Origin of the sequence: Morganella sp. HMSC11D09 (genome assembly GCF_001807955.1) — a bacterium.
Classification (GTDB): domain Bacteria; phylum Pseudomonadota; class Gammaproteobacteria; order Enterobacterales; family Enterobacteriaceae; genus Morganella; species Morganella morganii.
In genome coordinates this window covers 171,284-228,352 of sequence record NZ_KV791711.1, presented here as the reverse complement: position 1 = coordinate 228,352, position 57,069 = coordinate 171,284, and the positions used below count along the sequence as shown (strand labels likewise).

Genomic DNA, 57,069 nt, shown 5'->3' with positions numbered 1-57,069 from the left:
GAATAGCAGTCTATTGCGGATCAGCTGCAGGTGCATCAGAGATTTACCGCCTTGAGGCCGTGAAATTTGCCCGGATTCTGGTTGAGCAGGGAATTACCCTGGTTTACGGTGGTGCCAGTGTGGGGATCATGGGGACGGTGGCGGATACCGTACTCCGCGAAGGCGGGAAGGCCATCGGCGTGATCCCGGCATTGCTGGAAGGACGGGAGATTGCTCATAAAAACCTGACTGAGCTTCATCGCGTCAGCACCATGCATGAACGTAAAAGCAAAATGATTGAACTGGCGGACGGCTTTGTCGCGCTGCCGGGCGGCTTCGGTACCCTGGAAGAGTTTGCTGAGGTCTTTACCTGGAGTCAGATCGGGCTGCATCAGAAGCCGGTCGGGATGATGAATATCAATAATTATTATGACCCGCTGCTGTCTCTGATCAGCAAAATGACCGATGAGCAGTTTATGCAGGAAAAATACCGCCATATGGCGGTAGTCGAAACTGACGGTAACGCGCTTATCCGCCGCTTCCGTGACTATGAGGCACCTGCGGTCAAAACCTACGATTAACCGGAGAATACTATGATAATCCGCCCTGCCGCACTGAATGACACTGATCGCATTGCTGAGCTTTATCAGCAGTTATTTACTCTGATGGCGGATTATCAGCCCGACCGCTGGCGCCCGGCGCAGCAGGATCGCGGATTTATCGAAAACGCTGTGACAGATGAAAAGTTCTGTCTGCTGGTGGCGGAAACGGAAGGGCATATTGCCGGGTTCGCCTTTGCGCAGACGCAGGTTACCTCACCTTATACCTGTGTGGTGCCGCGTCGTTTCGGTTATATCTTTGATATTGTGGTTGATCCGGTGGTACGCGGACAGGGCACCGGAAAAAAATTACTGGATGCTGTTAAAGACTGGTCAAAGGCACAGGGCCATACGCATCTGGAGTTGTCAGTGCTGCCGGAAAACACCGGTGCCATGCGTTTATATGAGCGCGAAGGCTATCAGCCGGTGATCCACACACTGGCGATTAAGCACTGAGATAAAAAAACCTCATCGCAGGATGAGGTTTTGGTTTATCAGACTGCGGATTACCGTCAGTTGGTCAGATGAACGGTTTTACCGCCGACAATGGTGCGCAGTACTTTCACATTGGCAATATCATCAGCAGGTATCTGAAACACATTGCGATCCAGCACGATCATATCAGCCAGTTTGCCCGGCTCCAGGGAACCGAGAATATCTTCCCGGTGCTGAGCATAAGCCGAGTCAATCGTGGCGGCACGCAGCACTTCCGTGACAGTCAGGTCCCGGTCGGTGTCCAGACGCTGTGCGGGCTGACCGTTGACCGGATGACCACGGCGGGTGGCGGCCACTTTCAGATCATACCATTCATCAAAATCATCAATCGGCCAGTCACTGCCGAACGCAACGACCGCACCGGCATCAATAAACTTACCGATAGGCTCCAGCTGCTGAAAACGGGTTTCACCGATCATATTGCGGGTGAATTCCGCCAGTTCCGCAGTCGGTGCCGCCCACTGGAAGGAGAGGCAGGCAATGGTGCCGAGTCTGGCGAAACGCGCGTAATCTTTGGCATCCACCAGCTCATTGTGAGCCAGTCCCGGACGGATATCTTTGCCCGGATGCGCAGCCCGCATTTTTTCGATGCCGTTGAGCACCATATCAACCGCACCTTCACCGACAGTATGCAGATGCGGATCGTACCCGGCAGCTGCGATACGTTCGAGCAGGGCATCGATCACCTCTGAAGTGAAATAGAGATCACCGTAATTTTCTGTCTCACGCCAGTCCGGTTGTGCCGGGGTGCCGTGATTGATGCGGTACGGTTTCAGCAGGGAGGCGGTCATGGTCGGGAACTGAAGCACACCATCAACAAACATTTTAATGTTTTTTACCGCGATGCCCGGTTCCGGGCCCCATTCAGGCTGATGATAGCGCTCCGCAAAGGCAACGGCGTTTTGCACGGCCTGCGGCACGGATGCCACATCCGGCGCATCATCCGGCGTGATTTCACGGGCAGCCTGCACACGCAGTGTCAGTTCACCCTGCTCCTGTAATGCACGGAACGCATCCAGCTGTAATTCTGCCACACGTGCATCCATGACCATGGTGACGCCCTGTTCATTGAGGACTTTCTGCACCAGACGGGCGACATCCACTGCGCGGTCAGCCTGAATGGAGGGAATACTGTCTGCCGCACGCATCGCCGGGGCATCCTCAAGAATTCCGTTCAGTTCACCATTGGCGTGTTTGCCGATTTTACCGTCACTCGGTGCCGGGGTTTCTCTGGTGATGCCGAACAGCTCCAGCGCACGGCTGTTGGCAAGCAGGGTATGGCAGTCATTGGAGAACAGCACGACAGGGCGGCGGGTATTGAGCTTGTCCATATCTTCGCGGTACATATCAATACCGGCCGGTAACATGCCCTGACGCAGCCAGGCGGTCACTTTCAGCCAGTCGTTTTCGCCGGTGCGCGGATCATTATCCAGATGCGCCTGCACACGGGCGAGGATCTCATCAATGGTCAGGGATTCATAATTCAGATGGCAGCCGAACAGCTGAATACCGCCCCAGAACGGGTGCATATGACCATCAATAATCCCCGGCATCATCATTTTGCCGTCGAGGTCGATAAACTGTGTATGCTCACCACGGAATGCTGCCATGTCATCATTATCACCACAGGCAAGAATACGGCCGTCAGCAATGGCGATGGCCCCGGCGACGCGGTTTTCCGCATCCGCAGTATAGATATAACCGTTGTGATAAATAATATCAGCGGCAGTCATTTTCATTATGCTCTCCAATCCTCATCAACAGAGTTAATTGATAATTAAGTGAGTTTCTTCTTCCGTGATTGACGGCGGACGGCGGGTAAAGAAGCGGGTGATCACACCGAGGTATACCACACCGATCCCCAGCCAGATCAGGCCGACAGTCAGTGCCTGCGCATCCAGGCTGGTCCACAGCCACAGGGTCAGCAGCACCCCGATAGCCGGTACCACCAGACAACGCAGGATCACAGCAGCCGTCAGCGGTTCTTTCCGGTCAATAATAAAGTGTTTGATAACACACAGATTTACAAAGGTAAATGCAATCAGTGCGCCGAAGCTTATCATGGACGCCACCAGGCTCAGGGAGAGCACCAGCGCCATCAGTGAGGCGAGGGCGACAAACAGGATCGACAGTACCGGAGTGTTGAATCTGGCATGCAGACGGGCAAATACTGAGCGCGGCAGCACCCCTTCACGGCCCATAGCATAAAAAATCCGCACAATACTGGCCTGGGATGTCATCGCGGAGGCAAACACGCCGATCACATAGGCAGTAATAAAGGAGGACGCCATCAGTGCACCACCGACTTTTTCCATCACCTGAATACTGGCGATATCGGTGTTCGGCAGGAAATCACGCCACGCCGGATAGCTCAGGTGTGCGGCGTAAGAGATAATGATAAATAATGTCCCGGCAATAAACACGGTATAGAGGATTGCTTTCGGCAGCGCCCGTTTGGCGTCTTTGGTCTCTTCCGCCATGGTGGAGATGGCATCAAACCCGAGGAATGCGAGACACAGAACCGCCGCACCGGCAAACAGCCCGGACACCTGATCAGACATCACCGTCAGCGGGGCGAGCAGCGCCTCTTTATCCAGTGTGAACGCGGAACTGAAGCTGAGATACAGGAACAGCGTGATAAATATCAGCTGCATCACAATGATCAGCATATTCATCGAGGTGACCAGTTTGATCCCGAGAATATTCAGCACAGAGACAATCACAATGGTGGAGACGATAATCAGCTCCATCGGCACCGACGGCAGGGCTTCATGCACAAAAATACCGATGGCGATATAGTTGATAATCGGCAGAAACAGATAATCCAGCAATTGCGCCCAGCCGACCAGAAACCCGGTATTCCCGCCGAAGATTTTCTGGACATAGGAATACGCAGAGCCGGCCAGCGGCAGTGTGCTGGTCATTTTACAATAGCTGAGTGCGGTAAACAGGACGGCTGTCAGAGTAATAATATAAGCAACCGGTAAATGACCTTCACTGAGGACGGTAACCTGTCCGTAAGTTGTGAAGATACCAAGGGGCACCATATAGGCGAGCCCGAAGAAAACCAACGCGGGGGTATTTAAGACGCGTTTCATCTGCACAGTATTCTGTTGCATTTTTACAGCCCTTCCCAATAGCCTGAAACATGCCGCGGATATCGCATCCGGGCACAATATATATTTCCGGCCGTCAGCGGATGACGGTCAGTCTGCATTTATTTTCAATAAACCTCGCACCTTGCGTCTGCATCGTGCGCACTTTACTGAAACGTCAGTGATAAACGGGCCATCACCACACGCTGGGGTAAATGCAGGCGGCGTACAATATATGAGTTATCTGTATTTGGCAACAGAAGTTGAACAGGATAATAATAAGGATAAACCATCCTTACCGGTCGTGCTTTTCCGGCTTATTATCAGGCATACCGAAAATAACATAATCTGATATATTTTTCAGTAAATTCATTGTGATACCTGTTTTAAGTAATAAGCCGGTGTTACCGGCAATACATTACGTGACATAACGTAATTCGTTATCCGGCCGCAAAAGAGAATAACCCGGGGATTTTTGAACCGGGAGGGGGCGGATAAGTCCCGGGCTGTTGCTTTTCATCGCCGTAAAACGGCGGGTAACCGATAAATAAAGATAAAGTAATCGCGTGTCAGAAAGAAAATATAAAAAATAACAGCATTCCCGGCGGAATATCCGGGGAAATAAAAGGGAGCCCGGGAGAAGAATATTATTTTCTGAGGTCAGGTGTTATTTTCCGGCAGGCATGCAATGTTTATCGTCACTTACTGAGACAGTAAATAATTAAAATATTAATGATTTGATTTATATGTAATTTTTTGTATTTTCGTGCAGGGGAAAGCGTATTTTAATCACTTCATGTTCATATCATGATAACAGGTGTGGCCTCTCCGTCTGACAATAACGGGTACGGTAATCCGGAACGATTTCTCCGTATTTTCGTCCTGTTCGTTTGGTCAGAATGCTTTTTTACCGGGATATTAACGATGCGTTAATTCTCTTAAAGTGTGAACGAAATCGTTTGCTTTTGTTTTTTGCGGCTATAGAATTCGTCAGATTTTTTTGGCCTGAGAAAAGCAACAGGAGGCAATTGTGTCCGGGGATAAAAATTACAGTCATGGGCCTGTGCCCATATCCGCGCGGAAAGGCGGGCTGGCATTAACCTTTGTAATGCTGGGTTTGACCTTCTTTTCCGCCAGTATGTGGACCGGAGGTGCTCTCGGTACCGGTCTCAGTTTTAATGATTTCTTCCTCGCAGTTCTTATCGGTAATCTTCTTCTTGGTGTCTACACCGCTTTTCTTGGTTTCATTGGTTCCAAAACCGGCTTAACAACCCATCTTCTCGCGCGTTACTCCTTCGGTATTAAAGGCTCCTGGCTCCCTTCATTCTTACTCGGCGGCACACAGGTCGGCTGGTTCGGTGTCGGTGTGGCCATGTTTGCCATACCGGTCGGCAAAGCAACGGGCTGGGATATCAACTGGCTGATCGGTATCTCCGGGGTGCTGATGACCATTACCGTTTTCTTCGGTATCTCTGCGCTGACCGTACTGTCGGTGATTGCGGTTCCGGCGATTGCCATTCTCGGCAGCTATTCGGTTTACCTCGCGGTTACAGATATGGGTGGCATGAGTGCACTGCGTGATGTGATCCCGGCACAGCCGATTGATTTTAATCTGGCGCTCGCCATGGTGGTCGGTTCGTTTGTCAGTGCCGGTACGCTGACGGCGGATTTTGTCCGCTTCGGCCGCAAGCCGAAAATTGCGGTGCTGGTGGCGATTATCGCCTTCTTCCTCGGTAATTCACTGATGTTTATCTTTGGGGCGGCCGGGGCGGCGTCTCTCGGTATGGCGGATATCTCTGATGTGATGATTGCACAGGGACTGTTATTACCGGCGATTATCGTTCTCGGTCTGAATATCTGGACCACCAATGATAACGCGCTTTACGCCTCCGGCCTGGGGTTTGCCAATATCACCGGGCTTTCCAGCAAAAGCTTATCTATCGTCAACGGGCTTATCGGCACACTGTGCGCCCTGTGGCTCTACAATAATTTTGTCGGCTGGCTGACCTTCTTATCCGCCGCTATCCCGCCAATCGGGGGCATTATTATTGCCGATTACCTGATGTACCGTCACCGTTATGAAACCTTTGACCGCAGCAAAATGCGCGATGTGAATGTCAGCGCACTGCTGGCCGTGGCGGCAGGTGTGATTGCCGGGCACTGGCTGCCGGGGATTGTGCCGGTGAACGCAGTTCTCGGCGGGGCATTAAGCTATGCTGTCCTCAATCCGTTACTTAACCGCCGTCGTACAACCAACCCGGAGATGACCCGTGCTTAATCAAACCGTAAAACATATTTTTAATGCCCGTCTGCCGGATCGTGATGGCCTGTGGCGTATCGACATCGATAGTCAGCGCATTACCGCGATTGTGCCGCAGCCGGAGGGTGAAGTACTGCCGGAGAGCCTGGACGCCGAAGGCGGCCTGGTCACCGCGCCGTTCGTCGAGCCGCATATTCACCTCGATACCACCCAGACCGCCGGGGAACCGGCGTGGAACCAGTCCGGTACGTTATTTGAAGGGATTGAACGCTGGGCGGAACGCAAAGCGCTGCTGACGCACGATGATGTGAAAACCCGTGCCCGGCAGACCCTGAAATGGCAGATTGCCAACGGCATCCAGCATGTCCGCACCCACGTTGATGTCTCCGATGCCACTCTGACCGCGCTGAAAGCGATGCTGGAAGTGAAACAGGAAGTCGCGCCGTGGGTGGATTTACAGATTGTCGCGTTCCCGCAGGAAGGGATCATGTCCTATCCGAACGGTGAAGCACTGCTGGAAGAAGCACTGCGCCTTGGCGCGGATGTGGCGGGGGCTATCCCGCACTTTGAATTTACCCGAGAATACGGCGTGGAATCCCTGCACAAAACCTTTGCGCTGGCACAGAAATATGATCGTCTGATCGACGTGCACTGTGATGAAATCGATGATGAACAGTCCCGTTTTGTGGAAACCGTTGCCGCGCTGGCACACCGTGAGGGAATGGGGGCGCGTGTCACCGCCAGCCACACCACAGCGATGCACTCTTATAACGGTGCTTACACTTCCCGCCTGTTCCGTCTGCTGAAAATGTCCGGTATTAACTTTGTGGCGAACCCGCTGGTGAATATTCACTTACAGGGGCGTTTCGATACTTATCCGAAGCGCCGCGGGATCACCCGTGTCAAAGAGATGCTGGCGGCGGATATTAATGTCTGCTTCGGTCACGATGACGTGTTTGACCCGTGGTATCCGCTGGGCACCGCCAATATGCTCCAGGTGCTGCATATGGGGCTGCATGTCTGTCAGCTGATGGGATATGGTCAGATTAATGACGGGCTGAAACTGATCACGGAATACAGTGCGCGCACCCTGAACTTACAGGATTACGGCGTGGCGGAAGGCAAACGCGCCAGCCTGCTGATCCTGCCGGCGGAAAACGGGTTTGATGCCGTCCGCCGTCAGGTGCCGGTGCGTTACTCTGTCCGTGACGGCCGTGTGATAGCTGAAACACAGCCTGCCGTCACACAGATCCATCTGGATAAACCGGAGACTATCCGTTACAGCCGCACACCTCGCACTGAGGATCAGGCTTAAGATTAATGGTGCGGAACTGCATGCGCATGGCATCAAACAGCACCACTTTTCCGCTGCTCACCTGCCCGTAGCCGGTGAGCAGTTTGATGCACTCCATTGCCTCCAGGGTGCCGATAGTGCCGACCAGCGGTGCCATCACACCCGCTTCCACACAGGTCAGACTGTTCTCCCCGAATAACCGGCTCAGGCAGCGGTAACAGGGTTCCCCCTCCTGCCAGGTAAAGACGGCAATCTGTCCTTCCATACGAATAGCAGCACCGGACACCAGCGGGACCTTCAACTGATGACACGCTCGGTTCAGCTGTTCGCGGACGGCGACATTATCGGTACAGTCCAGTACCACATGATGAGACCGGATCAGAGCGGTAAGCTCATCATCATCCAGCTGTTTGGTAACGGTTTCGGTATGGCAATGCGGGTTGACGGCTTTCAGCGCAATCGCGGCGGATTCTGTTTTTGCCATCCCGATACGGGCATCGGTATGCAGGATCTGACGCTGAAGATTAGAGAGCGATACCGTATCAAAATCCAGCAGCGTGAGATGCCCCACGCCTGCCGCCGCCAGATACTGCGCTGCCGCACACCCGAGCCCGCCGAGGCCGGTGATCAGCACACGTCCGGCTTTCAGTACTTCCTGACCATCAAAATCAAAGCCGCGCAGCACGATCTGCCGGTTATAACGCAGCGCTTCCTCGTCACTGAGCTCAATATGTCCGGGTTCAGTCGCCATCAGTCATTCTTCAGTAAATGGTTAAAAAACTCGATTTCAACGGTTTCACCGGCGGCAACCGCACCGCGCTCACGCTCCAGCACAATAAAGCAGTTGGCGAGGCTGAATGAACTGAAAATATGCGAGCCCTGGTCGCCGGTGGTTTTTACCACCATCTGACCGGATTCATTCACCCCGGCAATACCGCGCTGGAAATCCAGACGACCGGCGGATTTTTTCAGCGGCGTGGTGGTGACGGCTTTAAACCGCATCGGCGGCTGCCACTGACTGAAACCGGACAGACGGGCAATCAGCGGCTGTACCAGCTCATAAAAGGTAACGGTGGTGGAGACCGGATTACCCGGCAGACCGCAGAACCAGGCGTTATTCAGTTTACCGAAAGCAAACGGCTTGCCCGGTTTAATCGCCAGTTTCCAGAAATTAATTTTGCCGATCTCATCAAGAATCTGTTTGGTGTAATCCGCTTCGCCGACAGACACGCCGCCGCTGCTGATCACCAGATCCGCCTGTGCATCGGCTTTCTCAAAGGTAGCGCGCAGAATGTCCGGATTATCCGGGATCACGCCGAGATCAATTACATCACAGCCGAGCTTTTCCAGCATCAGACGAACCGCAAAGCGGTTGGTATCATAAATCTGTCCGTCACCCAGCGGCTGGCCGACCGCCTGCAATTCATCACCGGTGGAGAACACCGCTACTTTCAGTTTGCGCACCACGGACAGCTCTGCCAGACCGAGGGAGGCAATCAGCGGCAGCTGGGCGGCGGCCAGTTTGGTGCCTGCCGGTAAAACTTCGCTGTGCTGCGCGATATCCTCACCAATGCGGCGGATATTCTGCCCGGCGGTAATCCCGGCGGTAAAGGTAATCCCGGCGTCCGACACTTCCGCTTCTTCCTGCATCACCACGGTATCCACACCCTTGGGTACCGGTGCGCCGGTCATAATACGGACACACTGTCCGGCCGGTAATTCACCTTTAAACGGCACACCCGCCAGAGCACGACCGGCAACCGGCAGCGGGGTTTTTCCGTCCCGGTCGGACAGGCGCAGACCGTAACCATCCATTGCGGAATTATCAAATGGCGGTACATTGATAGGCGAAATAACCGGGGTAGCAGTGATCCGCCCGGCGGCATCCGTCAGCGCGATTGTTTCAGTACCGGTGATCGCGGCCGGGGTCGCGAGCAGCTTATCCAGTGCTTCCTGTAAAGAGATTAACGAAGAGGTGTAACTTTCTGTCGGATTAGCCATGATGCTGTTTCACTCCCGGCGCCTGCTGGGCGCAGATAAAACGGATAATAAAGAGAAGGGCATTATGGCAGACTTACAGCACAAGTTGAATGATGTGGCACAAAAGCGTGAGCAACAGATCTGATTCCGGAAGTCATTATTGCATTTTAAAGGCTTCTTTTGGTATAACGAAGTTACAAATTATTAACATATTGCATTTCATATGACGACATCTCACTCCGCCCGTCAGACAACGGCGCTTCATATTGCAGTCAGTGGTTTTCTTGCGCTGGTGGTGGCCATGGGAATAGGGCGCTTTGCTTTTCCCCCGCAGGTGCCGCTGATGATTGACGAGTACCAGCTTGATCTGACAACTGCCGGTATTGTGGCTGCCTGGAACTACCTCGGCTATCTGGCCGGATCCTTTGATGCTATGCGGGCAAAACGCGGTATTGAGCTGCGGCTGTGGACCGGTTTATGGGGCGCGGTGATTATCACACTGCTGTCAGCGGTGATTTCCGGGGCGGTGCTGCACAGTATCGCGCGCTTTTTTATCGGCTGGGCGAGCGGCTGGACACTGGTGTTAGCGGCCGCCTGGACCAATGATGCACTGGCAAAACTCAACCGGCCGGCACTGAGTGTCGCGGTTTACGGCGGCACCGGTACCGGAATTCTGCTGTGCGGACTGGCAGCTATCGGCATTCAGGGCTTATCACTGACCGCCTCGCAGGGCTGGTGGATCTATGGTGCTGCGGCACTGGTATTCAGTCTGTATGTCAGCCGCTATCTGCCGCGCCCGGGGGAGCTGAGCAGCAGCAATTCCCCGCACAGTAAACCGCTGATGACACCAAAAATCCGCCGTTTATTGTGGAGCTATGCGCTGGCCGGATTCGGCTATATTCTGCCTGCCACGTTTTTATCACAGATGGCGGCGGCGCGTTTCCCCGGCAGTCTGTTTGCTCAGTTTGTCTGGCCGGTATTCGGGATCGCCGCTGTGGCCGGTATCGTTGCTGCGATTGCCGCGCGGCGTTTTTTCACGCCGCAGCTGCGGCTGGCAATCACTCTCTGGGCACAGGCAGCGGGTATTCTGGCGGCGGAAGTCATGCCCGGGATCAGTGGCCTGGCGGTCAGTGCCTTTCTGGTCGGCGGCGGCCTGATGGCTGCGGTGCAACTGGCATTCCAGTGCGGACGCGAACTGGCACCGGAGCACGGCCGTTATATGGCCGGATTGCTGACCACCTGGTATGCGGTCGGGCAGCTCGGCGGCCCGCTGGTATCCTCTGTCTCCGCGTATTTTACCGGTAAACTGGAACCGGCGCTGTGGGTGGCCTTTGCAGCACTGATTATCGGTGGTTTGCTGGTTTTCCGTGACCGCAGCGATATAAAAGAATCATTATCTCAGTGATAACAGGGTTATTATTTATTAATCCTGTTATCTTTATTATTCATTAAAAATAAAAAACGGATAATTAAAAAAACGGTTTTATAACTTAGCCTGTTTATGCTTTATTTAATTTTCAGGGCATAAAGTCATTATTCTGAAATATAAAAGGGCAGTTATTCCTGATGAGAAAGAACAATTTTCTTCAGAAGGTAATCAATGATCTGAAAGATATACGATTGTGGTCCATGAGTATCAGCATGATACTGACATCTCTGACAGTAACGCACTCCTCACTGCGCATTGTCAGACCGGACAATGTGATGACCGATGTCTTTCTCACCCCTGTTATTTATGTGGGGTTTTATGTTCTGACAAAAAAGATACTGTATTTTATATTTGAATAATTGAGAGGTTAATTATGAAAGAATTAAATCAGGAACAATTATTGTTCGTTTCAGGTGCAGGGTTTATCTCTGCCGGAATGATGTTCGCCGGTATTGCATTTGATATCAGTGCTGTAATGATCTCAAATATCAGCCGGAACAATGAAGAAATTGTTTTTGCTGATCATAAGGATATTTCCCGTCTTCGTTATGATGTTATATAACACATCCGTTATCCGGCATTTTTCCGGCAAATGTTTCCGTCAGCGTCATTCCGGCTGATATCCGCATTATTAACAGGGATTTCCGGTGCAAACTTTTCATCACCAAAACCACAAAATGGATTAACAAAACGGTGTATTGCTCTAAAATAGCAGGGCGGCGGGTATTGACCGGCCGACGGGTGCAACACAGCACCGGGAGTCACCTGAAAAATAGTCGGAGAAGGTATGTCATCATTAAGCCGGGAAGCAGAACTTGTCCACGCCGCGCTCATCGCACGCGGGCTGGAGACACCATTGCGGGAGCAGACACTGCCGCCGGAAACCCGCAAGGTTCAGATTGAAGCGCATATGACAGAAATTATGAAGCTGCTCAATCTCGACCTGAGCGACGACAGTCTGGCAGATACCCCGAAACGTATCGCGAAGATGTATGTGGATGAAATTTTTTCAGGACTGGATTATCACAATTTCCCGAAAATCACCCTGATTGAAAATAAAATGAAAGTGGATGAAATGGTGACGGTCCGTGATATCACGCTGACCAGCACCTGTGAACACCACTTTGTCACTATCGACGGTAAAGCCACCGTTGCTTATATCCCGAAAGACACCGTTATCGGGTTATCGAAAATTAACCGCATTGTGCAGTTCTTTGCCCAGCGCCCGCAGGTTCAGGAACGTCTGACACAGCAAATTCTGCTGGCACTGCAAACGCTGCTCGGCACCACTAATGTGGCGGTATCCATTGACGCGGTGCATTATTGTGTCAAAGCGCGCGGCATCCGTGACGCAACCAGTACCACCACCACCACCTCACTGGGCGGGTTATTTAAATCCAGCCAGAATACCCGCCAGGAATTCCTGCGCGCGGCCCGTCATATTTAACGGATGAATACTTCAGTCACATCTGCCTCTGCCCGTATTGATGTCCTCGATATGGTGCGGGGGCTGGCCATCCTCGGTATTTTTATTCTGAACATCGGCGGATTCGCGCTGCCGTCTGCGGCCTATCTGAACCCGCTGTACACCCCGGCGGCGTCCGCAACAGATATCGCCACCTGGGCAGTATTAAGTGTGCTGGTGCAGGGGAAATTCCTCGGGATGTTTGCACTGCTGTTCGGTGCCACTCTGATGATGCTCAGCCGTTACAGCCAGCCCTGGAATATGGCGCGGTTACTGGTGCTTGGAGTGATCGGGCTGCTGCATACCGCTCTGCTCTGGGACGGGGATATCCTGCTGATGTACAGCCTGACCGGCGTTGCCGCCTGCTGGATCATCCATAATGTTTCCTCCCGCTGGTGGCTGAAGCTGGTGCCGGTGCTGATCCTGACCGGATTGTTTTTACTGTTTTTCCTGTTATCGGAAGGTGGTGAGCTGAAACTGTTGTACTGGCAGCCGTCGCAGGAAATGCTGGATTATGAAGTACTGATCGCCGACACCGGTGGTATTGCCGGCATGCTGGACAGAATCAGTACCATCAGCGGTATGCTGATGATGATGGTGGTTCAGTATGGCTGGCAGTTACTGGCAATGATGCTGCTGGGCGCAACACTGATGAAAAACGGCTGGCTGAAAGGGGCATATCCGCTGTCTCATTACCGGCGGCTGGCAGCGTGGCTGCTGATCCCGTCACTGCTGCTGCAGGCGGTTGTGATGTGGCTGGAATACCTGAACGACTGGAGTGTCTTCTGGATGGGCACTGTTGGTTATCCGCTGGCGGATATTTTGCAGCCGGTACAGACTACCGGGCTTATTGCTTTGTTTTATGGTTTGCAGCCACAGCTGAAACCGGTTGCCGCCTGTTTACAGCGGGTCGGGCGTACCGCACTGAGCAGTTATCTGCTGCAATCGGTGTGCGGGGTGATACTGTTTGAGTACCTCGGTTATTTCAGTCAGTTTGATCGCCTGACGCTGCTGGCATTTGTGCCGCTGATGTGGCTGATCAACATCCTGTTCTCAACCCTGTGGCTGCGTTATTTTTCTCAGGGGCCGGTGGAGTGGTTATGGCGGCAGGCAGCCAATAAGCTGGCGGCCCGCTGAAACCGGATTATTGCGCAGCGGGTGCCGGTTGTGTGTTATCCGCCGGTTTTTCCGGTGTCACAGGGGGCTCCGGATAAAGTACATTCAGCTCTTCCGGTGTCACTGCCGGATATGACGGTACATTCTCCGGTAACGTTTGTGGTGCCGGAATCGATTCCTGCGGGCCGAGGAAACGCGGCTCGCGGTTGAGAATATATAAATCAGCCAGTGCGCCCAGCCGGGCAACCACTTCCCGCGCACGGACAGTAAACATATTCTTCGGGGAGGAAACCGCGTAACAGCGCGCCTCAATACCTTTTTCCATCGCGATATACAGCGCCCGTTCACAATGGAAGCGCTGGGTGATAATCGTAAAGCCATTGGTATCAAAGACTTTTCGTGTCCGTACCACAGAATCCAGCGTGCGGAATCCGGCAAAATCGAGCACAATTTTACTGGCCGGGATCCCGGCATTCACCAGATCCTTGCGCATCGTGCTCGGCTCATTGTAACTGTGCTGGGCATTGTCGCCGCTCAGCAGCAGATACTTCACCTTGCCGCTGTTGTATGCATTTACGGCACCCTGAATACGATACCGGTAATATTGGTTAATTGTCCCGTTTTTATAGTACTTAGCCGTACCGAGTACCATGCCGACTTCACTCGGCGGCAGGTCATTGATATTTTCATAGATATAAGGCGCGGTTTTCCAGCTAATCCAGCGATCTGCCGCAATAGCCGCTGCTGCCGCCAGAATAATACCTGCCAGCATCCACAGAATGATCCGTTTCCATATCCGGGCTTTTCCCATTATTACTGAGACCTTTATCACTATTTAGTTACCATAAGGCTAAGATTACTTGAGCAGGGAAAGGCTGGCAAGGGTGAAAAAAAGAATAAAACCCGCACAAGTGCGGGTTTTCAGCGGCAGAATACCGGTTATTCGTCAGAAAGATGTCCGGCGGTAAACACGATATTCCGGATGCCAGAAGTTACGTTCGATAGCTTCATCGAGTGCACCGTCAGAGGTCACAGTCGCGACACCCTGGATCTGTGCTTCTTTGGCAACCTGTTTGGCGATGATACGGGAGACTTTTTTGATGTCCTCGATATCCGGCAGCAGTGAGCCTTCGCCGTTAACAACCATCGGTGAGCATTCAGCCAGCGCGCGGCTTGCTGCCATCATCATGCCGTCAGTCACACGTCTGGCACCGGCGGCCAGCACACCCAGACCAATCCCCGGGAAAATAAAGGAGTTGTTGCACTGGGAGATAGGATAGGTTTTATCCTTATAAATCACCGGATTAAACGGGCTGCCGGTTGCAACCAGTGCATGACCGTCTGTCCAGGCGATAATATCTTCCGGACGGGCTTCCACACGGGAGGTCGGGTTGGACAGCGGCATGACGACCGGACGCGCACAGTTTTTGTGCATTTCACGGATAATCTCTTCCGTAAACAGCCCCGGCTGACCGGAAACCCCGATAAGCACAGTCGGCTTAGCGTTACGGACCACATCTTCCAGTGAAATCGCATCATTCTGCACATCCCAGTCCGCAATAATGTCACTTTTGGTGATCAGTTTGCTCTGGAAATTCAGCAGGTTCGGCAGTTTGTCCGTCAGCAGACCGAATCTGTCCACCATAAAGATACGGGCACGCGCCTGCTCTTCACTCAGACCTTCGGATTTCATCTGCGCGATAATCTGCTCGGCGATACCACACCCGGCTGAACCGGCACCCAGGAAGGCAACAGTCTGGTCTTTCAGCTGTCCGCCTGCGGCACGGCTGGCGGCAATCAGGCTGCCGAGGGTGACTGATGCGGTACCCTGGATATCATCATTGAAGCAGCAGAGCTGATCGCGGTAGCGTTCCAGCAGCGGCATCGCGTTTTTCTGGGCGAAATCTTCAAACTGTAACAGCACATCCGGCCAGCGGCGCTTAACCGCATTGATAAATTCATCAACAAATTCATCATATTCTTCGCCGGTGATACGCGGGTGACGCCAGCCCATATAGAGCGGGTCATTCAGGCGCTGCTGGTTATTGGTGCCGACATCCAGCACGATAGGCAGGGTATACGCCGGGCTGATGCCGCCGCAGGCGGTATACAGAGAGAGTTTACCAATCGGGATCCCCATCCCGCCGATCCCCTGGTCACCCAGACCGAGGATCCGCTCACCGTCGGTTACCACGATGACTTTTACATTCTGCTTGGTGGCATTCTGCAGCATGTCATCAATGTAAGCGCGGTTCGGATAAGAGATAAACAGCCCGCGCGCACGGCGGTAGCTGTCCGAGAAATGCTCACAGGCCGCCCCGACAGTCGGGGTGTAAATGATAGGCATCATTTCTTTGAGGTGAGCATTGAGCAGGCGGTAGAACAGCGTTTCATTCGTATCCTGAATGTTACGCAGGTAGATATGTTTGTCAGTATCGTTTTTAAAATCAGAATACTGACGATAAGCGCGTTCAGTCTGCTCTTCGATGGTCTCCACCGCTTCCGGCAGCAGGCCGTGGAGGTTGAAATTACTGCGCTCTTCTTCGGAGAAGGCGCTTCCCTTATTCAGCAGCGGAAATTCTAACAGGATAGGGCCCGCATACGGAATATATAATGCACGTTTGCTTTCGTATTCCAGTTCCATGTATGACTACTCTTTGCCAATTGACATTTTTAAGACAGGACGCACTGATCCTAAGTTATCTGAAAAATATGTACAGTAATTGTTACGAAATTAGTGATGCCGATGTGTGAAAGTGAGAGGCGGGATAGATTTATATTTAATAATCACGTAAAGGCTGATACCCGGAACAGATGGGTATCAGCCTCAGCGAAGACAGAATTAATAGCTGAACAGGGCGATATCCTGACACCCCAGGGCGCTCAGTGTGGCAGAGGTACTTTCCCACTGTGACAGCGTGGCGTTGCTGCCCTCCACCAGCACGGCACGGTGGATATCATGAAGGTTGCCGCCAGCCATATTCATAAAGATCAGTGCGGCCTGCAACGGCGGCAGTCCCGGGTTAAAGGCGGCATTTTCAATGTAAGCACCGCTGTAGATGCGTCCGCGGCTGTCCTGAAGCGCCACACCGCTGTGGGAATGAGAATACGGCGCATGGCTGCGGTTAGCCGCCTCGAGTGCTTTTCCGACCACCGCATTAGTGGCGAGGAAATGATAACCATGATGCACCTGGTCAAATAACCGGGTTTCAATTCCCAGATCCACCGGCCCGAAAGCATGCGGCAGCAGAGTTTTCAGCGGCATAGCGGCCAGTTCCGGTAACTGGATCAGCAGTTCTGTACCGCTGTTCAGTTCATTCATAAACTGACGGCAGTGGCCGCACGGTGTGTAATTGACGGTGACTTTGCGCAAACCTTTCTCGCCGCGCAGCCAGGCGTGGGTGATCGCGCTCTGTTCTGCATGCACTGTCTGTTGTAACGGCACATGGCAGAATTCCATATTGGCGCCGAAATAGAGGTTACCGCTCAGTCCGTGTGCAATCGCGCCGACATTAAACCGGGACACCGGCGTCACGGCACAGGCTGCGGCCAGCGGCAGCATGGTCAGTGCAAGTGCATCCTCATCAGTATCTGTGGCGTTGCAGAGTGCGCTGACCTGTTTGGCCGATAAGTATCCCGGGAACGTATCAGCACAAACAATGTCTGTCAGCAGGGTCTGTAACGGGGAAGGGAGCGTGTTCAGGGCTGCATGAAAGCGGTTTTGCATAAAATGACCTCCATTATCAATGAGATCATTCTAGCGGGTAGTTATACATAATGAACGTGATTTTTATCACGTTCATTATGAAACGAATGAAACAAATATTGAATTTGCGAGATGGAGCTCAAATTTTCAGGTCAGCCGAATAATGCCAGCAGTACCGGGAAGATAAACGGCGCCATCAGAGAAGTAATAATCCCGCAGGTCATTAATGCCAGTGAACTGTAAGCGCCTTCCACATAATCCTCTTCCGCGCAGCGGGCGGTACCGAGGGCGTGAGAAGCCGTACCCATTGCCAGACCGCGTGAAGCCTTGGTGGTGACCCGCAGTCGTCTGAACAGGGTATGGCCGAAAATCGCACCGAGGATCCCGACGAAAATCACACATACGGCACTGATTGCCGCCACGCCGCCGATGGAATTGGACACCGCGATCGCTATCGGGGTGGTGACAGATTTCGGCAGGATAGAGGCGGCAATTTCCGGTGTCGCGCCCATCATAAAGGCAATAGCGGTACCGGTGACCATGGCAATCACACTCCCGGCAAAGCAGATGGTAATGATAGATTTCCACTGTGCACGGATCTGATGCAGCTGCTCATACAGCGGGAACGCCAGTGCCACCACGGCGGGTTGCAGCAGATCGTTGAGGATGCGGCTGCCCTCAAAATAGTGGTTGTATGAAGTTCCGGTGAATATCAGCAGCGGAATGATAATCACGATGGATATCAGCAGCGGGTTTAATACCGGCAGCTTAAATTTGATATAGATAGCTCTGGCGAGAAAATAGACGCCGATGGTAAGCGGGAGCGACCACCAGATATGCGTTAACATTTGCGTTTCTCTTGTTGTTCGGTGTGTTCTGCTGCGGCAACCGCATCGGCTTCCTGTTGTTCCGGAACCGGAACATGGCGGCGGTGAATAAATTCAGAACTCAGCGCCACAGCACACATGGCGATAAAGGTACTGACGACACAGGCGATGAGGATCGGCAGCAGCTGGGCGCTGAGGGTATCGTAATAGTTCATCACACCGATACCGATCGGCAGAAATAACATCGTCATGTTTTTCATTAATAAGGTACAGCCGGGCTGAACCCAGTGCGCCGGAACAATCTGCAGTGCGAGCAGCACAAAAAGCAGCAGCATGCCAACGATGCTGCCCGGGACGGAAAACGGCAGTAACACCGCGATAATATTGCCGGCAAACAGGCACAGATACAGGATCAGAAATGCCCGGAGATAGCGCCAGCCGGTTTCCGCTATCTGTTTTGGTTTCATGATAATGTTCCTTCTTGGATGAACCTATTCATCATACAATTAACTTTTTATTTGTGCTATAGGTCACATAAAAAAACCTGCACCGGAGCGCAGGTTTTTTTCAGTTTATTGTACAGAGAAGAACTTACTTCACCTGCTGACCTGGTTGTGCACCGGAATCCGGGCTGAGCAGGAAAATCTCGTTTCCGCCCGGGCCTGCGGCCATGACCATACCTTCAGAGATCCCGAAACGCATTTTGCGCGGTGCGAGGTTAGCGACCATCACTGTCAGGCGGCCTTCCAGCGCTTTCGGATCCGGATACGCCTGGCGGATGCCGGAGAAGACCTGACGGGTTTCGCCACCGAGATCCAGTACCAGTTTCAGCAGTTTGTCAGAGCCGTCCACGAAATCGGCAGACATGATCTGTGCAATACGCATATCAACTTTGGCAAAATCATCAAAGCTGATGGTGTCCGCAATCGGATCATCTGCCAGCGGGCCGCTGACCGGTTTGGCTGACATCGCTTTGATATCCTCTTTGGAAGCTTCAATCATCTCTTCCACTTTCGCCATTTCAATACGGCTGAACAGGGCCTTGAAGTCTGCGATCTGATGATCCAGCAGCGGTTTGGCTATGCCGTCCAGTGTCAGTTCCTGATTCAGGAACGCTTCACTGCGGGCCGCCAGTTCCGGCATCACCGGTTTCAGGTAGGTCATCAGTGCGCGGAACAGGTTGATACCCATGGTGCAGATAGCGTGCAGCTCATCATCTTTACCTTCCTGTTTCGCCACCACCCACGGTGCTTTCTCATCAATATAGCGGTTGGCGACATCAGCCAGCGCCATGATTTCGCGGATAGCTTTGCCGAATTCCCGGCTGGTGTACTCTTCGCTGATGGTTTTTTCAGCATCGACAAACTGCTGATATAACTCAGGTTCAGCCAGGGTTGCACTCAGGCGGCCGTTAAAGCGTTTTTTGATAAATCCGGCGGTACGGGATGCCAGGTTGACCACTTTGTTAACGATGTCGCTGTTAACACGCTGAACGAAATCTTCCAGGTTGAGGTCAATATCATCAATACGTGAAGAGAGTTTCGCCGCGTAGTAATAACGCAGGCTGTCTGCATTCAGATGATTCAGATAGGTGCGGGCCTGGATAAAGGTACCGCGTGATTTGGACATCTTCGCGCCGTTAACCGTCACATAGCCGTGGACAAACAGGTTGGTCGGCTTGCGATAACCGCTGCCTTCCAGCATGGCAGGCCAGAACAGGCTGTGGAAGTACACGATATCTTTACCGATAAAGTGGTACAGATCAGCGTCAGAATCTTTCTTCCAGAACTCGTTAAAATCGAGATTGCCGCGTTTGTCACACAGGTTTTTGAATGACCCCATGTAGCCGATTGGCGCATCCAGCCAGACATAGAAGTATTTGCCCGGTGCATCCGGGATCTCAAAGCCGAAATACGGCGCATCACGGCTGATATCCCACTGCTGCAGGCCGGAATCAAACCACTCCTGCATTTTGTTGGCGACCTGCTCCTGGAGCGCGCCGCTGCGGGTCCATGCCTGTAACATGTCAGCGAAAGCCGGCAGATCAAAGAAGTAATGCTCACTTTCGCGCAGCACCGGTGTGGCACCGGAGACCACGGAGCGCGGGTTAATCAGCTCGGTCGGGCTGTAGGTCGCGCTGCACACTTCGCAGTTATCGCCGTACTGGTCTTCCGCTTTACATTTCGGGCAGGTGCCTTTCACAAAGCGGTCCGGCAGGAACATGCCTTTTTCCGGATCATACAGCTGGGAAATGGTCCGGGTTTCAATATGACCGTTCTTTTTCAGTGCCAGATAGATGTTCCCGGATAACACCCGGTTCTCCTCGCTGTGCGTGGAGTGGTAGTTATCAAAGCTGATGGCGAAATCAGCAAAATCTTTCTGATGCTCAACGCTCATGTTGGCGATCATCTCTTCAGGAGAGATCCCCTGCTGTTGTGCCTTGAGCATAATCGGGGTGCCGTGAGCATCGTCGGCGCAGATGAAGTGAACCTCTTTGCCGCGCATTCGCTGAAAACGGACCCAAATATCAGCCTGGATATGTTCCAGCATATGACCGAGATGGATTGAACCGTTTGCATATGGCAACGCACAGGTTACCAAAATTTTATTAGCGATCTGAGACATAGAGTATTTCACTTCCTCAAATAATAAAGGGTCTTTGATGTTAACCGATCCCGTCCACCCCTGCCAGCAGTAATCCGGCTTTGTGTGTGGTTTTCCGGACTTTTTTCTGCCGTGAACATCCGGCGATAACCCTGCTGATTGCAGGGGATTTGTTTTGTGCGGGTTTGCGCGGAATGACTAAATTAATCAGTTGGCTTCTGCTATCATTGAAGCCGATAGTTACAGGCAATAAAAACGATAAATTTAAGGAGCCGGGATGAATGCGAAATCCCCCGGGGAGATGAACCCTGAATTGCTGAACGACCAGGTCGCGCAGGTACTGGCGACATTTGAGCATCCGACACTCAAACGCAACCTGATTGCCATCAAAGCGCTGAATCACTGCGCAATGCTGGATGATGTGCTGCATGTTGAGCTGGTGATGCCGTTTGTCTGGAAGCGCCCGTTTGAAGCACTGATTGAAGCAAAAACCAAAGAATTACGCAAAGTGACCGGTGCGGCGGCGGTGGACTGGAAACTGCGTCATGATATCGCGACACTGCGCCGGGCCAATGATCTGCCGGGCATTAACGGTGTTCGCAATATTCTGGCGGTCAGCTCCGGCAAAGGCGGTGTGGGTAAATCCAGTACCGCGGTTAACCTTGCGCTGGCACTGGCGGCGGAAGGGGCGAAAGTCGGTATCCTCGATGCGGATATTTACGGCCCGTCCATCCCGAACATGCTGGGCACCACCAAAGAGCGCCCGACCTCACCGGACGGCCAGCATATGGCCCCGATTATGGCTTACGGCCTGGCCTCTAACTCTATCGGCTATCTGGTGACAGATGATAACGCCATGGTCTGGCGCGGCCCGATGGCCAGTAAAGCCCTGATGCAGATGTTACAGGATACCCTGTGGCCGGATCTGGACTATCTGGTCATCGATATGCCGCCGGGCACCGGTGATATCCAGCTGACCCTCTCACAAAACATCCCTGTCACCGGTGCGGTGGTGGTAACCACACCGCAGGATATCGCGCTGGTGGATGCCATGAAAGGTATCGTCATGTTCAAGAAAGTGAACGTGCCGGTTCTGGGGATTGTGGAGAACATGAGTGCGCACATCTGCAGTAACTGCGGCCATGTCGAGCCGATTTTCGGCACCGGCGGGGCGGAGAAACTGGCGGAACGCTATCACACCAAACTGCTGGGACAGGTGCCGCTGCATATCTCGCTGCGTGAAGACCTCGATCGCGGCCAGCCGACGGTGATGCGTGACCCGGATGGCGAGTTTGCGGATATCTACCGTGAGATCGCCGTAAATGTGACGGCAGAAATGTTCTGGGAAGGGGATAAAATCCCGACAGAGATCGCTTTCCGCGCAGTTTAAGCGGAATTTATTTCTGCTCCGGCACGTCCGGAAAGTCAAAAAGACCAGTGCAGTGATGTGCTGGTCTTTTTTTCGGGTGGCCATAAGAGCGGTTACCCCGAAATAATGAGGCCGGATGCCCGATTATGCTGGAATCTCACGCCGTTACTCCCTATAATTCAGCGCCGGGCGGACACGTTTTGTTACTCACGGCCGGATAAGCATTAAAAGAGGCCGCAGCAGACCGTTTCGGTTTTTTTCTCTCCTATTTTCAAACCGGGTTATTTCAATTATGGCTGACACAGCACAGCAGCAGTGCACTATCATCGGCATCACCGGCGCATCCGCGTCAGGAAAAAGTCTGATTGCCAACACGCTTTATCACGAGTTACGTGCTCAGGTGGGCGATCACAATATCGGTGTGATTCCGGAAGACTGCTACTATAAAGATCAGAGCGATGTGCCGATGGAAGAGCGCATCAAGGTCAACTATGACCATCCGGGCTCTATGGATCACGAACTGCTGTTACAGCATCTGAAAACACTGAAATCCGGTAAGTCGATTCAGTTACCGCAATATGATTACGCCGAGCATACCCGCAAACCGGAATCGGTTTTGTTCAGCCCGAAACGGGTGATTATTCTTGAGGGCATCCTGCTGCTGACAGACAAACGTCTGCGCGAGCAGATGGACTTCTCCATTTTCGTCGACACCCCGCTGGATATCTGCCTGATGCGCCGCATCCGCCGTGATGTGAATGAGCGCGGACGCACACTGGATTCGGTGATTGCACAGTACAATAAAACCGTCCGTCCGATGTACCTGCAATTTATTGAACCAACAAAACAATATGCTGATATCATAGTGCCGCGGGGCGGTAAAAACCGCGTGGCGATTGATATTCTGAAAGCCAAAATCAGTCAGTTCTGCGAGTAAGCCGCCGACAACGATTAATCCGCGTTTATCCGCCGGTGATAAACGCTGAGTTTTATAAGGATGATACCATGCGACTTTGTGACCGTGACATTATTCAGTGGCTTGATGACGGCAGACTGACCATCTCCCCGCGTCCGCCGGTTGAGCGGATCAACGGGGCGACCGCCGATGTCCGCCTCGGGCATCAGTTCCGGGTTTTCCGGGGCCATGCCGCCGCGTATATTGATCTCAGCGGCCCGAAAGAAGAAGTGAATGCGGCGCTGGAAAATGTCATGAGTGATGAAATCACCCTGACTGAAGATGAAGTGTTCTACCTGCATCCGGGTGAACTGGCACTGGCAGTGACACTGGAATCTGTCACACTGCCGGATAACCTGGTCGGCTGGCTGGACGGGCGTTCATCACTGGCACGCCTCGGGCTGATGGTCCACGTGACCGCACACCGGATCGATCCGGGCTGGCACGGGCAAATCGTACTGGAATTTTACAACTCAGGTAAGTTACCCTTGGCACTGCGGCCGGGAATGGTGATCGGTGCCCTGAGTTTTGAGCCGTTATCCGGCTCCGCTGACCGGCCGTATAACCGCCGCAGCGATGCAAAATACAAAAATCAGCAGGGAGCTGTGGGCAGCCGTATCAGCGAAGATTAAACGGCGGACAGTACTGTCCGCCAGCGGGTTCAACAGAGAATGGGAAAGGAACAGGGATTATGAAACGATTTTTCACCACGCTGATTATTCTGCTTGTCGTGATAGCGGCGGGCCTCGCGGCCTTAATCCTGCTGGTGAACCCGAATGATTTCCGCGACTATATCGTTAACAAGGTGAAGGAAGACACCGGTTACGAGCTGGTGATGAAAGATGATATGCGCTGGCATGTCTGGCCGAAACTGAGCATCATCACCGGTAAAATGTCCCTGACTGCCCCCGATGCCGCCGAACCGGTGGTAACTGCCGAAAATATGCGCCTCGACGTTGAACTCTGGCCGCTGCTGTCCCATCAGTTATCGGTTCGTGAAGTGATGCTTGACGGCGCACTGCTGAAAATCCTGCCTGAAACCGAATCAAAAGAGAAGAAAAGCGCTCCTGTTGCGCCGGGTAATCAGAAAGCCCGCCCGGTGCCTGTCGAACAGGAAAACAAATGGTCGTTTGATGTTGACCGCATCCGTATCGCCAACAGCCTGCTGGTCTGGCAGACAGAAGACGGTTCGCAGATCAACATGCGCGATATTAACTTCTCTCTTGAGCGTAATACCCCTGAACGCTATGTGATAGCGCTGAACAGTAATATTCTGCGCAATCAGCAGGAGCTCTCTTTCAGCCTGAGTTCTGATATTGACCTCTCCCAGTACCCGGTGCAGGTCAGCGGCAATATTAACCGCCTGAATTACCGCCTGTCCGGTGCCGGTCTGTATGCCAACGGCATCAACGGCAACGGTACGACCACCTATACCTGGCACGAAGCGGTCGGCCAGGCACCGCAGTCTCTGATCCTGGAAAATCTGAAACTGAGCGCTAACGAAAGCCAGCTCAGCGGCACAGTGGAAGCGGCACTCGGTGAAACCCCGCGTTATGATATCCAACTGACCTCCTCAAAACTGAATCTGGATAATCTGCTCGGTTATGAGCGTGCCGTACATGCAGAAAACGGGGAAAAAAACCCGGTTGCCACCAAACCGGCGGTGGTTACCACCGGCAGTGATGCGGATAAATATGATCTGACCTTTATGAACCACTTCAATGCCACTCTGGCGCTGAATGTGGATTCCCTGATTTACCAGGGAATGGAAATCGGCCAGCTGACGGTGAAAGCAGAGAACCGGGGCAGTATCACGGAAATCTCCAAAATGACCGGCAACGTGTTCGGCGGCCGTTTCTCTCTGCCGATGACGATTTATTCCGAAAAAGTTCCGGCACAGCTGCGTATCAAACCGCTGTTACAGAATATTGATGTCAAACCGTTGCTGGCGGCGTTTAAAATGCCGGAAAAATTCACCGGACGCCTGAGTTTTGACGGCGATCTGCGTGGTACCGGTTATGACCAGGACGCGGTCTTAAACAACTGGCGCGGTGACGTGGCACTGACCATCACTGATGTTAAGCTGCTCGGCCTGAATATTCCGTATCTTATCCAGCAGTCGCTCTCCCAGGCGACAGATAAAGTGGCGCAGCCGGAATCGATGGATGCTATGACCGAAGCGAAAAAACTGGAAGCTATCGGTACCCTGAATAACGGTGAAGTAAAAATCAGTAAAATTCTGGCGGTATCCGATGCCTTTAATATCACCGGCAGCGGCCGGACGAACCTGGTGAAACAGAATATGGATGTGAACCTGGGGGTTCAGATCTTAAAAGGCTGGGGGAAAACCAATGACCTGGTGACCTGGCTGCAGTCTGTCCGTATTCCGGTGGTGCTGTTCGGCAACTGGGATAATATTCAGTATAAGTTCGAAGTGGAAAACCTGTTGCGTAATCAGATACAGCAACGGGTAAAACAGGCAGCCGGAGAGCTGCTGAATGAAAAAACCGGGGGTGATCTCAAAGCCGTGGAATCCTTGCTTAACCGGTTATAAATTCGCGGACGATTTATACAAACAGAGCAGTGACGATAATTTATATTGTCACTGCTTTTTTAATGCCGGAGGCCGGAACACTTAAATGATACGGGTAATAACTAAGGTTCATTGACGCATATCATTTAATCTGTTCCCGGTTTTCGGCAGAGTGCATTAATCATTTTTATAAATAAAAATACCAGACAGGAGCAGAAATGTTAGATCTTCTTATTGGTGCTGTCGTCGCCGTCGGCGTAGGGCGCTATATTATTAAAGGGTATTCAGCCACAGGGGTGCTGATGGTCGGGGGCTTACTGCTTCTGATCATCAGTGTCATCATGGGGAAAAACATCCTGCCGTCCGCCGCCACCTCCACCGGCTGGGGACCGACAAACATTATTGAGTATGTGAAGTACCTGCTGATGAACCGCGGCGGCGACCTCGGTATGATGATCATGGTACTGTGCGGCTTTGCGGCTTATATGACTCATATCGGTGCCAACGACGTGGTCATCAAAATGGTCTCCAAACCGTTACAGGTTGTGAATTCCCCGTATCTGCTGATGATCGTGGCCTACTTTATTGCCTGTCTGATGTCTCTGGCCGTTTCCTCCGCCACCGGTCTCGGTGTGTTACTGATGGCAACCCTGTTCCCGGTAATGGTGAACGTGGGGATCAGCCGTGGTGCGGCGGCGGCTATCTGCGCCTCTCCGGCGGCAATTATCCTGGCTCCGACCTCCGGTGATGTGGTGATTGCGGCGGAAGCCTCTATGATCCCGCTGAAAGAGTTTGCGTTCAGCCTGACTCTGCCTATCTCTATCGTGGCGATTGTCTCTATGGCGATTGCTCACTATTTCTGGCAGCGTTTCCTTGATCGTAAAGAAGATATCAAATCTGAGATCCTGGACGTCAAAGAAATCACCACCAATGCGCCGAAATTCTATGCCATTCTGCCGTTTATGCCGATCATCGGCGTACTGCTGTTTGATGGTAAGCCGTTCAGTATCGGTTTCCTGAGCCATATCGTGCTGCCTGAATTACACATCATCACGATTATTGTCGGCTGTATTATTTTGTCTGCCATCATTGAATTCGTCCGTGGTTTTGACGGCAAAAAAGTCTATGCCGGGCTGGATGTCTGCTACCGTGGTATGGCGGATGCCTTTGCCACCGTGGTTATGCTGCTGGTGGCGGCCGGTGTGTTCGCTCAGGGCCTGAGCACCGTCGGCTTTATCTCCGGTCTGATCAGCCTGGCGCAGTCTTTCGGTTCCGGCGCGATTATCATGATGATTGCTCTGGTGATTATTACCATGCTGGCGGCGATGACTACCGGTTCCGGTAATGCGCCGTTCTATGCGTTTGTGGAGCTGATCCCGCGCCTGGCACAGCAGATGGGTATCAACCCGGCGTACCTGGTGATCCCGATGTTACAGGCATCCAACCTCGGCCGTACCATGTCACCGGTTTCCGGTGTGGTGGTGGCGGTTGCCGGTATGGCGAAAATTTCACCGTTTGAAGTGGTGAAACGGACATCCGTTCCGGTGCTTGTCGGCCTGCTGGTGGTGATTGTCGCCACTGAGTTCCTGGTGCCGGTAACACTGTAAAACAACACGGGCCGCACCGGTTATCCGCTGCGGCTTTTTTGTATCAGTACGGAAAGTGTGAGGTTGGCTTTGGATAAGATTTTTACCGGTGTGGTGCAGGGCACGGCGCTGATTCTAAAAATTGAAGAAAACAATGATCATCTGATTCATATTGTGCAGTTTCCGGAGGAGTTGTTAACGGGGCTGGCGATTGGTGATTCCGTATCGTATAACGGCTGCTGCCTGACTGTCGCAGCGATTGATAACAGCCATGTCGGGTTTTATCTTTTCACCGATACCCTGCTGAAAACCGCGCTCGGGCGGCTGGCTGCGGGTGATAAGGTCAATATCGAAAGAGTGGCGGTCTGATGATATAAAAAAAACCCCGTATCTGACGGGGTTTTTGTTCTGTGAGGGGCGTTAATTACACACGGTTAAAGGCAAGAATACGGACTGAACGCAGGTCAGCCTGAGACTCGTCGGCAATTTTCTGAGTAGCTTGTTCTAATGCATCCCGGGGTGACACACCGGCTTCGGTTTCTGTGATCTGATGTCCCTGTAAAGTGTCTCCGTTACGGGCACGCACTTTGTACGATACAAACCAATAATCCATATCATCACCTGCTTCTGTCATTAATCGTTTAATCACCATAGCGGTTTACGTCACTGATTAATGTGACCGGAATCAATCATTTAATTGTTTTTCTGTCCGGACGGCAGCGCATCAGCCTGAGCCGCGATATCTTCCAGAATCGTTTCCCGTTCAAAGAGCAATTGTTGTTCACGGCTTGAAGAGCAGGTGAACAGAAGCAGGATAAGCAGACCGGTTGCGGCGGCGGAAATCAGCCATGAACGGCGATCCATTCTGCGGTTACGGACACCGGAGGCAGCGGAATACAGCCATCCCAGAACGGCACCGCAAATCAGCCCGCTGAAATGGGCCACATTATCCATCACCGGCTCCTCATCATCCGGCACCGCACTGAGTACCGACAGTACGATCAGGACAATCATGGTGATCAGCAGATTTTTATAACGCAGGCTGTCCGCCACCGACACGGACGGATCTTTCCGGGCCCGGATAAGATACATCACGGTGGAACCGGCAAGCCCCATAATGGCGCCGGAGGCCCCGACACCGACAGTCACCGGAATGCCGGACAGCGGAGACATATCGTTCTGAGCGGCCTGCCAGAGCGCGCTGGCAAAGGATGCGGAAATACCGGTAAACAGATAGATAAACAGCATTCTCATTTTGCCGGTCAGCGCTTCACAGTTAATGCCGAACACCAGAAGGGCGATGAGATTGACGCCCAGATGAAACGGATCGGAATGAAGCAGGATGCTGGTTATATAGCGCCACCAGTCGCCGGTCAGTGATAACTGATACACACTGCCGCCCGCCAGCAGCATATTGTAGACCTGGTCTGCCAGCGGCGAAGCGTAATTCACCTGCCAGATATAAACGCCGGTATTGAGCAGGGCGAGGAAAAAGGTGAGCAGCATGGCTGAGAGCCGGTACTCCGGCCGTGAAGGCAGAACCACATCACCCCAGGGATTTATGTTATTCATTATTATTTTGCGGATAATTTGATTTGATTAAGTCTATTTGAGGGGCAGGCGGGCTGTAAACAGGAAAAAGCCGGGATAATTATCCCGGCTCTGACAAATGCGGATAGCGGCAGGAATTAATTATTTTCCAGCCATTCGGTGTGGAACACGCCGTCTTTATCAGTACGTTTATAAGTATGTGCACCGAAATAGTCACGCTGTGCCTGGATCAGGTTCGCCGGCAGTACCGCGCTGCGGTAGCTGTCATAATAGGCGATAGCGGCAGAGAAGGTCGGTGTCGGGATACCGTGCTGAACGCCGTAGCAGACTACATCACGCAGTGCCTGCTGATACTCATCGGCAATCTGTGTGAAGTAAGGGGCCAGCAGCAGGTTAGCCAGTGCCGGGTTTTCCGCATATGCGTCAGTGATTTTCTGCAGGAACTGGGCACGGATGATACAACCGGCGCGGAAGATTTTCGCGATTTCGCCGTAGTTCAGATCCCAGTTGTACTCATCAGAGGCAACGCGCAGCTGTGAGAAGCCCTGAGCATAAGAGACAATTTTACCCAGATACAGGGCGCGGCGGACTTTTTCAATAAACTCTGCTTTATCACCGCTGAACACAGCTGCTTTCGGTCCTTTCAGTACTTTGGAAGCCGCAACGCGCTGGTCTTTCAGAAACGAGATATAACGGGCAAATACGGATTCGGTGATCAGTGTCAGCGGCACGCCGAGGTCGAGCGCGCTCTGGCTGGTCCATTTACCGGTACCTTTGTTAGCGGCTTCATCGAGGATCACATCCACCAGATAGTTGCCGTCTTCATCTTTCTTGCGGAAGATATCTTTTGTGATATCAATCAGGTAGCTGCTCAGTTCGCCGTTGTTCCACTCACTGAAGACGGAAGCCAGTTCATCATTGCTGATGCCGAGGGCATTTTTCAGGACGGAGTAAGCTTCCGCAATCAGCTGCATATCGCCGTATTCGATACCGTTGTGAACCATTTTGACGTAATGACCGGCACCGTCAGCACCGATATAGGTCACACACGGCTCGCCTTCGGCCTGTGCCGCGATCTGTTTCAGGATCGGGGCAACCAGCTCGTAAGCTTCTTTTTGTCCGCCCGGCATAATGGACGGCCCTTTCAGTGCGCCTTCCTCGCCACCGGAAACGCCGGTGCCGATAAAGTTAAAGCCCTGTGCGGACAGCTCTTTGTTACGGCGGATGGTGTCCTGAAAGAAGGTGTTACCGCCGTCGATCAGAATGTCGCCTTTATCGAGATGCGGAGTGAGGGACGCGATGGTTTTATCGGTGGCTTCACCGGCTTTGACCATCAGCAGGATACGGCGGGGTTTTTCCAGGGAGTCAACAAACTCTTCAATGCTGTAGCTGGGAACCAGTTTTTTTCCCGGGTTTTCAGCAATCACTTCATCGGTTTTATCTGAAGAGCGGTTAAAAACAGAAACAGAATAACCGCGGCTTTCAATATTCAGTGCGAGGTTACGGCCCATAACGGCCATACCGACAACACCAATTTGTTGTTTGGACATGAAGACTCCTTCAGGAATTGACCCGTGACTAACGACGATTTCGTTAGCTGACTGTTAATTTCGTCACAGTTTAACGCATGTAAAGGCTGCGTGGTAGCGATTGATGCAAACGGTCTCGTCATAGCGCACAACAGGAACAGCGGCAAAGTACGGAATTTTTTATTGCTATTTGGCCGCACAATCCGCATTATTCCGGATGCAGCATAAGCTGTGTGAATAAAAGGTAAAACTAACCGTATGGAATGGATCGCTGATCCGTCGATTTGGGCCGGCCTGGCCACATTAATCGTACTCGAAATTGTTCTTGGTATTGATAACCTTGTTTTCATTGCCATTCTTGCCGATAAACTTCCTCCTGCACTGCGTGACAAAGCCCGTATAACCGGTCTGCTGTGTGCGCTGGTCATGCGTATTATTCTGCTGTTCAGCCTCTCCTGGCTTATCACGCTGACCAAACCGATGTTTACGATGTTCGGCCATCCGTTCAGTGCGCGTGACTTAATTATGCTGATCGGGGGTCTGTTCCTGCTGTTCAAAGCCACAATGGAGCTGAACGAACGGCTGGAAGGCGGTGAGCATAACGACGGGCAGCAGCGGAAAACCTCAAAATTCTGGGCGGTGGTGGCACAGATTATTGTGCTGGACGCCGTCTTCTCGCTGGACTCGGTGATCACGGCAGTCGGGATGGTGGACCACATCGGTGTGATGGTCACGGCGGTGATTATTGCCATGCTGCTGATGATCTGGGGCAGCCGTCCGCTGACCCGCTTTGTCAATGAGCACCCGACCATTGTTATCCTGTGTCTCAGCTTCCTGCTGATGATCGGTTTCAGCCTGGTGGCGGAAGGGTTCGGCTATCACATTCCGAAAGGTTACCTCTACGCGGCGATCGGTTTCTCCATCATGATTGAGATGCTCAACCAGGTGGCAATGTTTAACCGCCGTAAATTCCTGCGCGGGAGAAACTCTCTGCGCCAGCGCACGGCGGAAGCGGTACTGCGTATTCTGAGCGGCAAGCGTGAATCCGCAGAGCTGGATAACCGCACGGCGGATCTGATTTCTGATAATCAGGAAATTTTTGACCCGGAAGAGCGGCAGATGATTGTCCGCGTGCTGGGGCTGTCGCAGCGTAACGTCAACAGTATTATGACCTCGCGTCATGATGTGGAGATGCTGCGGATTGATGCCACCAGTGATGAAATTGCGGCGCTGCTGATTAAAAATCCGCACACCCGCGTGGTGATCAAAGGCTCGGCGGATGATGATGAACTGCTGGGTGTGGTGCATGTGATCGACCTGCTGCATCAGCGTTTACAACAGGATACGCTGGATCTGCATGCGCTGATCAAACAGCCGCTGGTTTTCCCTGAACAGCTGTCATTACTGAAAGCGCTGGAGCAGTTCCGTCAGGCGCAGACACACTTTGCCTTTGTGGCCGATGAGTTCGGCTATGTCGAAGGGGTGGTGACACTGACAGATGTGATGGAAACCATTGCCGGTAATCTGCCGGTCAGCGGTGTTGAGAATGATGCCCGCCATGACATTCAGTTTACGGATGATAACAGCTGGATCACCAACGGCTTTATGCCGCTGGAGGATTTAATCAACTATATTCCGCTGACACTCGATGAAAAACGCGAGTATGAAACGGTAGCCGGTCTGCTGATGGAGCATTTGCAGCGTCTGCCGAAAGTCGGTGAGCAGATTAACATTGATGGCTGCCTGTTTGAGCCGCTGGAAATTCAGAATCACCGTATTAACCGTGTAAAAATCACACTGCCGGAGAATCCGGAAGACAGTGATGATTACTAAGGGTTAAAACAATAACGCCGCCGGCGGAGACGGCGGCGTTATTCTCATTTCTGTGCAGGTTATTCCACCGGGACACACTCAAAATCACTGAAAATCTTCTGGCTGTTTTTGGCGCGCGGTTTAAATTTTCCGGCTGGTTTGTTAGTTACAGGTAATAATCACGCGATCACCGGATCCGTTACTGATGCAGTATTCAGTAAATCCCCGGGCAGCGCCCATTGACCAGGCATCAGGGACTGCATAAGCAGAGCAGGCGGTAATCACACCGGCCAGTAGTATTTTTTCATTTAAGATATCTGTCAGGGTGGCCGGTAACGGGGTATTCAGATTTTGACACACAATAATTTTACAATTACTGATTTATCTGCTTTATTTTTATCTTTAATTGTATACCCTGCAATTCCTGAATTATGGTTATGTATCAGATTTCCTGAGGGATAAAAAACCGCCTATGTCTGTTGTGACACTGATCCTTATTTTTCTGCTGGCTGTGATTGCCAGTGTGTTTATCTCCCGTCTGCTGGGGGACAAAATTCCGCTGCCTTTTATTCAGATTGCCATTGGCGCGGGGTTATCACTCTTCGGTTTTGATGTGGCGTTTGAGCCGCATCTGTTCCTGTTCCTTTTTATCCCGCCTCTGCTGTTTCTGGATGGCTGGCGGATCCCGAAAGAAGCGCTGTTCAGTGATATCAAACCGATTTTCTCGCTGGCCATCGGTCTGGTGTTTTTCACCGTTGTCGGCATGGGGCTGTTTATCCACTGGCTGATCCCGGCGGTTTCTCTTGCGGTTGCTTTTGCACTGGCGGCGATTTTGTCACCGACAGACCCGGTGTCTGTGGCGGCAATGACCGTCAATGCGCCGCTTCCGTCCCGTATGGCCCATATTCTGGAAGGGGAATCCCTCTTTAATGATGCCAGCGGCCTGGTGTGCTTCAGTTTTGCTGTAACAGCTGCACTGACCGGGACATTCTCTCTGCCGTCAGCTGCCGGGAAGTTTATGGTGGTAGCGCTGGGCGGAATTATGGTCGGTTTACTGATTGCCATGTTTATCGGGAAAGTGAACCAGTTCCTGGTGCAGCGTACCGGGGAAGACCCGGCGATTCAGATTATGATCAGCCTGCTGATCCCGTTTGTCTCTTATCTGGCGGCAGAGCACCTGGGTGTGTCCGGCATTCTGGCCGCAGTGGCGGCCGGTATCGCCATGCACTATGAGCGTATTGTCGGCCGTATGCAGTCTGCCACCCGCATGCAGAGCAAGGCGGTCTGGGACACTGTGCAGGTCGCGCTGAACGGAATGATCTTTATTCTGCTGGGTGAACAGTTACCGGGTATGTGGCGCTCAGTGCCGCAGGTGGCGGCAGATGCCGGGGCTTCCGCGCCGTGGGTACTGCTGCTGTACGTGGTGATTATCACCTTTGGCCTGGCGGTGCTGCGTTTTGCCTGGGTATGGATTGCCATGACACTGACGGTTTTCCGTCAGCGCCGCAAAGGTAAGCAGTCTGATATGCCGCATCTGCGCCTGATGGCGATTATGGCAACCGCCGGTGTGCGCGGGGCGATTACCCTCGCCGGTATCCTGACACTGCCGATGCTGATGAATGACGGTTCACCGTTTCCGCACCGGGATCTGGCTATCTTCCTCGCCATGGGGGTAATTCTGTTTTCACTGGTGATTGCAGCAGTTGCACTGCCGGTGCTGACCAGAGGGCTGAATACGGACTTACCGCATGATAATGAAGAGCTGAATGCCCGTTTCACCCTGAATGAAGCCGCAATGAGCAATCTGCGTGTGCAGATGGCGGAGCCGCTGGAAGATATTGATGAAATGACACTGCGCACAGAAGTGGGGACTCATTTGCTGGAGATCTACGGCCGTCATCTTGACAGTAACAGTGATGACCAGACTGCCGGATTTGACTGGCATAATGTGATCCGCATGGAACGGCGGATGTCACTGACAGCGCTTCAGGCGGAGCGGGATGCCCTCAAACAGCTGCGTAAAAGTAAGAATATCAGTGAGCACACTTACACCCGGCTGGTGCAGGAGCTGGATCTGAAAGAAGAGGCGCTGAAACTGGCGCTGCACTGACAGTAACAGAACAAAAATCAAAGACCCGCAGTGCGGGTCTTTTTTTACATCACAACACTGCTGCGGGTATGTGCCTGCAGAACCCGTGAGGCGGTCTGTGTCATGGTATCGTTGATTTCATCGAGCCAGTGATGAACCTGCTCAGCGGATAACTGCAGTGACGGGCAATCCCGGTCCTTCTGGTTGTTCTCTTCCAGCAGCAGCACCAGTTCGGTATCCAGCAGGGACTGGAGCATATCAATCCACAGACCGATTTGCTGATTCAGCAGTTTTCCGGCCGGAGAGGTGATGCAGTAGCGGTTTAGCCGTTCAGCAGCGGTATACTGAAAATCATCCCGCAGTGCCATCCGCTCTGCCAGGGTGGTGGTTTCAGGCGCGGGCAGCGGGGTACCGAGACAGGTAAACTCATAACTGTCTTCCCGGGTAAACAGACTGTCATTCAGCCGGATCTGCTTTTCCTCATAATGCATCAGGACTTCGCGCAGCAGGGCGCTGACCGCAAAAAAGTGGTCGGTTTTATGAAACTGGCTGCCGTTGAGATACGGCGCACTCAACTGCTGCCGCAGGGATTGCTCATCTTCCTCCGGCGAGGAGACAAAACGCCTGCGGGATTTCTGTGTTTTGAACCAGCGGCGCCAGCGGTGGCGCGACAGATACAGCAGCAGGCTGAGTAACAGCAGATAATAAAGCGAGTCTAAAAGTTCGTCCTGCATAAGCGCCTTCCCAAGCAAAAATCAAAGTTCACGGCGGACAAACGATACTGTTTCAGGATCGGCAATCCGCTGATAGTCCTTTGTATTCAGAATAATGGAGCACTCCAGGCTGCCGGCATTAAAGGCCAGCTCACTGAAACGTTCAAATAACATCGGATCGGCAACGAGACGGAGATCAGGGTGAAAGCTGAACGGCGGGATAGCACCGAACACACACTGTGTCAGTTCAGCTGTTTCTGCAGGGCTGGCGAGAGAGGCGCGGGTGCCGCCGGTTTTTTTTGCCAGTGCCTGTAAATCCGCCTGCTGATCAGAAGGCAGAATCGCAAGAACATACTGACGTACACCGTTTCCCTTGATATGACAAACCAGTGCTTTGGCACCCTGACCGTGGTGTGTGCCGCGCACTCTGGCGACTTCTTCTGTTTTCCCGGCGGAGGCATGATGTACCACACGGTAGCGGGCATTATGTTCATCCAGCCGGGCGGTCAGTTTCTCAAAAATCGGGGTCATATCACTCATAGTCTCTGCATTTGTTGCCAATATCCTGCCTATTATAGAAGGTTACGGCAACAAAAACAGCGGACAAAAAAGGATTTCCCCCGCTTTCGGATTAACGGTGACGGGAACGCAGTTTTTCAATAACAGCGGCCAGATCCAGATCGGCATCCTGGAGCAGTACCAGCAGGTGATAGAGCAGATCCGCGGATTCTGAGGTCAGTTCCGCCTTATCGCGGACAGTGGCGGCCAGTGCGGTTTCCACGCCTTCCTCGCCCACTTTCTGGGCAATCCGTTTGGTCCCGGCGGCATAGAGTTGTGCTGTGTAAGAGCTGTCCGGATCCGCCGTTTTGCGGGATTTTATAACAGACTCCAGTTCATACAGGAAACCCTGGGCTGTCTGTGCGGGCGCAAAACAGCTGTTGGTACCCTGATGACAGGTCGGGCCGATCGGGGTGACCAGCGCGAGCAGCGTGTCGTTATCACAATCTTTAAACAGGTCTTCCAGATTAAGGAAATGCCCGGACGATTCCCCTTTGGTCCACAACCGCTGTTTGGTGCGGGAATAAAACGTCACGCGTTTTTCGCTGATCGTTTTGTCCAGTGCGTCGCGGTTCATGTAGCCCAGCATCAGCACATCACCGGAGACGGCGTGCTGCACAATAACCGGCAGCAGATCGCCGGTTTTCTGCCAGTCCAGTTGTGCAATTTCCTGTTCCGTGAGCATCGTGTGTTACTCCTGTATTCTGACAACGATCCCGTCGCGGGCAAGTCCGCGTTTCAGGTCGCCGATATTAATAATTTGTTTGTGGAAGACAGAGGCGGCAAGCGCGCCGTCAACACCGGCCTGTAAAAACGCATCACGGAAGTGATCCGGATGACCGGCACCACCCGAGGCAATCAGCGGCACCTGACACACTTCACGCACTTTTTTCAGCTGCTCCAGGTCGTAGCCGTTGCGTACACCATCCTGGTTCATCATATTGAGGACGATCTCCCCGGCACCGCGCTGCTGCACTTCCTGTACCCAGTCGAGGGTGTTACGGGAAGTGGCGATGGTGCGTTTTTCATCACCGGTAAACTGATAGACCTGATAGTTTCCGCTTTCCGCATCGTGCCAGGTATCGATCCCGACGACAATGCACTGCACGCCGAAGCGGTCAGCCAGCCGGGAGATAAGTGACGGATCACTCAGCGCCGGGGAGTTTACGGAGATTTTATCCGCCCCGAAACTGAGGATCGCGGCAGCGTCTTCGGTACTGCGGATCCCGCCTGCCACACAGAACGGAATATCAATCACTTCCGCTACTTTGGCAACCCAGCTTTTATCCACCACACGGCCATCAGAGGAGGCGGTGATATCATAGAATACCAGCTCATCCGCACCTTCTTCGGCATAGCGGCGGGCGAGGGGAACGATGTCGCCGATGATTTCGTGATTACGGAACTGAACCCCTTTAACCACCTGTCCGTCACGGACGTCCAGGCAGGGAATTATACGTTTTGCCAGCATGCGATAGCCTCCGGTAATGTCATTTTGCCGTCGAGCAGTGCCCGGCCGACGATCACGCCCGCCACACCGGTAGCAGGCAGCGGGGCGATATCACTCAGCCCGCCGATACCACCGGATGCCTGAAAGGCAATCTCCGGGAACGCGGCACTGATTTCCTGATAAAGCGCCACATTGGATCCCGCCAGCGTACCGTCTTTCGAGATATCGGTACATAATACGTGGCGCAGCCCGGCAGAGGCGAAATCGCGAATTACGTCTTCGATGGTCTGCTCTGAATCTTCCTGCCAGCCGCTGACCGCAACCCGTTTTTTACCGTCTGCGCCGATGCGCACATCCAGCGCCAGCACGATGCGTTCTGCCCCCCAACGGGCAAACCAGCGTTTTACTTCTTCCGGGGATTTGATCGCCGTGGAGCCGACCACCACACGGGCGGCACCGGCATCAATCAGGGCGGCAACATCTTCCTCAGTGCGGATCCCGCCGCCGATCTGTACCGGCACGCTCACACCCGCCAGCAGTGTTTTCAGCAACGGGATCTGGCGTTTCGCCGGGTCTTTGGCACCGGTTAAATCCACAAGGTGCAGCAGTTGTGCCCCTTCGCGCTCATAAGCCTGCAAACGGCTGAGCGGATCCGCGCCGTAATCGCGCTGTTTCGCATAATCGCCCTGGTGAAGGCGCACTACCTGTCCGTCAATTAAATCCAGTGCGGGAATGATCATGACGCTTTCATCTCCAGAAAATTTTTAATCAGTGTGATACCGGTTTTGCCTGAACGCTCCGGGTGGAACTGCACGCCGTAAAAATTATCGCGGAAAAGAACACTGCTGAATGCCTCACCGTATGTGGTGGTGGCAGCCGTAGCGTCGCTGACCGGGCAGGCGTAACTGTGAACAAAATAAAAATAGCTCTGCGGCGCAATATCACGGAATAGCGGCAGATCAGCGGTAAATTCCACGGTATTCCAGCCCATGTGCGGCACCGGCAGCCCGTCCGGCGTCATTTTTTGTACCGGGGTATCGATCAGGCCGAGCAGATCAATATTTCCTTCTTCGCTGGTGGTGCCGAGCAACTGCATGCCGAGGCAAATCCCCAGCACCGGTTGTGTCAGGGAACGGATGGTGCTCACCAGCCCGCGCGCTGTCAGATTTTCCATTGCCGCGCCCGCCGTCCCGACTCCCGGCAGAAAGACTTTATCTGCCTGACGGATAAGGTCAGGGTCGGCGGTGACCAGCGGCTGATAACCAAGACGCTCCACCGCGTAGCGGACGGAGGCGATATTGGCACAGCCGGTATCGGTGATCACTATGCGCATCACAGCACCCCTTTTGAACTCGGCAGAACATTGCCTTCCACGCGGATGGCCTGGCGCAGTGTCCGTCCGAACACTTTAAACAGGCTTTCGGCTCTGTGGTGGTCGTTCTTCCCTTTGGTTTTCAGGTGTAACGTGCAGCCCATAGTGTAGGAGAGCGAGCGGAAGAAGTGCTCAATCATCTCCGTGCTCAGGTCGCCGACACGCTGATATTTAAAATCGGCTTTGTATTCCAGGTGCGGACGGCCTGAGATATCCAGGGCACAGCGGGCAAGACACTCATCCATCGGCAGGGTAAAACCGAAACGGGTGATGCCGCGCTTATCGCCGAGTGCCAGTTTCAGGGCTTCGCCCAGCGCCAGTCCGGTATCTTCTACGGTGTGGTGATCATCAATCACAAGGTCGCCGCTGACCTGAATATTGAGGCGGAAACCGCCGTGGGTGGCAATCTGATCCAGCATGTGGTCGAAAAAGCCGACTCCGGTACGGATAGTGCTGCCGCCTTCACGGTCGAGCCACACTTCGGTGAGAATATCGGTCTCTTTGGTTTTGCGCTCCACGCGGCTGTAACGGTCACGGCGGGTCAGCTGCTCTGCGATACTGTTCCAGTCAGTGCCCGGCTGGCCGTAACGCAGCCCGGTAATCCCCATGTTTTCCGCGAGCTGAATATCGGTTTCACGATCGCCGATCACATAGCTGTTTTGCATGTTGATGACACCCGGCAGCAGGTATTTTTCCACCAGCGTGATTTTCGGTTTGCGGCAGTTGCAGTTATCCGCCGGTTTGTGCGGACAAATCAGGACCTCATCAAAGGTAATGCCCTGAGAGGTGAAAATCTGCATCATCAGCTGGTGCGGTGCCTCGAAATCCGCCTGCGGGAAGCTGTCAGTGCCCAGGCCGTCCTGGTTGGTGACCATTACAAAGCGGTATCCGGCCTCTTTCAGCTTCAGAAGCGCGGGGATCACATCCGGCTCAAAGGCCAGTTTGTCTAATCTGTCCACCTGGAAATCCACCGGTGGTTCGGTGATCAGAGTGCCGTCGCGGTCAATAAATAAAACGTTCTGTGTCATGGTATCCGTTGTCCTCAGATTATGGCATTTCAAGCGCGGCGATAGCGGCGATCACCCGCAGGCATTCCGCCCGGGTGCCGACAGTAATGCGCAGACAGTTTTCCAGCCCGCGTTGTTTGCGCTGGTCACGTAAAATAATTCCCTCATCCCACAGGCTGCGGAAAACCCGTTCCGCATCACGGAAACGCACCAGAATGTAGTTGGTTTTGCTCGGGAAAACGGTTTCCGTCAGCGGCAGCTTTTGCAGCTCATCACACAGCATCTGCCGGTTGCGGCAGATTTCGGTAACGCGCTCCTGCATTACGGCAATGCCTTCCGGCAGCAGGGCTTCGGCAGCAATGGCTGCTACCGGGGATGACAGCGGATAGGGCGCGATCACTTTCATCAGTACGTTAATAATATCCGCAGAAGCCAGTGTGAAGCCGCAGCGCAGCCCGGCGAGCGCAAAGGCTTTGGAGAGCGTGCGCAGGATCACCAGGTTCGGGTATTCTTTCAGCCACGATGCCACGCTGAACTCCGGGCAGAACTCGATATACGCCTCATCGACCACAATCAGTGCGCGGTTATCCACGATATCAAACAGATAACGCAGATCCTGCTCGCGGATCGGGTTACCGGTCGGGTTGTTCGGGTGGCAGACATAAATCACTTTCACGCCGCTGAGACTGGCGGCAATGCTGTCCAGATCCAGCTGCCAGCCATCGAGTGACGGCACCACTTTCTGTGCGATACCAAAAGTTTCCGCACTGACACTGTACATGCCGTAGGTCGGCGGGCAGAACAGCACCGCATCTTTCCCCGGCTCACAGAAGGCGCGGATCAGTAATTCGATGCTTTCATCCGCGCCGCGCCCCGCGATAACCTGCTCCGGGCTGACACCGGCGTAAGCCGCATAACGGTTGATCACATTCGCAGGCTGGCACTCCGGATAGCGGTTCAGGTTGCGTTCCGTAAAGGTGAAATCCGGTGCCTGCGGGTATTCGTTGGCGTTCAGCCAGACATCCCCGTTACCGCCGAGACGGCGTGCTGACTGATACGGCGTCAGTAACTGCACATTTTCGCGGGCCAGTGCCATCGCGCTGAATGATTTGTTCATCGGTTGTTCTCCTCCGCTTTCAGGGCATTCATCCGCAGTGTCACGGCATTTTTGTGCGCGGTGAGCAGTTCTGCCGCCGCCAGGGTTTCAATCGCGTCTGCCAGACCGGATAACCCGGCCGGGGTCAGCTTCTGCACGGTCATCCGTTTCATAAAATCCGCCAGTCCGAGGCTGGAATAGGTCGAGGTATAACCGTAAGTTGGCAGAACATGGTTGGTGCCGGAGGCATAATCACCCGCCGATTCCGGCGACCAGTCACCGAGGAACACGGAACCGGCACTGTTGATAGCAGGCAGCAGGGCATCAGGGTCGCGGGTCTGGATAATTAAGTGCTCCGGACCGTACTGATTGCTGATCGCCACACAGGTGTCCAGGTCGCGGGCAATAATAATGCGGCTGGCGGACAGGGCCTGACGGGCAATCTCTTTGCGTGATAATAATTCCAGTTGTGAATTGGTTTCCGCTACCACGCGCTGTGCCATTGCTTCATCCGGGGTGACCAGCACCACCTGAGAATCAGGGCCGTGTTCGGCCTGGGAGAGCAGGTCTGCTGCGACAAAGGCCGGGTTGGCACCGCTGTCGGCGATCACCAGTACTTCAGAAGGCCCGGCAGGCATATCAATGGCTGCACCGCCGATAGTCTGGCTGACCTGACGTTTCGCTTCGGTCACATAGGCGTTGCCCGGCCCGAAAATTTTGTCGGTGGCGGGAATGGTTTCTGTGCCGAATGCCATCGCGGCAATTGCCTGGGCACCGCCCACCTGATAAATGGTCTCCACACCGCAAAGTTGCGCAGCATATAAAATTTCATCGGCCACCGGCGGCGGCGAGCAGAGGATGATCCGGCGGCAACCGGCGATTTTTGCCGGGACAGCCAGCATCAGGACAGTGGAAATCAGCGGCGCGCTGCCGCCCGGGATATACAGCCCGACACTGTCCACCGGACGGGTCACCAGCTGGCAGCTGACGCCGGGCTGGGTTTCCACATCAATCACATCCGGGATCTGCGCCTCGTGAAAGCGGGTGATATTAGCTTTCGCAGTCGCCATGGCGGATTTCAGCGAATCCGGCAGTCGGTCAGCGGCGGCGGCAATCTCCGCAGCACTGATTTGCAGTTCTGTCACCTGTGTTTTGTCAAAGCGGGCACTCAGCGCGCGCAGGGCATCATCGCCGTTTTCCCGCACATCGCGGATGATGTCACTGACAACGCGGCTGATATCACCGGATGCCGCCATCGCCGGGCGCATCAGGGCATCCGCCTGCTGTTGTGCATCAAGGTTTTCCCAGCGGATCAAGGTATTAAAGGTCATTGCGGTCATTGTCATCACTCCATCATTTTTTCAATCGGCAGAACCAGAATGGAGCTGCAACCGAGGGCTTTCAGTTTCTCCATGGTTTCCCAGAACAGGGTTTCGCTGCTGACCATGTGCATCGCCACCAGATCCGGCTCACCGGCCAGCGGCAGCAGGGTCGGACGCTCTGCGCCCGGCAGCAGGGCGATCACTTCGTCCAGACGTTCTGACGGGGCGTGCATCATGATGTATTTGGATTCACGTGCCTGGATAACACCCTGGATACGGGTCATCATTCTGTCGATAAGCTGCTGTTTAGCGGGCGGCATGTCACCGTCGCGCTGAATCAGGCAGGCTTTGGAGCGGTAAATCACTTCCACTTCGCGCAGACCGTTGGCTTCCAGCGTGGCACCGGTGGAGACCAGGTCACAGATGGCATCGGCCAGACCGGCGCGCGGTGCCACTTCCACCGAGCCGTTTAGCAGACAGGATTTAAAGCGGATACCTTTCTGATCAAGATAACGTTTGAGCAGGAACGGGTAGGAGGTTGCGATACGGCTGTCCTGAAGACATTCCGCGCCGCTGTAGCTGAAATCCACCGGGGCGGCCAGCGAAAGGCGGCAGGTACCGAAATCCAGGCGGCGCAGCGTGAAGTAACGCGGGTTTTGTCCCTGTGCCTGACGGCTTAATAACTCTTCTTCCAGTACGTTTTCGCCGATGATACCGAGGTCAACCACGCCGTCCATCACCAGACCGGGAATATCGTCATCACGGACCCGCAGGATATCAATCGGCATATTCTCTGCGTAAGCAATCAGGCGCTGCTGTTGTAAGTTGATTTTTATGCCGCAGCGCGCGAGCAACTCGCGGGAGTCTTCACTTAAGCGACCTGATTTCTGAATGGCTATCCGTAAGCGCGTTTTATCTAACATTTTGATTATCCTTTGATTTTATAATTCTTTAGGTATAAAAAAACCCCCGGAAAAAAGATTCTTCCGGGGGTTCTCTCTTAGCACGCATGCCACCGGAAGCTCTGAACGTCTTCCGGCACCAATCGCCTGAAAGACTAGTCAGGGTGATGGTGGTGGTGATGGCTGAACTGGATGCGTGTCATGATAATCTCTCGTCGTTTATCTGCCTGTTGCTATCACGGATAATGTTGTCATTATGGTGATAACGATGTTTATAAATTGCTTGTCTTTCAACCTATAGAACTCACCCGGACTTTGCAACCCTTTTTTGCAAAGAAAACAGAAATTAAGATAATTTACTGAAATTAAAGAAAAATAAGCCACAGAGAGGTCATGCACGATGAAAACAGTTTCCATCGCGGGGCTGGGCTGGCTGGGAATGCCGCTGGCACTGCATCTTGCGGATATCGGTATCCGTGTCAAAGGTACCAAAACCACGCCGGACGGCACAGAGGCGGCGAGGATGTGCGGTATTGAGTGTTATATGCTGAATCTGACACCAGAGCCGGAATGTAACGCTGATGATCTGGATGCCTTTTTGCAGACAGATATTCTGGTGATCACACTGCCGGCATCAAGAACTGCGAGCGGTGGTTATCTGTATGTGAAGGCGGTGCAGAATCTGGTGGATCTGGCGGCGGCGCGCGGCGTGTCGCGGGTAATTTTTACCGGTTCAACAGCGGTTTACGGTAATCAGACCGGTAAGCTGACAGAGAACTCGCCGGTCGATCCGGTGACAGAATCCGCCAAAGCGATTGTTGAGATTGAACACTGGCTGAATGAGCTGCCGGGTGTTTCAGCGGATATTCTGCGTCTGGCCGGGCTGGTGGGGGAATCCCGTCATGCAGGGCGTTTCCTTGCGGGTAAAACGGCGGTGAAAGGGGCGAATCAGCCGGTCAATCTGGTGCATCAGGATGATGTGATTGCCGCGATCCGTTTGCTGATCCAGCGTCCGCACGGCGGTCATCTGTATAATCTGTGTGCGCCGCAGCACCCGTCACGGGCTGAATTTTATCCGGATATGTCCCGTCAGATTAATTTGCTGCCGCCGGTGTTCAGAGAAGAAGATATCACTGAAGGAAAAGAGATTGACGGCAGCCGCATCTGCCGGGAACTGGGCTTTGAGTATCAGTACCCTGATCCCGGCCGGATGCCGATGACGGAGTAAGTATTAACTGACCGGCAGTGCCACGATATCGCGGTACGCCGGGCGGGTTTCAATCAGTGCAAACCAGCGCTCGATATGCGGGAAGTCCGGTCGGTCATGACACACTTCCCGCCACGGATAGAGCAGCGGCGCCAGTGCCATATCCGCGATACTGAAGGTATCACCGGCGATATAATCACGCTGTGCAAGGTCATCATTGAGCATGGCAATCAGGCGATTCAGAGATTGTTTCAGCTCCTCCACCCGCGCCGGATCGCGCTGCTCTGCCGGAGTTCTGACCAGCAGTCCCATCATCGCTTTGATATACGGGAACAGACTGCCGTCTGACCAGTACATCCATTGTGCCGCCCGGGCGCGAAATTCCGCATTGTGCGGCAGCAGTGTGCCGTCATCATATTTATCCGCCAGATAACTGAGAATGGCATTGGATTCCCAGAGAATAAATTCACCGTCCTGATAGGTCGGAATAGTTTTATTCGGGTTCATGGCGAGGTATTCCGGGGTATCGAGACCGCCGAACGGCCCGCCCGCATCTTTCTGCTGATAAGTCAGCCCCAGTTCAGTCAGACACCATAAGACTTTCTTGACGTTAGACGAGTTTTTTCTGCCCCAGACGGTTATCATAGTGACTCCTGTTGATAGATATGCGATGACGTGTGCGTATTGTCGGTTATTTTGTGTCATGAAGTGTAAATTTTTACACGAAATCCCCGTAACAGGAAGAATCGCGTTAAAGTGTCATTGGCTTACCATTCATGAAATGAATATAGTATTCATTATCACAGAGTTATCACTCTTATTTTTGTCACGATGTACCGGGTTTAAAGAGGGAAGAGTAATGCAGACAGTAATCAGTTCACGGGTAACCGGTTTAATCGGCGGGCTTGCTTTCGGATTCTTAAGCATCGGCCACGCGTTTGCGGAGGAAACACCGGTTGCACCGCAGGTGGATGCAAAAGCGTATGTGCTGATGGACTACAACAGCGGGAAAATCCTGGCATCCGCGAATGCGGATGAGCGCCTTGACCCGGCGTCACTGACAAAAATTATGAGCAGTTATGTGGTCGGACAGGCGATTAAAGCCGGAAAAGTGACACCGGATGATATCGTCACCGTCGGCATCAATGCCTGGGCAACCGGTAACCCGGTGCTGAAAGGCTCTTCCCTGATGTTCCTCAAGCCCGATGACCGCGTAAAATTAATCGATCTGAACAAAGGGATGGTTATTCAGTCCGGCAATGACGCCAGTATTGCGCTGGCGGAATATGTCGCGGGCAGCCAGGAAACCTTTGTTTCGCAGATGAACAGTTATGCCAAACAGATTGGCCTGACAAATACCCATTTTAAAACGGTTCACGGGCTGGATTCCGAAGGGCAGTACAGTACCGCCAAAGATATGGCTCTGCTGACCCAGGCGCTGATCACCGATGTGCCGGATGAATATGTTATCCATAAAGAGAAAGAATTTACCTTCAATAAGATCCGTCAGCCGAACCGCAACCGCCTGTTGTGGAGCACTAATCTGAATGTGGATGGTGTAAAAACCGGTCACACCAGCGGAGCGGGACATAACCTGGTGGCTTCCGCGACCGACGGCCCGATGCGTCTGATTTCTGTGGTGCTGGGTGCACCGAGTGACCGTGTCCGCTTTGCCGAAAGCGAAAAAATCCTTTCCTGGGGCTTCCGTTTCTTTGAAACCGTGGCACCGGTGAAAGCCGATACCCCGCTGACCACTGAGCGCGTCTGGTTCGGGGATATTTCAGAAGTGCCGCTGGGCGCGGAAAAAGACATTTATGTCACTATCCCGAAAGGCAAACTCAAAGATCTGAAAGCGACCTTTGAGCTGGACAGCACCACGCTGGAAGCGCCGCTGGCGAAAAACCAGGTGGTCGGGAAAATCAACTTTATCCTTGATGATAAAGTCGTTGAACAGCGTCCGCTGGTAGTTCAGCAGCAGGTTGAGGAAGCCGGTTTCTTCGGCCGTATCTGGGATTATATTGTCCGCTTCTTTGCCGGACTGTGGCATTCCGTCTTCGGTTAAGCGGGCTGTATTTATAAGGTTATTCCCCTTTCAGGCGGCAATTTATCATGCTGTCTGCTGAATTACCCTGTTGAAATCCGTATAAGATCCGATATTACATCCTGATATCGGATTTTTTTATAAAAAAGGACCGGTATTTTTACACACCGGTCAATAAAGGATTAAAGATATGGGGACAATTGTGTTTATCGCACTGGTCATTGCCGTGGCCGGAATTGTATGGATCCGGCGGGTATATCTCCGGATAAACCGCCTTCAGGCACCAATCACCGAAGCTTATGCGGCGATTGACGGCATGCTGCATCAGCGGGCGGAGAGGATCGGCCAGCTGGTGGATATGACGGAAAAAGCCGGTATCCGGGATGCAACGCTGTTTTATTCCTGGCAGGATGCGTATCCGCGCTATACAGAGGCGGCGACACTGGATGAGAGTGTCAGTGCCGCAAATGATATCAGCAGTGCTTTTTATCATATTATGACGCTGACAGAGACATTCCCGGTGCTGATTGCGGATCCGCAGTTTGTCCGTATTCAGCTGGGGATCTGTGATGTTGAGGATGCACTGAATCCCGGTATCCGCGCCTTTAATGAGGCGGTACTTCAGTACAATATTGCGGTTCAGCACTATCCGGACACCCTGGTGGCCGGGCTGTTCGGGTTCGGACCCAAAACACTGCTGCTGATGTCCTGATATGAAAAACCCCCGCAATGCAGATTGCGGGGGTTTTTTGACTTTCCGGGGATCGGGGTTAATCAGTCACACGGGATCACTTTGATTGCCAGGCCGCCCTGTGAGGTTTCGCGGTATTTGGCGTTCATATCTTTACCGGTTTCATACATGGTTTCGATAACTTTATCGAGACAAACGCGCGGTTCGCTGACACGGCGCAGCGCCATACGGGCGGCGTTGACAGACTGAACAGCGGCAATGGCGTTACGCTCGATGCACGGTACCTGTACCTGCCCGGCGACCGGGTCACAGGTCAGACCGAGGTTGTGTTCCATCGCGATTTCCGCCGCGATAAAGACCTGCATCGGGCTGCCGCCCAGCAGTTCGGTCAGGCCGGCCGCAGCCATGGAACAGGCAACACCGACTTCACCCTGACAACCCACTTCCGCACCGGAAATAGAGGCGTTCATTTTGTACAGTGAACCGATCACGCTGGATACCAGGAAATAGCGGGTATAGGCGTTTTCATTCACCGGACGGATGAATTTATCGTAATACGACAGTACTGCCGGGATGATCCCGCAGGCACCGTTGGTTGGTGCGGTAACAACACGGCCGCCGGCGGCGTTTTCTTCGTTAACGGCGAGGGCAAACATGTTGATCCAGTCAACAACCTGCATCGGGTCAGTGGAGGTGTTATCACTGGTAACCAGCTGACGGCGCAGTGCAGCGGCACGGCGTGGTACACGCAGCGGCCCCGGCAGCAGACCTTCGGTGTTCACACCACGCTCGATACCGGCTTTCATCACGTCCCAGACTGCCGCCAGGTGAGCAGAAAGCTCTTCCTTGCTGTGTAGCGCCAGTTCATTCTGCATAACCAGTGCTGACAGAGACAGCCCGGTTTCATTGCAGTGTTTCTGCAGATCAGCTGCATACTGGTACGGATAAGGCACTTTGGTTTCGCTGTCCGCAGCCTGGCCAAAATGCTCTTCATCGACGATAAAACCACCGCCGACGGAGTAATAGGTTTTCTTGTACAGTAATTCATCACCGGCGAATGCGCTGATGGACATGCCGTTTTCATGCAGCGGCAGGTTTTCTTTATGGAAGTTCATCCCGTTATCGCGCGGGAAATCCACTTCATGGCGTTGGTTTGCCAGCAAAAGGCGTTCACGTTCTTCAACATCCCTGATAAAGCCCGGTATCGCGTCAATATCAACAGAATCCGGCAGGTTACCCGCAAGACCCATAATGATAGCGATATCTGTTGCGTGACCTTTCCCTGTCAGAGACAGAGAGCCGTACACATCAACCTGAATGCGGGTGGTTTTTTCCAGCAGTCCGGCCGCGATAAGATCATCAGCGAACTGTTTACCTGCTTTCATCGGACCGACCGTGTGAGAACTCGACGGACCAATACCAATTTTGAAGATGTCAAATACACTGACCATATTGCTCGCCCCCTATGTTAAGGCGTGGATTAATAGTGTCGTGAAGATTCACGAAGCCGTTACTTTTCAGTTCCGGCTGATTATTGTTGTTGCTGTTGCCCGCCGGAGAGGGCAACAGTCATTTATTTATTAACCAAAAAACAGCTGATACAGATTGTAGAACACCGCTGAAATTGCAATGAGACCCATCACAACCACAAACAGATTACTCAGGTGACCGGCATATTTGCGCATCGCAGGTACTTTGCGGATGGCATACATCGGCATGATAAACAGCAGCATAGCGATGATCGGGCCGCCCAGGGTTTCAATCATACCCAGAATGCTCGGGTCTAATGTGGCAACAATCCAGGTGGTTACCAGCATAAACAGTGCAGTCAGTTTATTCAGTTTAGACGGTGCAATGCTTTTGCCCTTGGCGCGTAATGCTTTGTTAACCAGACCGTTAAAGCCTTCACGGGCACCCAGGTAGTGACCCAGGAATGATTTGGTGATAGCAATAAACGCGATGAATGGTGCGATATAGGCAATCATCGGGTTCTGGAAGTGGTTTGCCAGGTAAGACAGAATAGAGATGTTCTGATCTTTTGCTTCCTGCAGGTTCTGCGGGGAGAGGCTCAGCACGCAGCTGAACACAAAGAACATCACAGTCAGTACCATCATAATGTGAGCGTACGCCAGAATGCGGGAGCATTTTTTCTCCGCATTTTCGCCGTACTCTTCACGCTTGGCGACAGCAAAGGCAGAGATAATCGGGGAATGGTTAAAGGAGAACACCATTACCGGAATCGCCAGCCACAGCGTTATCAGCAGACCATGACCGGTGACACTGGCCGTATTGCTGTCGAAAGTGAGGGTTTTGAATACATCAGTGCTCCAGTGCGGGATCAGATACAGCGCCAGCACCATCAGAACCGCCACAAACGGGAATACCAGCACGCTCATGGCTTTGACAATCGCGGCTTCACCGAAGCGGATAATACACATAATTCCGATAATCAGTACCAGTGACAGAATAATGCGCGGCGGCGCCGTCATATGCATCTGGTTAACGATAAAGCTTTCCACGGTGTTGGTGATTGCCACACTGTAGACCAGCAGGATCGGATAGATAGCAAAGAAATAGAGCAGGGTGATAAGGCCGCCGGCTTTGGCGCCGAAATGCTCTTCCACCACTTCAGTAATATCTTCGCCCGGATTTTTACCGGACAGCACGAAGCGGCACATACCGCGGTGTGCGAAAAAGGTCATCGGGAAGGCCAGCACGGCCATGATGATAAGCGGGATCAGCCCGCCGATACCGGCGTTAATCGGCAGAAACAGTACGCCTGCACCGATAGCGGTACCGTACAGTCCGAGCATCCAGACGGTATCGGACTTACGCCATTTGCGATAATCATTGCTGGTGTCAGTCTTGCTGACCACAACCTGCGGTTGTGTTGTATCCATAGAAGTCTCCAAAATGTACAACAATAACAACAATTAAAATTTTGCACGCTGATCTGTGCATTTATTCGTCTCTGAAATAGGGTCTATGTACGTAACCAGATAAAAAATAAGTAAAGCTAAAAAGTCACCGGCAATTGCTTACCGGTAAAAATAATAAACAGCAGCGACCTGATATCTGTAATGGATAAATAAAGGTCTCTGCATTAATTCATATTCAAAAGTACCCGAAATTGATAACTCTCTTTCTGATGGTGAAAATATACTGTTTTTCAGTGGAAAACACCGTGATCACAGTCTCAAATGCTATAAATCACAGTAAAACAGGCTCTGTTGCAAGATTTGATAAAATTGTTAATCCGGGTTTACGGAATGGAGTATGCCGAAACGGCATAGAGGGATTGTGTGCTCTGTAATAATGCGGTTTTTGTCTGTATTTTATTTAATTAAATTAATTTATTCATATATTAATAAATATATCACCCGCACAAACCGCATTATTTAAAAATAGTGGCAAGCCTGATTTTTACAGGATTAAAGACCCTGTTTAAAGTATGGTTTATTTGTGTTATCTGTTGTTTTTAATGTAAAAAATATTTTCTGATTAAGTATGTGACTGTACCGGAAGTATGTTGAAAGGCAGGCAGTATAAAATATGGCTTTATATAATGATCACATTGTCTGTCTCAGATGATTAAAATAATTATTTTAATCACGAATTAAGTCACTTGCGTGATACTGGTGTCATATAAAACAGAAATGTTAAATAAATACCAGAATAATATTCTGTGAACAAAAATAATACTGCCGGCAGTGAAAAATGCGGTTAAAAAAATCGCCGGCGGCAGAAATAAAACAGCGATAAAAAAATACCGGCGTGCAGGCCGGTATCGCGCCGGTACCAACAGAACCCGGCAGGTTGCCCGCCGGAGAGGGCAACAGTCATGTATTTATCAGCCAAAAAACAGCTGATACAGATTGTAAAACACTGCTGAAATGGCAATGAGACCGATCACAACCACAAACAGGTTGCTCAGGTGACCGGCATATTTACGCATCGCAGGGACTTTGCGGATAGCGTACATCGGCATGATAAACAGCAGCATGGCGATGATCGGGCCGCCCAGGGTTTCAATCATGCCCAGGATGCTCGGGTCCAGTGTGGCAACAATCCAGGAGGTCACCAGCATAAACAGTGCAGTCAGTTTATTCAGCTTAGACGGTGCAATGCTTTTACCTTTGGCGCGCAGTGCTTTGTTAACCAGACCATTAAAGCCTTCACGGGCACCCATATAGTGACCCAGGAACGCGTTGGTGATCGCAATAAAGGCGACTAACGGTGCGATATAGGCAATCATCGGATTATGGAAGAAGTTTGCCAGGTAAGACAGAATGGAGATGTTCTGATCTTTTGCTTCCTGCAGATTCTGCGGGGAGAGGCTCAGTACACAACTGAACACAAAGAACATCACTGTCAGTACCATCATAATGTGGGCGCATGCCAGAATGCGGGAGCATTTTTTCTCTGCGTTATCACCATATTCCTGACGTTTTGCGACACTGAATGCTGAAATAATCGGAGAATGGTTGAACGAAAATACCATCACCGGAATCGCCAGCCACAGCGTGACCATCAGACCGCGTCCGGTATCAGCGGCAGAGTGGCTGCTGAAAGAGAGCGTATCAAATATTGCGGTATTCCAGTGCGGGATCAGATACAGCGCCAGCACCATAAGAACGGCCACAAACGGGAATACCAGCACACTCATCGCTTTGACAATCGCGGCTTCACCGAAGCGGATAATACACATAATTCCGATAATCAGTACCAGTGACAGAATAATGCGCGGCGGCGCCGTCATATGCATCTGGTTAACGATAAAGCTTTCCACGGTGTTGGTGATTGCCACACTGTAGACCAGCAGGATCGGATAGATAGCAAAGAAATAGAGCAGGGTGATAAGGCCGCCGGCTTTGGCGCCGAAATGCTCTTCCACCACTTCAGTAATATCTTCACCCGGATTTTTACCGGACAATATAAAGCGGCACATACCACGGTGCGCGAAAAAGGTCATCGGGAAGGCCAGTACCGCCATGATGATAAGCGGAAGCAGCCCGCCGATACCGGCGTTAATCGGCAGAAACAGGATACCGGCCCCGATGGCGGTACCGTACAGTCCGAGCATCCAGACGGTATCGGATTTACGCCATTTGCGGTAATCATTGCCGGTGTCAGTCTTGCTGACCACAGCCTGCGGATGTGTTGTTTCCATAGATGTCTCCAAATTTGCAACAAATAACAACGAAAAATTGCACGGTGAGCTGTGCACAAAATGTGTCTCTGAAGCAGGGTCTATGTACGCAACCGGATAAAAATAAGTAAAACGGGAAAATTACCTGTAATTGCTTACCGGTAAAAATAATAAACAGCAGCGACCTGATATCTGCACCGGGCAAATAAGGTCTCTGCATTAATTCATATTCAAAAGAATCTGAGATTGATAACTATCTTTTTGTAGTGAAAATGTACCGTTTTATAGTGAAAAACGCTGTGATCTGTATCTCAATTGCTATAAATATCATTAAAAGTGGTTATGTTGCAACATTTAATAATGATGTTAATCGGTTTTTGAGGAATGATGTATGCCGAAACGGCATAGGAGAGCAGATATTCTGCAATAATATCGTTTTCGCCTGTTTTTTATTTAAACAAATTTATTTATTCAGATGTGAATTAGTATATGTGCTGCACAATATCGCATTATTACAGAACAGAGATAAAAACGTTTATCACTGGGTGAAAATCATTTCAGGAATATGAATAATTATGTTATTCATTGTTTTTTAACGATAAATTACTGTGCTTTTGAGTTTGTGGTGATTAAGAGAGAATGCGGGGAATCCGATAGTATAAAACAGGGATTATATAATGAGCCCATTGTATATCCCTGATGATTAAAATAATTTTTTTAATCGCGAATTAAGTAGCCTGAGTGATATTGATGAAGAATAAAACAGAAATGTTAAATAAATACCGGCACACGGCCGGTATTGTTTGATTTACCTTTGTATTGTTATCCCTGCACCCAGCCTTTACGGATAGGCATGGCAAAACAGTGCCGGTAGAGCACCTGCAGCCGGTTTTGCAGTGCCGGGCCGAACAGGCTCCAGAGCAGCTCTGTCAGCGCACAGGCAATCAGCACAGTGATAAAGGCACCCAGCATATCCACCGGCCAGTGAACGCCGAGGAAAACCCGCGACCAAACAACAATCAGTGCCGGGATCATCAGCAGCAATCCTGCACGGACATTGCACCAGAACAGGCAGCCCAGTGCAAAGGTAAACACGATAATGCCGTGGTTGCTCGGGAATGAGGCCGTCGGTGCGTGATCAAGGAAACTGTGGCCGAACGGTTCGGCAAACGGACGGGCATGCGGCCAGAGTGTGCCGATAATCCAGGAGGCCGCGAAACCAATCAGCAGAGCAATGGCACTTTTGCAGACAGCGCGGCGCTGGCGGACCATATTCTCCGGTGTTCCCCGCAGCCAGAACCCTGCGGCGACAACCGGAAACAGCAGAACCAGATATTTAGCCGCGAAAGTGGCGGCAATAATCATGGCATGAGACGTTTCCGGCGTGGCATTAATCAGGAGAAAAAGCGAATGATTCAGATTTTCCAGCACAGCAGACTCCTTAAAAAACATACCTGTATATACCCGGTAATAAAATGACGGGTCAGGGTAGCCGTCTTGTGCATCAAGGTAAAGTAAAAATGTCTTGGTTAATCGTGCTATTACGTAACATTGCAGAAAACTGACAAAATCTGAAATAACAACAGGCGGGATAAACAGCAGGCAATAAAAAACCCGATAGTTAAAACCAAATTGGTGACTATCGGGCTTCCTCAATCTTGGGGATATTCAAAGAAAAGCAGTGGCACTTATTCAGACTGCGCCCCGGTAAGAAAGTTCGAAAAAAGATTCAAAAAAATGAAAATAATTTTTTGGTGTTGAAAATCAGCGGGATAGGGAGGAATAAATAAGCCGCTTCCCGGGCGGGAAACGGCTGGATAGCTTAGCTGAACAGACCAAGATTGGCTTTCGCGTAAGCTTCGAAATCAGTGCAGCCACCGATGTGCTTTTCATCGATAAAAATCTGAGGAACCGTTTCAACCGGTTTGCCGACAGTGACAGATAAATCTTCTTTGCTGATGCCTTCAGCGTGAATATCAATATAGCGATAATCGAAGTCATCACGCTCATTTTTCAGTTTTTCTGCGAGTTCTTTCGCACGAACACAATAAGGACAACCCGGACGGCCAAAAATAACGGTATACATGAAAAGCTCCTTCATTCATCAGTAACACCGGAAGTGGTGCTTTAATGGGATAAATTATGCCTGTATCATAACGGATAGAAAAGAATGTTGTGACGATTTGTGCGGTAGTCCGCACCAATGGTTCAGTGACTATCCGCAGTGCGGACATAAAAGGCAGAATCACAGAGGATAAAATGACCAGAAAACAGCCGCGACAAATGCGTTCATTAGGGGATATGCCGCGCCCGGTAATTATCTGTGAGGTCATCGGTGTGATATTACTGGTGCTGGTCTATCTGGCGGTGAATGATTTTATTTCGCTGCCCGGATTTATGAGCAGCAAAAATGCCCTGATGGTGATGGCGTTTGCCGGCCTGGGATGTCTGGTACCGGCGGCAATCAATATTGTCTGGCGGGCCATCAGCGCCATGCCGTCCGTGGGTATTGACAGCAAAAGCGGGGCAGACAAAAAGACCCGGCAGAAGAAAAATGAAAAAAAGCAATAAAACGTTATTCCCCTTCACGTTTTTCAGCTAAGATCCGTCATTGGTCTGCGGGTGACGGTTTTCCCCGCTGTACTTTTGTTTTTCCGGTTAAAAGGTTTCAGGTTCATGATCATTCCCGATCTCACGATATTACGCACATGGCTGGATCAGATGAAACTCTCCTGTTTTGAGTGTGATTCCTGTCAGGCACTGCATCTGCCGCATATGCAAAATGTGGACGGTGTATTTGATGCCAAAATTGATATCCTTGACGATATGCTGGTGTTCTCGGCGCTGGCGGAAGTCCGCCCGACCGCGATTGTCCCGCTGATTGCCAACCTGAGCCAGATCAACGCCAGCTCGCTGCTGGTCAAAACCTTTATGGATATTCAGGATTCCGCCATGCCGAAGCTGGTGGTCTGTTACTCGCTGCCGCTCAGTGCCGGGCTGACATTTGAGCAGTTCTCTCTCTCCCTGCAACTGATGGAAGAGCAGGTCGGTGCAGTGATTTTTGAGCTGTTCAGTAACAATATGCTGTTTGATCCGAATGATGCGGAACCGGAAGATGAAGAAAGCTTCCGCGCTGATTCCGTTCCTTCTCCGGTGATCCACTGATTATCCGTACCACTTTCGATATCCGGGACACCATCATGCATTGCCCTCAGTATTCCGCCGGCCGCTGCCGTTCCTGTCAGTGGCTTGAAAAACCCTATATTCAGCAGATTGATGATAAAGAGCAGGATCTCCGCACGCTGCTCTCGCCGTTTGCCGTTAACAACTGGCTGCCGCCGGTCCGCAGCGCGGAAACCGCGTTCAGAAATAAAGCCAAGATGGTGGTCAGCGGCAGCGTGGAGCGCCCGGTGTTCGGGATCGTGACGGATAACGAACCGGTGGATTTATCGGACTGCCCGCTCTATCCGCCGCATTTTGCCGAGGTGTTTGCCGTACTGAAGCCCTTTATCGCCCGTGCCGGACTCACGCCGTACAATGTGGAACGCCGCCGTGGCGAACTGAAATTCCTGCTTCTGACCGAAAGCCGCGCCAGCGGTAAAATGATGCTGCGCTTTGTGCTGCGCTCAGAGAAAAAAGTGGCGCAATTACAGGCGGCACTGCCGTTTTTGCAGGCGAAACTGCCGCAGTTATCGGTGATTTCCGCTAATATCCAGCCGGTCGCGATGGCGATTCTGGAAGGTGAGCAGGAAATTATCTTTACCCCGGATGAGGTACTGGAAGAGACCTTCAACGGCATTCCGCTCTATATCCGTCCGCACAGCTTCTTCCAGACCAATCCGGCTGTTGCCGCGCAGTTGTATCATACCGCCGGACAGTGGGTGCGTGAGCTGGGGATCACCCGTTTATGGGATCTGTTTTGCGGTGCGGGGGGATTCGGCCTGCACTGTGCGGATAAATCCACACAACTGACCGGGATTGAAATCAGCCCGGAAGCGATAGCCTGCGCCACCCGCTCAGCGGAAAAAATGGGGCTGGAGAATGTCACCTTTCAGGCGCTGGATTCCGCGCAGTTTGCCCTCGGCAAATCCGCCGTACCGGAACTGGTGCTGGTGAACCCGCCGCGCCGGGGGATCGGTAAAGCGCTGTGTGATTATCTTAATACCATGGCACCGGAGACGATTATCTATTCCAGTTGCAATGCACAGAGCCTGGCACAGGACCTGGCGCATCTCACACAGTATCAGCCGCAGCGCGTGCAGCTGTTTGATATGTTCCCGCATACCGCACATTATGAAGTGCTGGTGCTGCTGACCCGGAAATAATCATCAGAGAATAAAAAAAACGGGGCTGCGTGTATACGTCAGCCCCGTTTCTGTATGAGCGGATCAGTTACGGTGTTCGAATGCCAGTGCGCGGCGTTCAATCAGACGCATCGCCAGCGTCAGCAGGCTGTTGACGGCCAGATAAATAATCCCCGCAGCAATAAAGACGTTCAGATCGTAATCCTGACCAAACAGGCGGCGGCTGTAACCCATCACTTCAAGCAGTGAAATTGTCGTGGCCAGTGAGGTACTTTTGAAAATCAGCACCACTTCGTTGGAATAGGACGACAATGCACGTTTAAAGGCATAGGGCAGGATAATCCGCATGGTCTGCTTCTGCGACATTCCCAGCGCCTGACAGGACTGCCACTGACCTTTCGGAATTGCTTTTACCGCACCGTAGAACAGCAGTGTCGAATAAGCCGCACTGTTGAGCGCCAGTGTCACCATGGCACAGAGCCACGGGGAGGACATCAGTTCCCACAGCAGCGGATAGTTTTTCAGCCCTTCAAACTGCGCGGGCCCGAAATAAATCAGGAAAAACTGGACCAGCAGCGGCGTCCCGGTAAACAGGGTGATATACCCTTTGACCAGCGGCGTCAGAACCCGGGGTTTGAGAGAGAGTACCAGTGTAAACAGCACTGACAGCAGAAACGCCGTGATCAGTGCGGTAAAGGTCAGTGACAGACTGACCGGCAGGCCCGGTAAGACGGCAAGAATATAATCAAATATGCTCATTGGCCGCTCCGTTCAAAACGTGTGGTACGCAGTTCGATACGTTTGAGGATGTACTGACTGACCAGCGTGATGACGAGGTAGATAAGCGCCACGATGCTGTACCAGGTGAAAGGTTCTTCAGTACGGCGGGCAATGCTTTGTGTCTGCAGCATCAGTTCGTTAATACCAATCAGATAGACCAGCGCGGTATCTTTCAGCAGAACCAGCCACTGGTTACCCAGCCCC

General features: G+C 52.3%; 56 protein-coding genes and 1 other annotated feature (2 of these 57 only partly in view). Of the genes, 23 read left to right on the top strand and 33 right to left on the bottom strand.

The features are described from left to right. Window positions 1-560, top strand: partial view of an LOG family protein gene (locus tag HMPREF3119_RS16610; RefSeq protein WP_070580354.1) — the 3' portion only. 16 nt of this gene lie to the left of the window's left edge; 560 of the gene's 576 nt are visible here — the last part of the coding sequence; the start codon falls outside the window, past its left edge; the stop codon is at window positions 558-560. 12 nt (window positions 561-572) lie between these two features. Further along, window positions 573-1,034 carry a GNAT family N-acetyltransferase gene (locus HMPREF3119_RS16605; RefSeq protein WP_070580352.1) on the top strand — a complete coding sequence of 154 codons (462 nt, stop codon included), beginning with the start codon at window positions 573-575 and terminating at the stop codon, window positions 1,032-1,034. Between the two features lie 56 nt (window positions 1,035-1,090). Here the strand turns inward: HMPREF3119_RS16605 and HMPREF3119_RS16600 are convergent, their stop codons facing one another. After that, entirely contained in the window at window positions 1,091-2,812 is a 1,722-nt protein-coding gene (locus tag HMPREF3119_RS16600) for an amidohydrolase (RefSeq protein ID WP_004235724.1), read from the bottom strand. 27 nt (window positions 2,813-2,839) lie between these two features. After that, window positions 2,840-4,192 carry an APC family permease gene (locus tag HMPREF3119_RS16595; protein ID WP_015422557.1) on the bottom strand — a complete coding sequence of 451 codons (1,353 nt, stop codon included), beginning with the start codon at window positions 4,190-4,192 and terminating at the stop codon, window positions 2,840-2,842. A 1,006-nt stretch (window positions 4,193-5,198) separates the two neighbouring features. On the opposite strand from HMPREF3119_RS16595, the gene codB reads away from it, so the two are divergent. Both codB and codA read left to right on the top strand, forming a co-directional pair. After that, window positions 5,199-6,446: a cytosine permease gene (codB, locus tag HMPREF3119_RS16590; RefSeq protein ID WP_070580350.1), complete on the top strand. Its 1,248-nt coding sequence runs from the start codon at window positions 5,199-5,201 to the stop codon at window positions 6,444-6,446. Continuing rightward, window positions 6,439-7,743 (top strand): cytosine/isoguanine deaminase, encoded by a 1,305-nt coding sequence (gene codA, locus HMPREF3119_RS16585; protein ID WP_070580348.1) that lies wholly within the window; start codon window positions 6,439-6,441, stop codon window positions 7,741-7,743. Before codB ends, codA begins: the two co-directional genes overlap by 8 nt. Here the strand turns inward: codA and moeB are convergent. Then, window positions 7,700-8,473 carry a molybdopterin-synthase adenylyltransferase MoeB gene (gene moeB, locus HMPREF3119_RS16580; protein WP_070580346.1) on the bottom strand — a complete coding sequence of 258 codons (774 nt, stop codon included), beginning with the start codon at window positions 8,471-8,473 and terminating at the stop codon, window positions 7,700-7,702. The two genes, codA and moeB, sit on opposite strands and share 44 nt — an antisense overlap. Beyond that, window positions 8,473-9,723, bottom strand: a complete 1,251-nt coding sequence (gene moeA, locus HMPREF3119_RS16575) for a molybdopterin molybdotransferase MoeA (RefSeq protein WP_070580344.1) — start codon at window positions 9,721-9,723, stop codon at window positions 8,473-8,475. Before moeA ends, moeB begins: the two co-directional genes overlap by 1 nt. Between moeA and HMPREF3119_RS19970 the strand changes: the two genes are divergently transcribed. From HMPREF3119_RS19970 to yeiB, 5 genes are all read left to right on the top strand, one after another. Continuing rightward, entirely contained in the window at window positions 9,722-9,847 is a 126-nt protein-coding gene (locus HMPREF3119_RS19970; protein ID WP_004241683.1) for a hypothetical protein, read from the top strand. The genes moeA and HMPREF3119_RS19970 overlap by 2 nt on opposite strands. A 78-nt stretch (window positions 9,848-9,925) precedes the next feature. Then, window positions 9,926-11,107, top strand: coding sequence for a YbfB/YjiJ family MFS transporter (locus HMPREF3119_RS16570; protein WP_070580343.1), 1,182 nt, complete (start codon window positions 9,926-9,928; stop codon window positions 11,105-11,107). A 397-nt stretch (window positions 11,108-11,504) separates the two neighbouring features. After that, complete coding sequence (locus tag HMPREF3119_RS16565; RefSeq protein WP_015422563.1) at window positions 11,505-11,693, top strand: hypothetical protein; 189 nt, start codon at window positions 11,505-11,507, stop codon at window positions 11,691-11,693. Window positions 11,694-11,918: 225 nt separating this feature from the next. Then, entirely contained in the window at window positions 11,919-12,578 is a 660-nt protein-coding gene (gene folE, locus HMPREF3119_RS16560) for a GTP cyclohydrolase I FolE (RefSeq protein ID WP_004235735.1), read from the top strand. A 3-nt stretch (window positions 12,579-12,581) separates the two neighbouring features. After that, on the top strand, window positions 12,582-13,733 hold the full coding sequence (yeiB, locus tag HMPREF3119_RS16555) for a DUF418 domain-containing protein YeiB (RefSeq protein ID WP_062772278.1): 1,152 nt from the start codon (window positions 12,582-12,584) through the stop codon (window positions 13,731-13,733). A 7-nt stretch (window positions 13,734-13,740) separates the two neighbouring features. Here the strand turns inward: yeiB and sanA are convergent, their stop codons facing one another. The 6 genes from sanA to metG all read right to left on the bottom strand — a co-directional run bounded on the left by sanA (window position 13,741) and on the right by metG (window position 20,870). After that, window positions 13,741-14,508: an outer membrane permeability protein SanA gene (sanA, locus tag HMPREF3119_RS16550; protein WP_070580417.1), complete on the bottom strand. Its 768-nt coding sequence runs from the start codon at window positions 14,506-14,508 to the stop codon at window positions 13,741-13,743. 150 nt (window positions 14,509-14,658) lie between these two features. Next, entirely contained in the window at window positions 14,659-16,356 is a 1,698-nt protein-coding gene (locus tag HMPREF3119_RS16545) for an NAD-dependent malic enzyme (protein WP_004235738.1), read from the bottom strand. A gap of 198 nt (window positions 16,357-16,554) precedes the next feature. Continuing rightward, window positions 16,555-17,439: a cytidine deaminase gene (cdd, locus tag HMPREF3119_RS16540; RefSeq protein WP_049241353.1), complete on the bottom strand. Its 885-nt coding sequence runs from the start codon at window positions 17,437-17,439 to the stop codon at window positions 16,555-16,557. Window positions 17,440-17,570: 131 nt separating this feature from the next. Continuing rightward, a complete protein-coding gene (locus tag HMPREF3119_RS16535; RefSeq protein ID WP_004241693.1) occupies window positions 17,571-18,266 on the bottom strand; it encodes a CidB/LrgB family autolysis modulator in 696 nt (231 codons plus the stop codon). Continuing rightward, window positions 18,260-18,712 (bottom strand): CidA/LrgA family protein, encoded by a 453-nt coding sequence (locus tag HMPREF3119_RS16530; RefSeq protein ID WP_004241694.1) that lies wholly within the window; start codon window positions 18,710-18,712, stop codon window positions 18,260-18,262. The genes HMPREF3119_RS16535 and HMPREF3119_RS16530 overlap by 7 nt, the downstream gene beginning before the upstream one ends. 124 nt (window positions 18,713-18,836) lie before the next feature. Next, entirely contained in the window at window positions 18,837-20,870 is a 2,034-nt protein-coding gene (gene metG / locus HMPREF3119_RS16525; RefSeq protein WP_046024226.1) for a methionine--tRNA ligase, read from the bottom strand. A 256-nt stretch (window positions 20,871-21,126) separates the two neighbouring features. On the opposite strand from metG, the gene apbC reads away from it, so the two are divergent. The 6 genes from apbC (at window position 21,127) to HMPREF3119_RS16490 (ending at window position 27,661) form a co-directional block, all read left to right on the top strand. Then, window positions 21,127-22,239, top strand: a complete 1,113-nt coding sequence (gene apbC / locus HMPREF3119_RS16515; RefSeq protein WP_004235745.1) for an iron-sulfur cluster carrier protein ApbC — start codon at window positions 21,127-21,129, stop codon at window positions 22,237-22,239. Between the two features lie 271 nt (window positions 22,240-22,510). Then, a complete protein-coding gene (gene udk / locus HMPREF3119_RS16510; RefSeq protein WP_004235746.1) occupies window positions 22,511-23,155 on the top strand; it encodes a uridine kinase in 645 nt (214 codons plus the stop codon). Between the two features lie 68 nt (window positions 23,156-23,223). Beyond that, window positions 23,224-23,805 (top strand): dCTP deaminase, encoded by a 582-nt coding sequence (gene dcd, locus HMPREF3119_RS16505; protein WP_004241696.1) that lies wholly within the window; start codon window positions 23,224-23,226, stop codon window positions 23,803-23,805. Between the two features lie 59 nt (window positions 23,806-23,864). After that, window positions 23,865-25,727 (top strand): outer membrane assembly protein AsmA, encoded by a 1,863-nt coding sequence (gene asmA, locus HMPREF3119_RS16500; protein WP_070580341.1) that lies wholly within the window; start codon window positions 23,865-23,867, stop codon window positions 25,725-25,727. 197 nt (window positions 25,728-25,924) lie between these two features. Next, window positions 25,925-27,313, top strand: coding sequence for an anaerobic C4-dicarboxylate transporter DcuC (gene dcuC, locus HMPREF3119_RS16495; RefSeq protein WP_024474096.1), 1,389 nt, complete (start codon window positions 25,925-25,927; stop codon window positions 27,311-27,313). A 69-nt stretch (window positions 27,314-27,382) separates the two neighbouring features. Continuing rightward, a complete protein-coding gene (locus tag HMPREF3119_RS16490) occupies window positions 27,383-27,661 on the top strand; it encodes a riboflavin synthase (protein WP_004241698.1) in 279 nt (92 codons plus the stop codon). 55 nt (window positions 27,662-27,716) lie between these two features. On the opposite strand, the gene HMPREF3119_RS16485 is transcribed toward HMPREF3119_RS16490, so the two are convergent. From HMPREF3119_RS16485 to gndA, 3 genes are all read right to left on the bottom strand, one after another. Next, window positions 27,717-27,905, bottom strand: coding sequence for a hypothetical protein (locus HMPREF3119_RS16485; RefSeq protein ID WP_029991050.1), 189 nt, complete (start codon window positions 27,903-27,905; stop codon window positions 27,717-27,719). Window positions 27,906-27,985: 80 nt separating this feature from the next. Then, on the bottom strand, window positions 27,986-28,864 hold the full coding sequence (locus HMPREF3119_RS16480) for a rhomboid family intramembrane serine protease (RefSeq protein ID WP_070580339.1): 879 nt from the start codon (window positions 28,862-28,864) through the stop codon (window positions 27,986-27,988). Between the two features lie 116 nt (window positions 28,865-28,980). Continuing rightward, on the bottom strand, window positions 28,981-30,393 hold the full coding sequence (gndA, locus tag HMPREF3119_RS16475) for an NADP-dependent phosphogluconate dehydrogenase (RefSeq protein ID WP_004235757.1): 1,413 nt from the start codon (window positions 30,391-30,393) through the stop codon (window positions 28,981-28,983). A 237-nt stretch (window positions 30,394-30,630) separates the two neighbouring features. Here gndA and HMPREF3119_RS16470 point away from each other — a divergent pair, with 237 nt between their 5' ends. Beyond that, the gene (locus HMPREF3119_RS16470; protein ID WP_070580337.1) at window positions 30,631-32,205 is read left to right on the top strand and encodes a TerC family protein; all 1,575 of its coding nucleotides are present in this window, start codon (window positions 30,631-30,633) and stop codon (window positions 32,203-32,205) included. A gap of 141 nt (window positions 32,206-32,346) precedes the next feature. Here HMPREF3119_RS16470 and HMPREF3119_RS16465 read toward each other — a convergent pair whose 3' ends face one another. Beyond that, on the bottom strand, window positions 32,347-32,544 hold the full coding sequence (locus HMPREF3119_RS16465; protein ID WP_070580336.1) for a hypothetical protein: 198 nt from the start codon (window positions 32,542-32,544) through the stop codon (window positions 32,347-32,349). 112 nt (window positions 32,545-32,656) lie between these two features. On the opposite strand from HMPREF3119_RS16465, the gene HMPREF3119_RS16460 reads away from it, so the two are divergent. After that, on the top strand, window positions 32,657-34,294 hold the full coding sequence (locus HMPREF3119_RS16460; RefSeq protein ID WP_070580332.1) for a Na+/H+ antiporter: 1,638 nt from the start codon (window positions 32,657-32,659) through the stop codon (window positions 34,292-34,294). Between the two features lie 44 nt (window positions 34,295-34,338). On the opposite strand, the gene HMPREF3119_RS16455 is transcribed toward HMPREF3119_RS16460, so the two are convergent. From HMPREF3119_RS16455 to hisL, 11 genes are all read right to left on the bottom strand, one after another. Beyond that, complete coding sequence (locus HMPREF3119_RS16455; protein ID WP_070580330.1) at window positions 34,339-35,007, bottom strand: hypothetical protein; 669 nt, start codon at window positions 35,005-35,007, stop codon at window positions 34,339-34,341. 21 nt (window positions 35,008-35,028) lie between these two features. Continuing rightward, window positions 35,029-35,526, bottom strand: a complete 498-nt coding sequence (locus HMPREF3119_RS16450) for a YbaK/prolyl-tRNA synthetase associated domain-containing protein (protein ID WP_004235764.1) — start codon at window positions 35,524-35,526, stop codon at window positions 35,029-35,031. A gap of 91 nt (window positions 35,527-35,617) precedes the next feature. Next, window positions 35,618-36,229, bottom strand: a complete 612-nt coding sequence (gene hisIE / locus HMPREF3119_RS16445) for a bifunctional phosphoribosyl-AMP cyclohydrolase/phosphoribosyl-ATP diphosphatase HisIE (protein ID WP_004235765.1) — start codon at window positions 36,227-36,229, stop codon at window positions 35,618-35,620. 6 nt (window positions 36,230-36,235) lie between these two features. Further along, window positions 36,236-37,015: an imidazole glycerol phosphate synthase subunit HisF gene (gene hisF / locus HMPREF3119_RS16440; protein WP_024474086.1), complete on the bottom strand. Its 780-nt coding sequence runs from the start codon at window positions 37,013-37,015 to the stop codon at window positions 36,236-36,238. After that, window positions 36,997-37,734, bottom strand: coding sequence for a 1-(5-phosphoribosyl)-5-[(5-phosphoribosylamino)methylideneamino]imidazole-4-carboxamide isomerase (hisA, locus tag HMPREF3119_RS16435; protein ID WP_070580328.1), 738 nt, complete (start codon window positions 37,732-37,734; stop codon window positions 36,997-36,999). The genes hisF and hisA overlap by 19 nt, the downstream gene beginning before the upstream one ends. Next, window positions 37,731-38,327 (bottom strand): imidazole glycerol phosphate synthase subunit HisH, encoded by a 597-nt coding sequence (gene hisH / locus HMPREF3119_RS16430; protein WP_024474084.1) that lies wholly within the window; start codon window positions 38,325-38,327, stop codon window positions 37,731-37,733. The genes hisA and hisH overlap by 4 nt, the downstream gene beginning before the upstream one ends. Then, window positions 38,327-39,394 (bottom strand): bifunctional histidinol-phosphatase/imidazoleglycerol-phosphate dehydratase HisB, encoded by a 1,068-nt coding sequence (gene hisB / locus HMPREF3119_RS16425; RefSeq protein ID WP_024474083.1) that lies wholly within the window; start codon window positions 39,392-39,394, stop codon window positions 38,327-38,329. The genes hisH and hisB overlap by 1 nt, the downstream gene beginning before the upstream one ends. Before the next feature lie 19 nt (window positions 39,395-39,413). Beyond that, window positions 39,414-40,490: a histidinol-phosphate transaminase gene (gene hisC, locus HMPREF3119_RS16420; RefSeq protein ID WP_070580326.1), complete on the bottom strand. Its 1,077-nt coding sequence runs from the start codon at window positions 40,488-40,490 to the stop codon at window positions 39,414-39,416. Next, the gene (gene hisD, locus HMPREF3119_RS16415) at window positions 40,487-41,800 is read right to left on the bottom strand and encodes a histidinol dehydrogenase (RefSeq protein ID WP_032098906.1); all 1,314 of its coding nucleotides are present in this window, start codon (window positions 41,798-41,800) and stop codon (window positions 40,487-40,489) included. Before hisD ends, hisC begins: the two co-directional genes overlap by 4 nt. Window positions 41,801-41,814: 14 nt before the next feature. After that, entirely contained in the window at window positions 41,815-42,714 is a 900-nt protein-coding gene (hisG, locus tag HMPREF3119_RS16410) for an ATP phosphoribosyltransferase (protein WP_004241717.1), read from the bottom strand. A 34-nt stretch (window positions 42,715-42,748) separates the two neighbouring features. Continuing rightward, window positions 42,749-42,873 (bottom strand) — a sequence feature (His leader region). After that, the gene (gene hisL / locus HMPREF3119_RS19200) at window positions 42,849-42,896 is read right to left on the bottom strand and encodes a his operon leader peptide (RefSeq protein ID WP_101495319.1); all 48 of its coding nucleotides are present in this window, start codon (window positions 42,894-42,896) and stop codon (window positions 42,849-42,851) included. Its footprint overlaps the feature before it by 25 nt. 197 nt (window positions 42,897-43,093) lie before the next feature. Between hisL and HMPREF3119_RS16405 the strand changes: the two genes are divergently transcribed. Next, on the top strand, window positions 43,094-43,921 hold the full coding sequence (locus tag HMPREF3119_RS16405) for an SDR family oxidoreductase (RefSeq protein WP_049246915.1): 828 nt from the start codon (window positions 43,094-43,096) through the stop codon (window positions 43,919-43,921). Between the two features lie 3 nt (window positions 43,922-43,924). Here HMPREF3119_RS16405 and HMPREF3119_RS16400 read toward each other — a convergent pair whose 3' ends face one another. Beyond that, on the bottom strand, window positions 43,925-44,545 hold the full coding sequence (locus HMPREF3119_RS16400) for a glutathione S-transferase family protein (RefSeq protein ID WP_036417023.1): 621 nt from the start codon (window positions 44,543-44,545) through the stop codon (window positions 43,925-43,927). A gap of 214 nt (window positions 44,546-44,759) precedes the next feature. Between HMPREF3119_RS16400 and HMPREF3119_RS16395 the strand changes: the two genes are divergently transcribed. Together HMPREF3119_RS16395 and HMPREF3119_RS16390 are read left to right on the top strand one after the other, a co-directional pair. Continuing rightward, on the top strand, window positions 44,760-45,962 hold the full coding sequence (locus tag HMPREF3119_RS16395) for a serine hydrolase (protein ID WP_004235775.1): 1,203 nt from the start codon (window positions 44,760-44,762) through the stop codon (window positions 45,960-45,962). Window positions 45,963-46,131: 169 nt separating this feature from the next. Next, complete coding sequence (locus HMPREF3119_RS16390) at window positions 46,132-46,653, top strand: LemA family protein (RefSeq protein WP_004235777.1); 522 nt, start codon at window positions 46,132-46,134, stop codon at window positions 46,651-46,653. A 62-nt stretch (window positions 46,654-46,715) separates the two neighbouring features. Here HMPREF3119_RS16390 and HMPREF3119_RS16385 read toward each other — a convergent pair whose 3' ends face one another. The 5 genes from HMPREF3119_RS16385 to HMPREF3119_RS16360 form a co-directional block, all read right to left on the bottom strand. Next, entirely contained in the window at window positions 46,716-48,083 is a 1,368-nt protein-coding gene (locus HMPREF3119_RS16385) for an L-serine ammonia-lyase (RefSeq protein WP_015422567.1), read from the bottom strand. Window positions 48,084-48,212: 129 nt separating this feature from the next. Further along, a complete protein-coding gene (locus tag HMPREF3119_RS16380; RefSeq protein ID WP_015422568.1) occupies window positions 48,213-49,532 on the bottom strand; it encodes an HAAAP family serine/threonine permease in 1,320 nt (439 codons plus the stop codon). Window positions 49,533-50,482: 950 nt separating this feature from the next. Continuing rightward, on the bottom strand, window positions 50,483-51,802 hold the full coding sequence (locus HMPREF3119_RS16370) for an HAAAP family serine/threonine permease (protein WP_070580324.1): 1,320 nt from the start codon (window positions 51,800-51,802) through the stop codon (window positions 50,483-50,485). 801 nt (window positions 51,803-52,603) lie between these two features. Continuing rightward, window positions 52,604-53,212 carry an undecaprenyl-diphosphate phosphatase gene (ybjG, locus tag HMPREF3119_RS16365; RefSeq protein ID WP_004241735.1) on the bottom strand — a complete coding sequence of 203 codons (609 nt, stop codon included), beginning with the start codon at window positions 53,210-53,212 and terminating at the stop codon, window positions 52,604-52,606. A gap of 391 nt (window positions 53,213-53,603) precedes the next feature. Next, entirely contained in the window at window positions 53,604-53,867 is a 264-nt protein-coding gene (locus HMPREF3119_RS16360; RefSeq protein ID WP_004235784.1) for a GrxA family glutaredoxin, read from the bottom strand. A 173-nt stretch (window positions 53,868-54,040) separates the two neighbouring features. Here HMPREF3119_RS16360 and HMPREF3119_RS16355 point away from each other — a divergent pair, with 173 nt between their 5' ends. The 3 genes from HMPREF3119_RS16355 (at window position 54,041) to rlmC (ending at window position 56,106) form a co-directional block, all read left to right on the top strand. Next, complete coding sequence (locus tag HMPREF3119_RS16355) at window positions 54,041-54,352, top strand: YbjC family protein (RefSeq protein ID WP_046024373.1); 312 nt, start codon at window positions 54,041-54,043, stop codon at window positions 54,350-54,352. 105 nt (window positions 54,353-54,457) lie between these two features. Next, window positions 54,458-54,946, top strand: coding sequence for a type III secretion system chaperone family protein (locus tag HMPREF3119_RS16350; RefSeq protein ID WP_004235786.1), 489 nt, complete (start codon window positions 54,458-54,460; stop codon window positions 54,944-54,946). 35 nt (window positions 54,947-54,981) lie between these two features. Then, window positions 54,982-56,106 carry a 23S rRNA (uracil(747)-C(5))-methyltransferase RlmC gene (gene rlmC / locus HMPREF3119_RS16345; protein WP_004235787.1) on the top strand — a complete coding sequence of 375 codons (1,125 nt, stop codon included), beginning with the start codon at window positions 54,982-54,984 and terminating at the stop codon, window positions 56,104-56,106. Window positions 56,107-56,169: 63 nt separating this feature from the next. Here the strand turns inward: rlmC and artM are convergent, their stop codons facing one another. Both artM and artQ read right to left on the bottom strand, forming a co-directional pair. Continuing rightward, window positions 56,170-56,838: an arginine ABC transporter permease ArtM gene (gene artM, locus HMPREF3119_RS16340; protein WP_032098908.1), complete on the bottom strand. Its 669-nt coding sequence runs from the start codon at window positions 56,836-56,838 to the stop codon at window positions 56,170-56,172. A gap of 2 nt (window positions 56,839-56,840) precedes the next feature. Next, window positions 56,841-57,069, bottom strand: partial view of an arginine ABC transporter permease ArtQ gene (artQ, locus tag HMPREF3119_RS16335; protein WP_070580322.1) — the 3' portion only. The gene runs 476 nt beyond the window's last position; 229 of the gene's 705 nt are visible here — the last part of the coding sequence; its start codon lies off the right edge, out of view; the stop codon is at window positions 56,841-56,843.

What these genes read in the sequence shown, in the direction of transcription:
- metG (WP_046024226.1), bottom strand. Translation starts at nt 20,870, where the DNA reads ATGTCTCAGATCGCTAATAAAATTTTGGTAACCTGTGCGTTGCCATAT.
- hisD (WP_032098906.1), bottom strand. Translation starts at nt 41,800, where the DNA reads ATGACCTTTAATACCTTGATCCGCTGGGAAAACCTTGATGCACAACAG.
- rlmC (WP_004235787.1), top strand. Translation starts at nt 54,982, where the DNA reads ATGCATTGCCCTCAGTATTCCGCCGGCCGCTGCCGTTCCTGTCAGTGG.
- hisF (WP_024474086.1), bottom strand. Translation starts at nt 37,015, where the DNA reads ATGCTGGCAAAACGTATAATTCCCTGCCTGGACGTCCGTGACGGACAG.
- HMPREF3119_RS16595 (WP_015422557.1), bottom strand. Translation starts at nt 4,192, where the DNA reads ATGCAACAGAATACTGTGCAGATGAAACGCGTCTTAAATACCCCCGCG.
- cdd (WP_049241353.1), bottom strand. Translation starts at nt 17,439, where the DNA reads ATGCAAAACCGCTTTCATGCAGCCCTGAACACGCTCCCTTCCCCGTTA.
- HMPREF3119_RS16485 (WP_029991050.1), bottom strand. Translation starts at nt 27,905, where the DNA reads ATGGATTATTGGTTTGTATCGTACAAAGTGCGTGCCCGTAACGGAGAC.
- hisA (WP_070580328.1), bottom strand. Translation starts at nt 37,734, where the DNA reads ATGATCATTCCCGCACTGGATTTAATTGACGGACAGGTAGTGCGCCTT.
- HMPREF3119_RS16535 (WP_004241693.1), bottom strand. Translation starts at nt 18,266, where the DNA reads ATGTTAACGCATATCTGGTGGTCGCTCCCGCTTACCATCGGCGTCTAT.
- gndA (WP_004235757.1), bottom strand. Translation starts at nt 30,393, where the DNA reads ATGTCCAAACAACAAATTGGTGTTGTCGGTATGGCCGTTATGGGCCGT.
- HMPREF3119_RS16395 (WP_004235775.1), top strand. Translation starts at nt 44,760, where the DNA reads ATGCAGACAGTAATCAGTTCACGGGTAACCGGTTTAATCGGCGGGCTT.
- HMPREF3119_RS16360 (WP_004235784.1), bottom strand. Translation starts at nt 53,867, where the DNA reads ATGTATACCGTTATTTTTGGCCGTCCGGGTTGTCCTTATTGTGTTCGT.
- yeiB (WP_062772278.1), top strand. Translation starts at nt 12,582, where the DNA reads ATGAATACTTCAGTCACATCTGCCTCTGCCCGTATTGATGTCCTCGAT.
- HMPREF3119_RS16390 (WP_004235777.1), top strand. Translation starts at nt 46,132, where the DNA reads ATGGGGACAATTGTGTTTATCGCACTGGTCATTGCCGTGGCCGGAATT.
- HMPREF3119_RS16370 (WP_070580324.1), bottom strand. Translation starts at nt 51,802, where the DNA reads ATGGAAACAACACATCCGCAGGCTGTGGTCAGCAAGACTGACACCGGC.
- moeB (WP_070580346.1), bottom strand. Translation starts at nt 8,473, where the DNA reads ATGGCGACTGAACCCGGACATATTGAGCTCAGTGACGAGGAAGCGCTG.
- HMPREF3119_RS16350 (WP_004235786.1), top strand. Translation starts at nt 54,458, where the DNA reads ATGATCATTCCCGATCTCACGATATTACGCACATGGCTGGATCAGATG.
- HMPREF3119_RS16570 (WP_070580343.1), top strand. Translation starts at nt 9,926, where the DNA reads ATGACGACATCTCACTCCGCCCGTCAGACAACGGCGCTTCATATTGCA.
- hisH (WP_024474084.1), bottom strand. Translation starts at nt 38,327, where the DNA reads ATGCGCATAGTGATCACCGATACCGGCTGTGCCAATATCGCCTCCGTC.
- hisC (WP_070580326.1), bottom strand. Translation starts at nt 40,490, where the DNA reads ATGAACAAATCATTCAGCGCGATGGCACTGGCCCGCGAAAATGTGCAG.
- HMPREF3119_RS16380 (WP_015422568.1), bottom strand. Translation starts at nt 49,532, where the DNA reads ATGGATACAACACAACCGCAGGTTGTGGTCAGCAAGACTGACACCAGC.
- HMPREF3119_RS16600 (WP_004235724.1), bottom strand. Translation starts at nt 2,812, where the DNA reads ATGAAAATGACTGCCGCTGATATTATTTATCACAACGGTTATATCTAT.
- hisIE (WP_004235765.1), bottom strand. Translation starts at nt 36,229, where the DNA reads ATGCTCACGGAACAGGAAATTGCACAACTGGACTGGCAGAAAACCGGC.
- HMPREF3119_RS16530 (WP_004241694.1), bottom strand. Translation starts at nt 18,712, where the DNA reads ATGAAACCAAAACAGATAGCGGAAACCGGCTGGCGCTATCTCCGGGCA.
- udk (WP_004235746.1), top strand. Translation starts at nt 22,511, where the DNA reads ATGGCTGACACAGCACAGCAGCAGTGCACTATCATCGGCATCACCGGC.
- apbC (WP_004235745.1), top strand. Translation starts at nt 21,127, where the DNA reads ATGAATGCGAAATCCCCCGGGGAGATGAACCCTGAATTGCTGAACGAC.
- HMPREF3119_RS16450 (WP_004235764.1), bottom strand. Translation starts at nt 35,526, where the DNA reads ATGAGTGATATGACCCCGATTTTTGAGAAACTGACCGCCCGGCTGGAT.
- HMPREF3119_RS16405 (WP_049246915.1), top strand. Translation starts at nt 43,094, where the DNA reads ATGAAAACAGTTTCCATCGCGGGGCTGGGCTGGCTGGGAATGCCGCTG.
- hisG (WP_004241717.1), bottom strand. Translation starts at nt 42,714, where the DNA reads ATGTTAGATAAAACGCGCTTACGGATAGCCATTCAGAAATCAGGTCGC.
- hisB (WP_024474083.1), bottom strand. Translation starts at nt 39,394, where the DNA reads ATGACACAGAACGTTTTATTTATTGACCGCGACGGCACTCTGATCACC.
- HMPREF3119_RS16400 (WP_036417023.1), bottom strand. Translation starts at nt 44,545, where the DNA reads ATGATAACCGTCTGGGGCAGAAAAAACTCGTCTAACGTCAAGAAAGTC.
- folE (WP_004235735.1), top strand. Translation starts at nt 11,919, where the DNA reads ATGTCATCATTAAGCCGGGAAGCAGAACTTGTCCACGCCGCGCTCATC.
- HMPREF3119_RS16545 (WP_004235738.1), bottom strand. Translation starts at nt 16,356, where the DNA reads ATGGAACTGGAATACGAAAGCAAACGTGCATTATATATTCCGTATGCG.
- HMPREF3119_RS16470 (WP_070580337.1), top strand. Translation starts at nt 30,631, where the DNA reads ATGGAATGGATCGCTGATCCGTCGATTTGGGCCGGCCTGGCCACATTA.
- HMPREF3119_RS16355 (WP_046024373.1), top strand. Translation starts at nt 54,041, where the DNA reads ATGACCAGAAAACAGCCGCGACAAATGCGTTCATTAGGGGATATGCCG.
- HMPREF3119_RS19970 (WP_004241683.1), top strand. Translation starts at nt 9,722, where the DNA reads ATGATGCTGTTTCACTCCCGGCGCCTGCTGGGCGCAGATAAAACGGAT.
- moeA (WP_070580344.1), bottom strand. Translation starts at nt 9,723, where the DNA reads ATGGCTAATCCGACAGAAAGTTACACCTCTTCGTTAATCTCTTTACAG.
- HMPREF3119_RS16480 (WP_070580339.1), bottom strand. Translation starts at nt 28,864, where the DNA reads ATGAATAACATAAATCCCTGGGGTGATGTGGTTCTGCCTTCACGGCCG.
- HMPREF3119_RS16385 (WP_015422567.1), bottom strand. Translation starts at nt 48,083, where the DNA reads ATGGTCAGTGTATTTGACATCTTCAAAATTGGTATTGGTCCGTCGAGT.
- HMPREF3119_RS16605 (WP_070580352.1), top strand. Translation starts at nt 573, where the DNA reads ATGATAATCCGCCCTGCCGCACTGAATGACACTGATCGCATTGCTGAG.
- dcd (WP_004241696.1), top strand. Translation starts at nt 23,224, where the DNA reads ATGCGACTTTGTGACCGTGACATTATTCAGTGGCTTGATGACGGCAGA.
- HMPREF3119_RS16565 (WP_015422563.1), top strand. Translation starts at nt 11,505, where the DNA reads ATGAAAGAATTAAATCAGGAACAATTATTGTTCGTTTCAGGTGCAGGG.
- dcuC (WP_024474096.1), top strand. Translation starts at nt 25,925, where the DNA reads ATGTTAGATCTTCTTATTGGTGCTGTCGTCGCCGTCGGCGTAGGGCGC.
- HMPREF3119_RS16455 (WP_070580330.1), bottom strand. Translation starts at nt 35,007, where the DNA reads ATGCAGGACGAACTTTTAGACTCGCTTTATTATCTGCTGTTACTCAGC.
- asmA (WP_070580341.1), top strand. Translation starts at nt 23,865, where the DNA reads ATGAAACGATTTTTCACCACGCTGATTATTCTGCTTGTCGTGATAGCG.
- HMPREF3119_RS16460 (WP_070580332.1), top strand. Translation starts at nt 32,657, where the DNA reads ATGTCTGTTGTGACACTGATCCTTATTTTTCTGCTGGCTGTGATTGCC.